The organism is Shinella sedimenti (genome assembly GCF_022601905.1).
GTDB classification, from domain to species: Bacteria; Pseudomonadota; Alphaproteobacteria; order Rhizobiales; family Rhizobiaceae; genus Shinella; species Shinella sedimenti.
In genome coordinates this window covers 1-57671 of sequence record NZ_JAKVIN010000012.1, presented here as the reverse complement: position 1 = coordinate 57671, position 57671 = coordinate 1, and the positions used below count along the sequence as shown (strand labels likewise).

At 59.9% G+C, this 57671-nt stretch carries 49 protein-coding genes and 1 tRNA gene (1 of these 50 running past the window's edge); 31 read left to right on the top strand and 19 right to left on the bottom strand.

What is annotated here, in order from left to right:
* A protein-coding gene (locus MKI86_RS22445) for a PAS domain-containing hybrid sensor histidine kinase/response regulator (protein WP_241605523.1) crosses the window boundary here: on the bottom strand, positions 1-2625 show its 5' portion. The gene continues 1008 nt to the left of window position 1, outside the view; the window shows 2625 of its 3633 coding nt (coding positions 1-2625); the start codon lies at positions 2623-2625; the stop codon falls past the left edge of the window.
* Between the two features lie 208 nt (positions 2626-2833).
* On the opposite strand from MKI86_RS22445, the gene MKI86_RS22440 reads away from it, so the two are divergent.
* Positions 2834-4426: a trimethylamine methyltransferase family protein gene (locus MKI86_RS22440; protein WP_241605521.1), complete on the top strand. Its 1593-nt coding sequence runs from the start codon at positions 2834-2836 to the stop codon at positions 4424-4426.
* Positions 4427-4432: 6 nt separating this feature from the next.
* Here the strand turns inward: MKI86_RS22440 and MKI86_RS22435 are convergent, their stop codons facing one another.
* Positions 4433-4885 (bottom strand): host attachment protein, encoded by a 453-nt coding sequence (locus tag MKI86_RS22435; protein ID WP_241605519.1) that lies wholly within the window; start codon positions 4883-4885, stop codon positions 4433-4435.
* A gap of 207 nt (positions 4886-5092) precedes the next feature.
* On the opposite strand from MKI86_RS22435, the gene MKI86_RS22430 reads away from it, so the two are divergent.
* From MKI86_RS22430 to MKI86_RS22420, 3 genes are all read left to right on the top strand, one after another.
* A complete protein-coding gene (locus MKI86_RS22430; RefSeq protein ID WP_241605517.1) occupies positions 5093-6193 on the top strand; it encodes a DNA alkylation repair protein in 1101 nt (366 codons plus the stop codon).
* 299 nt (positions 6194-6492) lie between these two features.
* The gene (locus tag MKI86_RS22425) at positions 6493-7914 is read left to right on the top strand and encodes a DEAD/DEAH box helicase (protein ID WP_241605515.1); all 1422 of its coding nucleotides are present in this window, start codon (positions 6493-6495) and stop codon (positions 7912-7914) included.
* Between the two features lie 221 nt (positions 7915-8135).
* Positions 8136-9875, top strand: coding sequence for a peptidoglycan D,D-transpeptidase FtsI family protein (locus MKI86_RS22420; RefSeq protein ID WP_241605513.1), 1740 nt, complete (start codon positions 8136-8138; stop codon positions 9873-9875).
* 24 nt (positions 9876-9899) lie between these two features.
* On the opposite strand, the gene MKI86_RS22415 is transcribed toward MKI86_RS22420, so the two are convergent.
* Positions 9900-10784, bottom strand: a complete 885-nt coding sequence (locus MKI86_RS22415) for a DMT family transporter (RefSeq protein WP_241605511.1) — start codon at positions 10782-10784, stop codon at positions 9900-9902.
* 333 nt (positions 10785-11117) lie between these two features.
* Between MKI86_RS22415 and MKI86_RS22410 the strand changes: the two genes are divergently transcribed.
* Genes MKI86_RS22410 through MKI86_RS22400 form a run of 3 tightly spaced genes read left to right on the top strand, consistent with a single transcriptional unit; the run spans position 11118 to position 14299 of the window.
* Positions 11118-12512: a circularly permuted type 2 ATP-grasp protein gene (locus MKI86_RS22410; protein WP_241605545.1), complete on the top strand. Its 1395-nt coding sequence runs from the start codon at positions 11118-11120 to the stop codon at positions 12510-12512.
* Between the two features lie 4 nt (positions 12513-12516).
* On the top strand, positions 12517-13458 hold the full coding sequence (locus MKI86_RS22405) for an alpha-E domain-containing protein (protein ID WP_241605509.1): 942 nt from the start codon (positions 12517-12519) through the stop codon (positions 13456-13458).
* Positions 13459-13477: 19 nt separating this feature from the next.
* Positions 13478-14299, top strand: coding sequence for a transglutaminase family protein (locus MKI86_RS22400; RefSeq protein ID WP_241605507.1), 822 nt, complete (start codon positions 13478-13480; stop codon positions 14297-14299).
* 36 nt (positions 14300-14335) lie between these two features.
* On the opposite strand, the gene MKI86_RS22395 is transcribed toward MKI86_RS22400, so the two are convergent.
* From MKI86_RS22395 to chvE, 7 genes are all read right to left on the bottom strand, one after another.
* Positions 14336-15022, bottom strand: a complete 687-nt coding sequence (locus MKI86_RS22395) for a hypothetical protein (protein ID WP_241605505.1) — start codon at positions 15020-15022, stop codon at positions 14336-14338.
* A gap of 199 nt (positions 15023-15221) precedes the next feature.
* Complete coding sequence (gene araD / locus MKI86_RS22390) at positions 15222-16961, bottom strand: L-arabinonate dehydratase (protein ID WP_241605503.1); 1740 nt, start codon at positions 16959-16961, stop codon at positions 15222-15224.
* 48 nt (positions 16962-17009) lie between these two features.
* The gene (locus MKI86_RS22385; RefSeq protein WP_241605501.1) at positions 17010-18443 is read right to left on the bottom strand and encodes an aldehyde dehydrogenase family protein; all 1434 of its coding nucleotides are present in this window, start codon (positions 18441-18443) and stop codon (positions 17010-17012) included.
* 24 nt (positions 18444-18467) lie between these two features.
* On the bottom strand, positions 18468-19463 hold the full coding sequence (gene araD1 / locus MKI86_RS22380) for an AraD1 family protein (protein ID WP_241605499.1): 996 nt from the start codon (positions 19461-19463) through the stop codon (positions 18468-18470).
* A gap of 129 nt (positions 19464-19592) precedes the next feature.
* Positions 19593-20801 (bottom strand): multiple monosaccharide ABC transporter permease, encoded by a 1209-nt coding sequence (gene mmsB / locus MKI86_RS22375; protein ID WP_241605498.1) that lies wholly within the window; start codon positions 20799-20801, stop codon positions 19593-19595.
* The gene (mmsA, locus tag MKI86_RS22370; protein ID WP_241605496.1) at positions 20801-22336 is read right to left on the bottom strand and encodes a multiple monosaccharide ABC transporter ATP-binding protein; all 1536 of its coding nucleotides are present in this window, start codon (positions 22334-22336) and stop codon (positions 20801-20803) included. The genes mmsB and mmsA overlap by 1 nt, the downstream gene beginning before the upstream one ends.
* 118 nt (positions 22337-22454) lie before the next feature.
* Positions 22455-23528, bottom strand: a complete 1074-nt coding sequence (gene chvE, locus MKI86_RS22365; protein ID WP_241605493.1) for a multiple monosaccharide ABC transporter substrate-binding protein — start codon at positions 23526-23528, stop codon at positions 22455-22457.
* A 252-nt stretch (positions 23529-23780) separates the two neighbouring features.
* Between chvE and MKI86_RS22360 the strand changes: the two genes are divergently transcribed.
* Complete coding sequence (locus MKI86_RS22360) at positions 23781-24788, top strand: LysR family transcriptional regulator (RefSeq protein WP_241605491.1); 1008 nt, start codon at positions 23781-23783, stop codon at positions 24786-24788.
* A 22-nt stretch (positions 24789-24810) separates the two neighbouring features.
* Entirely contained in the window at positions 24811-25299 is a 489-nt protein-coding gene (locus MKI86_RS22355; protein WP_241605489.1) for a hypothetical protein, read from the top strand.
* Here the strand turns inward: MKI86_RS22355 and MKI86_RS22350 are convergent.
* Positions 25296-25526 carry a hypothetical protein gene (locus tag MKI86_RS22350; protein ID WP_241605487.1) on the bottom strand — a complete coding sequence of 77 codons (231 nt, stop codon included), beginning with the start codon at positions 25524-25526 and terminating at the stop codon, positions 25296-25298. The genes MKI86_RS22355 and MKI86_RS22350 overlap by 4 nt on opposite strands.
* Positions 25527-25717: 191 nt before the next feature.
* Between MKI86_RS22350 and MKI86_RS22345 the strand changes: the two genes are divergently transcribed.
* The 5 genes from MKI86_RS22345 to iolG all read left to right on the top strand — a co-directional run bounded on the left by MKI86_RS22345 (position 25718) and on the right by iolG (position 31489).
* Complete coding sequence (locus tag MKI86_RS22345; RefSeq protein WP_241605485.1) at positions 25718-26530, top strand: TIM barrel protein; 813 nt, start codon at positions 25718-25720, stop codon at positions 26528-26530.
* Positions 26531-26779: 249 nt separating this feature from the next.
* On the top strand, positions 26780-27709 hold the full coding sequence (locus MKI86_RS22340) for a sugar ABC transporter substrate-binding protein (RefSeq protein WP_241605483.1): 930 nt from the start codon (positions 26780-26782) through the stop codon (positions 27707-27709).
* A gap of 90 nt (positions 27710-27799) precedes the next feature.
* Positions 27800-29338 carry a sugar ABC transporter ATP-binding protein gene (locus MKI86_RS22335; protein ID WP_241605481.1) on the top strand — a complete coding sequence of 513 codons (1539 nt, stop codon included), beginning with the start codon at positions 27800-27802 and terminating at the stop codon, positions 29336-29338.
* A 32-nt stretch (positions 29339-29370) separates the two neighbouring features.
* Positions 29371-30390: an ABC transporter permease gene (locus MKI86_RS22330; protein WP_241605479.1), complete on the top strand. Its 1020-nt coding sequence runs from the start codon at positions 29371-29373 to the stop codon at positions 30388-30390.
* A 106-nt stretch (positions 30391-30496) separates the two neighbouring features.
* Entirely contained in the window at positions 30497-31489 is a 993-nt protein-coding gene (iolG, locus tag MKI86_RS22325) for an inositol 2-dehydrogenase (RefSeq protein WP_241605477.1), read from the top strand.
* Positions 31490-31550: 61 nt separating this feature from the next.
* Here iolG and MKI86_RS22320 read toward each other — a convergent pair whose 3' ends face one another.
* Positions 31551-32768, bottom strand: coding sequence for an ROK family transcriptional regulator (locus MKI86_RS22320; RefSeq protein ID WP_241605475.1), 1218 nt, complete (start codon positions 32766-32768; stop codon positions 31551-31553).
* A gap of 242 nt (positions 32769-33010) precedes the next feature.
* On the opposite strand from MKI86_RS22320, the gene xylF reads away from it, so the two are divergent.
* From xylF to MKI86_RS22295, 5 genes are all read left to right on the top strand, one after another.
* Complete coding sequence (gene xylF, locus MKI86_RS22315; RefSeq protein WP_241605473.1) at positions 33011-34051, top strand: D-xylose ABC transporter substrate-binding protein; 1041 nt, start codon at positions 33011-33013, stop codon at positions 34049-34051.
* Positions 34052-34213: 162 nt separating this feature from the next.
* Positions 34214-35524 carry a sugar ABC transporter permease gene (locus MKI86_RS22310; protein ID WP_241605471.1) on the top strand — a complete coding sequence of 437 codons (1311 nt, stop codon included), beginning with the start codon at positions 34214-34216 and terminating at the stop codon, positions 35522-35524.
* Between the two features lie 12 nt (positions 35525-35536).
* Entirely contained in the window at positions 35537-36322 is a 786-nt protein-coding gene (locus MKI86_RS22305; protein WP_241605469.1) for an ATP-binding cassette domain-containing protein, read from the top strand.
* A gap of 157 nt (positions 36323-36479) precedes the next feature.
* Positions 36480-36556 (top strand) — tRNA-Arg (locus MKI86_RS22300).
* Positions 36557-36760: 204 nt separating this feature from the next.
* Complete coding sequence (locus MKI86_RS22295; protein ID WP_241605467.1) at positions 36761-38221, top strand: tyrosine-type recombinase/integrase; 1461 nt, start codon at positions 36761-36763, stop codon at positions 38219-38221.
* Between the two features lie 11 nt (positions 38222-38232).
* On the opposite strand, the gene MKI86_RS22290 is transcribed toward MKI86_RS22295, so the two are convergent.
* On the bottom strand, positions 38233-39885 hold the full coding sequence (locus MKI86_RS22290) for a recombinase family protein (protein WP_241605465.1): 1653 nt from the start codon (positions 39883-39885) through the stop codon (positions 38233-38235).
* A gap of 262 nt (positions 39886-40147) precedes the next feature.
* Between MKI86_RS22290 and MKI86_RS22285 the strand changes: the two genes are divergently transcribed.
* Complete coding sequence (locus MKI86_RS22285) at positions 40148-41707, top strand: flagellar hook protein FlgE (protein ID WP_241605463.1); 1560 nt, start codon at positions 40148-40150, stop codon at positions 41705-41707.
* Positions 41708-41716: 9 nt separating this feature from the next.
* Here MKI86_RS22285 and MKI86_RS23980 read toward each other — a convergent pair whose 3' ends face one another.
* Both MKI86_RS23980 and MKI86_RS22275 read right to left on the bottom strand, forming a co-directional pair.
* On the bottom strand, positions 41717-41944 hold the full coding sequence (locus MKI86_RS23980; protein ID WP_241605461.1) for a sunset domain-containing protein: 228 nt from the start codon (positions 41942-41944) through the stop codon (positions 41717-41719).
* Positions 41945-42071: 127 nt separating this feature from the next.
* Positions 42072-42776, bottom strand: a complete 705-nt coding sequence (locus MKI86_RS22275) for an endonuclease NucS domain-containing protein (RefSeq protein ID WP_241605459.1) — start codon at positions 42774-42776, stop codon at positions 42072-42074.
* Positions 42777-42931: 155 nt separating this feature from the next.
* Between MKI86_RS22275 and MKI86_RS22270 the strand changes: the two genes are divergently transcribed.
* From MKI86_RS22270 to MKI86_RS22255, 4 genes are all read left to right on the top strand, one after another.
* Positions 42932-43378: a hypothetical protein gene (locus MKI86_RS22270; protein ID WP_241605457.1), complete on the top strand. Its 447-nt coding sequence runs from the start codon at positions 42932-42934 to the stop codon at positions 43376-43378.
* Between the two features lie 313 nt (positions 43379-43691).
* On the top strand, positions 43692-44468 hold the full coding sequence (locus MKI86_RS22265) for a DUF2958 domain-containing protein (RefSeq protein ID WP_241605455.1): 777 nt from the start codon (positions 43692-43694) through the stop codon (positions 44466-44468).
* 325 nt (positions 44469-44793) lie between these two features.
* Positions 44794-45639: a hypothetical protein gene (locus MKI86_RS22260; protein ID WP_241605453.1), complete on the top strand. Its 846-nt coding sequence runs from the start codon at positions 44794-44796 to the stop codon at positions 45637-45639.
* Positions 45640-45691: 52 nt separating this feature from the next.
* Entirely contained in the window at positions 45692-46297 is a 606-nt protein-coding gene (locus tag MKI86_RS22255; protein WP_241605451.1) for a hypothetical protein, read from the top strand.
* 34 nt (positions 46298-46331) lie between these two features.
* Here MKI86_RS22255 and MKI86_RS22250 read toward each other — a convergent pair whose 3' ends face one another.
* Both MKI86_RS22250 and MKI86_RS22245 read right to left on the bottom strand, forming a co-directional pair.
* On the bottom strand, positions 46332-47000 hold the full coding sequence (locus MKI86_RS22250; protein WP_241605448.1) for an HNH endonuclease: 669 nt from the start codon (positions 46998-47000) through the stop codon (positions 46332-46334).
* 326 nt (positions 47001-47326) lie between these two features.
* A complete protein-coding gene (locus MKI86_RS22245) occupies positions 47327-47884 on the bottom strand; it encodes a hypothetical protein (protein WP_241605446.1) in 558 nt (185 codons plus the stop codon).
* Between the two features lie 120 nt (positions 47885-48004).
* Between MKI86_RS22245 and MKI86_RS22240 the strand changes: the two genes are divergently transcribed.
* Complete coding sequence (locus tag MKI86_RS22240) at positions 48005-48445, top strand: DUF6626 family protein (RefSeq protein ID WP_241605445.1); 441 nt, start codon at positions 48005-48007, stop codon at positions 48443-48445.
* Here MKI86_RS22240 and MKI86_RS22235 read toward each other — a convergent pair.
* Both MKI86_RS22235 and MKI86_RS22230 read right to left on the bottom strand, forming a co-directional pair.
* Positions 48440-49009, bottom strand: coding sequence for a tyrosine-type recombinase/integrase (locus MKI86_RS22235; protein WP_241605442.1), 570 nt, complete (start codon positions 49007-49009; stop codon positions 48440-48442). The two genes, MKI86_RS22240 and MKI86_RS22235, sit on opposite strands and share 6 nt — an antisense overlap.
* A 374-nt stretch (positions 49010-49383) precedes the next feature.
* Entirely contained in the window at positions 49384-50412 is a 1029-nt protein-coding gene (locus MKI86_RS22230) for a hypothetical protein (protein ID WP_241605441.1), read from the bottom strand.
* 571 nt (positions 50413-50983) lie between these two features.
* Between MKI86_RS22230 and MKI86_RS22225 the strand changes: the two genes are divergently transcribed.
* The 6 genes from MKI86_RS22225 to MKI86_RS22200 all read left to right on the top strand — a co-directional run bounded on the left by MKI86_RS22225 (position 50984) and on the right by MKI86_RS22200 (position 57289).
* A complete protein-coding gene (locus MKI86_RS22225; RefSeq protein WP_241605440.1) occupies positions 50984-52159 on the top strand; it encodes a hypothetical protein in 1176 nt (391 codons plus the stop codon).
* A gap of 509 nt (positions 52160-52668) precedes the next feature.
* Entirely contained in the window at positions 52669-53736 is a 1068-nt protein-coding gene (locus MKI86_RS22220) for an HNH endonuclease (RefSeq protein ID WP_241605437.1), read from the top strand.
* Positions 53737-53812: 76 nt separating this feature from the next.
* Positions 53813-54715 (top strand): hypothetical protein, encoded by a 903-nt coding sequence (locus MKI86_RS22215; RefSeq protein ID WP_241605435.1) that lies wholly within the window; start codon positions 53813-53815, stop codon positions 54713-54715.
* A gap of 1 nt (position 54716) precedes the next feature.
* Complete coding sequence (locus MKI86_RS22210; RefSeq protein WP_256465756.1) at positions 54717-55163, top strand: very short patch repair endonuclease; 447 nt, start codon at positions 54717-54719, stop codon at positions 55161-55163.
* 4 nt (positions 55164-55167) lie between these two features.
* Entirely contained in the window at positions 55168-56505 is a 1338-nt protein-coding gene (locus MKI86_RS22205; protein WP_241605433.1) for a DNA cytosine methyltransferase, read from the top strand.
* 67 nt (positions 56506-56572) lie between these two features.
* Positions 56573-57289 carry an endonuclease gene (locus MKI86_RS22200; RefSeq protein ID WP_241605431.1) on the top strand — a complete coding sequence of 239 codons (717 nt, stop codon included), beginning with the start codon at positions 56573-56575 and terminating at the stop codon, positions 57287-57289.
* Positions 57290-57671: the final 382 nt, after the last annotated feature.

The window sequence follows — 57671 nt, the reverse complement described above, 5'->3', positions numbered from 1 at the left end:
AAGGCGTGTCAGCCCGTCCGTGATGGCAAGGCCGAGGCCCGTTCCCTCATGACGGCGGGTCGACGAACTGTCGACCTGCGAGAACTTCTCGAAGATCGATTCCATCTTCTCGGTGGGAATGCCGGCGCCGGTATCCTCGACGCGTATGACGATCTCCACGCCGGCTTCGGTCTGATGGGAGGCCAGATCGATGAGGACATGGCCCCGGTCGGTGAACTTTACCGCATTGCCGACCAGGTTCGTGATGATCTGACGAAAGCGCCCGGCGTCGCCGCTGACGACCGCCGGCATGTTGGCCGCGCCACGCACGACGAGTTCGATGTCCTTTTCAGCCGCCCGCGCCGACAGCAGCGTCGCGACATCCTCAACGGCCTCGACCGGGTTGAACACCACGTCGCGCAGCGTCATCTGCCCCGCATCGATCTTCGAAAAATCGAGGATGTCATTGATGATCGTCAGCAGCGCATTGCCCGACTTCACCATGATGTCGATGAAGGTCTTCTGGCGCGTGTCGAGCTGCGACTTGGCGAGAAGTTCGGCCATGCCGAGCACGCCATTCATGGGCGTGCGGATTTCATGGCTCATATTGGCCAGAAATTCCGACTTCGCCCGGTCTGCCATCTCGGCGTGGGTGACGAGCCGGCGCAACTCGTCCTCGCGGCTCTTGATATCCGTGATGTCGGAGAAAACGACAACCGAACGGCCGCGTCCCGTCGGCGTGACATCGAGGCGCAACCAGCGTTGATAGCCGCTGAAAACGGTGAGCGTCGCCGGCTTTCCGGTGAAGAGTATGCGGCCAAAATCGCGCGTTTCGACCCGCTCGTCTCCCACGAACCCGGCGATTTCGCGGTCGGCGCAGCTTTGCACCAGGTCCGCAAGCCGCGCGCCGGGCTGCAGCAGATGCGCCGGCATCGCGATCATCGACGCCAGCGCCTCGTTGGACAGGACGACGGTTCCATCCTCGACGATGAGCAGGCCCTGGCTCATCGAGGAAACCGCATCCTTCATGAGGCTGCCCACGTCTTCCAGAGCGCTGCGGGTTTCCAGAACCTCGCGCTCGCGTTCACGCCTGTCCGTAATGTCGATGAAGGTAAGAAGGCAGCGGTCGCCCGAAATCGTGCAGCCGGCCTCGATCAGCGTGCGGCCGTTCGCATAGGCGACCTCACGCGCCGATCGTGTACCGGAACGTATGGAACACAGCGCCTGCTCGTGACTTTCGAGGCTCGACCCGCAGCCGCCCTCGCTTTCCCCACCCTGGTCGCGCAGGAACCGCATCAACTCGCCGAGCGGGCGCCCCCTCATGGGCGGCAGCACCCCATCCCACAGGGACTGAAAGGCGCCATTGACAAGCTCGATGACACCGATCCCGTCCACGACCACGATGCCGACAGGCAGCGATTCCACGACGCTTTCGAGATCCGAGCGGGCGGCTTCGGCCTGTCGCTGCGCCTCGATCAGCTGCGCCTCGCGCTTCATCAGCACGGTCGTGTCGGTGATCGAGCCGATCAGGTAGCGCTTGTCATCCAGCGTCGTGACGCGGTAGAGCCGCGAAATCGTCGGAAGGGCAGAGCCATCGGCGCGCACATACTCGACCTCGCTCTCGACAAGTTCGCCTGTGTCGAGCACGAACTGGTTCTGCTCGTGGAACGCCTCGCCCTGCTCGGGATACATTTCCCGCGTGGTCAGCCCAAGCAGTTCCTCCGGCTGTCGGCCGATCAACTCGACGAAGGCGCGGTTCGCAAAGATCATCCGCTGCGCTTCGTCGCGCATGAAGCTGGCGACGGGAAGCTCGTCGAGCAATGCGCGGTAAAGGCCGATTTCCTGCAATTGCTGGGTCAGGCGATGTTCGCTGTCGCGTACGGCGGTCGCGTCGATCCGTAGAATCACAAGCGCGCCATCCGGCCGGCGCTGCGTGACGATGCGCATCCACCCCTCGCCGACCCGAACGATGGTCTCGAAGAGCGGCAGGTCATAGCTTGCCAGGCGCGCTGCGATCCAGGCTGCACGCTCGGCCTGTGGCTGGTCCCCGACCTCAAGATCGTGCAGGGCGGCGGCAAGAGCGGCAAGAGCGACGGGACCATCCGCCGCATCGCCGAGAAGCCCTTTGTAGAATTCCCGCATCACGCCGTTTGCATAAGCCAGACGATTATCCGCCCCGAAAACGGCGACGCCGGCGCCCAGCGTCTCGAGTGCCTCAACAATGCCGTCGCGGCTGTTCGGGCTTGCGGGCGGCGTACCGTTGGCGTTGGCCGCAGCTGGTGCGGCGGTCGCTGCCAACGGCGTGAACAGGCCGACGAGGATGGAGAGCGCAGGCGACAACCGCTCACGCCTGAGCGCGATGTCGAAACTGCCACTGCCGAAGGGATGGATGAAACGGGCCTGTTCGGGATTGCCGAAAACCAGACAGCGGCGCTCCGGGTCGCCCCGGTCGCCGAGCGCGGCGGACTCGCCAATCTCGTCGCTGCGCTGGCCGATCATCGCCGCAGCATTCAGGCCGAAGAGACCCGCATAGGCCTCGTTTACCGCGAGATAGCGCAGCTCGCTGCTCTTGACGTAGGCCGGATAAGGATGGGCGCGGACCCGCGCACAGGCCGCTTCCAGCAATTCGTCTTGAGTTTCGGCCATGCCAGTACTCCCCGAAGCGGCACGGAAGGAAGGTTTCACACAGCTCGGGGAGTATCACCAATCCTTGAACGGATGGTTAACACTTCGTTGCCACGACTTGAGTGGCCTGCTTATCCATCACGGCATTTGCCTGTCGCAAATGGCTGGGCATTTTGCCGGCCAATATGCGACAAGGGCGCAATGGCAGAACAGACCGGGGTCGCGCCGCATGGGTGACGTCATCAAGCTCGAAAACCATCTCGAAAATCCGGCGTCCGACGCCCCGCTGGAGCGCCGTCGTCGCACCGGCGGACGCAGCGCTGAACGGGTCCGCCGACCGCCGGCCACCGCGAAATATCTCAACCTCATCAACACGAAGGCCCCGTCGGCCGTGCTTTCGGCGGACGCGCTCGAAGCGGTGCATCAGGCCTCGCTCACTATTCTTGAAGACATCGGCATGGATATCATCCTGCCGGAAGCGCGCGAGCGTATGAAGGCGGCCGGCGCCGATGTCACGCCCGGCACCGACCGCGTGCGCTTCGACCGCGGGCTCATCATGGACATGATGGCCTCCGTTCCGTCAGGCTTCACGATGCATGCGCGCAATCCCGTGCGCAATGTCGAGATCGGCGGGGACAATCTCGTCTTCGCGCAGGTCGCATCCGCACCCTTCGTGGCGGATCGCGAGGGCGGCCGCCGCGCCGGTAACCAGGACGACTTCCGCAAGCTGGTGAAGCTCGCCCAGTCCTACGACATCATCCACACGACGGGCGGCTATCCCGTCGAGCCGGTGGACATCCACGCGTCGGTGCGCCACCTCGATTGCCTGTCCGATCTGGTGAAGCTCACCGACAAGGTGTTCCACGTCTATTCCCTCGGCAGGCAGCGCAATCTCGACGGCATCGAGATCGCCCGCATCGGCCGAGGTATTTCGATGGAGCAGATGGAACGCGAGCCTTCGCTGTTCACCATCATCAACACCTCCTCGCCGCTACGCCTCGACGGGCCGATGCTGCAGGGCATCATCGAGATGTCGTCGCGCAATCAGGTCGTGGTGGTCACGCCCTTCACCCTTGCGGGCGCCATGGCGCCGGTCACGGTTGCGGGTGCGGTGGTGCAGCAGAATGCCGAAGCGCTCGCCGGCATCGCCTTCACGCAGATGGTGCGGCGCGGCGCGCCGGTCATATATGGCGGCTTCACCTCGAATGTCGACATGAAGACCGGCGCACCGGCCTTCGGCACGCCGGAATATATGAAGGCGGTCATTGCCGGCGGCCAGCTTGCCCGCAAATACAACATTCCCTATCGCACCTCCAACACAAACGCCTCCAACACGCTGGATGCGCAGTCGGCTTATGAATCGGCCTTCTCGCTGTGGGCGCTGACCCAAGGCGGCGGCAACTTCATCATGCATGCGGCCGGCTGGACAGAGGGTGGCCTGACGGCGTCCTTCGAGAAGTTCATCCTCGACGTGGACATGCTGCAGATGGTGGCGGAATACCTGACGCCGCTCGATGTGAGCGCGGATGCGCTGGGCGTGGACGCCGTGCGCGATGTCGGCCCGGGCGGCCATTTCTTCGGCACGCCGCATACGCTGGCGCGCTACGAAAACGCCTTCTACTCGCCGATCCTGTCGGACTGGCGTAATTTCGAGACCTGGACGGAAGCCGGCCGGCCGACCACCTACGATCATGCCAACCGGGTCTTCAAGGAAAAGCTCAACAGCTATGAGCGGCCGCCCATCGACCCCGCGATCGAGGACGAGCTGGATGCGTTCGTCGCCAGGCGTAAGGAAGAGGGCGGCGTTCCCACGGATTTCTAAACGAGATCAGGCGTCAAACATGATCGAGCGGACGGATGAAATGAGCTTTTCCGTCGGCAGGTTCGAAAAGTTTTTGTCGATCTCGGCCATGGTCAGCGTGCGGGATTTGTCGGAGAGCTTATTGCGCAGATCGCCGAGCGTCTGCGGAGCGGCGCAGACGACAAGCCGGTCGAAGGCGCCTTCGGCAGCGTAATCATCAATCCGCCCGGCAACTTCAGCGGTGAACTTCTGCTGTTCATCGCGCACCGGATCGCTGGAATACTCCATGGCGGAGCGGCCGGGGCCGACCGAGGAATGGCTGCGGCCAGGCTTGTCGGCCATGATGTCCTGCACTCGCTTCGGTTCCCAGCGGAAGACCTCCTGCTCAGGGCTCTGCGATTCGTCCTTCAGCAGGTTCACGCCTTTCAGAAGGCGGGCCTGATTGCCGTCGGCGGCGAGAATCCAAGTCGTAGCGGTCATATTTCACTCCCGTAGCAAGGTTCATCGGTGCAGATCATCTGCGTCGAGAAGCATCCCACATGATTGTGGCCGGATGCGTATCATCCAACGCAAGGCGCCCTTTCAGGTTCCGGGTGGCCGCACTCACGAAGCTGTTGGAAAGCCGTGAGGGGGCCTATCACCATGGCTGAGACGCCCGGTAAAGTCGCCACCGACAGGAGAAGACCGATGGCCGAACCGCTGAAAAATCTGCTGCATCCCGGGCTCGTGAAGGAGATGGCCGCGCATATCTCCCGCGCAGCACCCGATTTCGACGGCAGCCGGTTCAACGATCTGGCGACGGCGGGCATGGATGCGCTCGAGCTGATGCAGCGGGCCGATCAGATCAAGCACGCGTTGGCGCAGACCCTTCCCGCCGATTATCCCGCTGCCGCCGCCATCCTACGCCGCGCCCTGCCAGCGGAGGATAAGCCCGGCCTCTCCGGATGGGCACTGCTGCCGGTCAACCAGTTCGTTTCCGAATACGGCCTCGGGCATTTCGATCTGTCGCTTGCGCTTTTGAAAGCGCTGACGCCGCATTTCACCGCCGAGTTCGGCATTCGCCGGTTCATCCATGCCGATCAGGATCGGGCGCTTGCCGAAATCTCCGGCTGGGTGAGCGATGACAATCACCATGTTCGCCGGCTCGCCAGCGAGGGCACCCGTCCCCGCCTGCCCTGGGCCATGCGCCTGCCCGGCCTCGTCAGGAACCCCGATCCGATCCTGCCGATCCTGATTGCCCTTCTCGACGACCCCGAGGACTATGTGCGCCGCTCGGTCGCCAACAGCCTGAACGACATCGCCAAGGACCACCCTGCCCTCGCCGCCGACTTCGTGGAGCGCCATATCCAGGGCGCCTCCCCGCAGCGCCGGCAATTGCTGCGTCACGCCTCGCGCACCCTGCTCAAGAAGGGACATGAAAAGGCGCTCGCCAATTTCGGCTTCGCGGCCGCCAAGGGCGTCACGGCAGCGCTGACGGTCGCCACGCCCGTCGTCGTCTTCGGCGACAAGCTGGGCTTCTCGATCGATGTCACGAATGGCGACAAGGCCCCGCAACGGCTGATGGTCGACTACGCCATCCATCATGTGAAGGCGAACGGCACGCTTTCGCCGAAGGTCTTCAAATGGAAGCAACTCGACCTGCCCGCCGGTGCGCGCCAGACCATCACCAAGGACCACGCCATCCGCGCGATCACGACCAGGGTTTATTACCCCGGAACGCACCGCATCGAGGTGCTGATCAACGGCGCGATATCGGCTGCGGCCGACTTCGATCTGCGCATGGAGTGACGGTTGCGCTTTCGCAGCTGCGAAAACAGGACTTGACTTTTTGCCGTAAAACAACGACATGAGCCCCAGCGTCGCCCTTCGGCCGCCGCGTGAGCGAGCCTGCGATTTCCCACTTTCGGGATGCTAAGAAGGACAAGCGCAAGAGAACGATCCGTCTCCCATTTTTCGGATGCCTGCGCAGACGACTGCCAACCAACCCACAAGTTCCCAATTCACGCGGGGTTCTTGACGCCGAACGAAACCGGAAACGCATGGTGCGTTCCGGCGATTTGCGTTTGGCGCCCCGAAAGGTATTTGACTTGACCACTTTTCACGACCTCGGCCTCTCGAAGACCATCGTCGATACCCTTACCGCCCTCGGTTTCGAAAAAGCCACGCCGATCCAGGCGAAGGCCATTCCGCTCGTCCTCGAAGGCTCCGACCTGATCGGTCTCGCCCAGACCGGCACCGGCAAGACGGCCGCTTTCGGCCTGCCGATGATCGAGAAGCTGCTGGCCGACGCCCGCCGTCCCGACCCGCGCAACATCCGCGCCCTCATTCTCGCCCCGACCCGCGAACTGGTGAACCAGATCGCTGAAAACCTGCGCGACTTCGTGAAGAAGACCCCGCTGCGTGTCGTCACCGTCGTGGGCGGTGCCTCCATCAACAAGCAGTCGGAAATGCTTTCCCGCGGCACCGACATCCTCGTTGCCACGCCCGGCCGTCTGCTCGACCTCGTCGCCCGCAAATCGGTGACGCTGACGCAGGCCCGCTACCTCGTGCTCGACGAGGCCGACCAGATGCTGGACCTCGGCTTCATCCACGACCTGCGCAAGATTTCCAAGATGGTGCCGAAGAACCGCCAGACGCTGCTGTTCTCGGCCACCATGCCGAAGCTGATTGGCGAACTGGCCGGCGAATATCTCGTCAACCCGAAGAAGGTCGAAGTGACCCCCCCGGGCAAGGCGGCCGACAAGGTGGAACAGTATGTCCACCACGTTCCGGGAAAGGACCAGAAGGCGCAGATCCTGCGCAAGACGCTCACCGACAATCCGGATGGCCTGTCGCTCGTCTTCTCGCGCACCAAGCATGGCGCCGAGAAGCTGATGAAGCATCTCGACCATATCGGCTTCAAGGCCGCCTCCATCCACGGCAACAAGAGCCAGGGCCAGCGCGAGCGCGCCCTCAAGGCCTTCCGTGACGGCGAAATCCGCGTTCTCGTGGCAACCGACGTTGCTGCCCGCGGCATCGACATTCCCGGCGTCACGCATGTCTACAACTACGACCTGCCGGAAGTGCCGGACGCCTATGTCCACCGCATCGGCCGCACGGCCCGCAACGGCCGCGACGGCATCGCGATCGCCTTCTGCACACCCGACGAAGCGCACCTGCTGCGCGACATCGAAAAGCTGATGGGCATCCAGATCGCCGTTGCCAGCGGCGAAGCCCCGGCTGTCATCACCGCCGGTCCCGGCGGCAAGTCGCGCAAGGGTCGCGGCAACGGCGGCGGCGGTCAGCGCTCCGGCAGCGGCCGCGCCGGCCAGCGCCCGGCCCGCAAGCCCTTCAGCGACGGTGCACAGGCAACGGAAGGTGCGGCCCCTTCGGGCGCCAAGCGCCCGCAGCACGGCCGCCCGGCCCAGAAGCAGGGCGAACGCCAGAATCGCAACCATGGCGGCGGCAATGGCCGCCCGCAGCAGGGCAAGCCCCGCCGGTCCGAAGGCCAGCGCCGCGAACAGGCCTGAGCCCACGACAGAGATGAACACGAACGGCGGGCTTTGGCCCGCCGTTTTCGTATGTGGAACACGCGCTTCATCGCTACGAAAGCGTTAAGCCGTCTTTGCCAATTTTAAATGTATATTAATGCAGTTTTAACTGCATCCGGCCATTTGCCGGGCCTTCCGTTGGCTTTCGGGCCGCCAGCATGCAGGCTTACGCTTCGTTTCCATGCGTGAGTTTTGCCCGAATGATATCCTTCATCGTCAGGCTGAGGAGCCGCGCCCATTTCACCATACGGGCCAAGGCGAACCGCGGCGTGCTGCTTTCACGGCCTGATCCGCGCCGACGCATCGCCTTGCTCATTGTCGGCTTCATCTTGCTCTATACCGGCGTCGGCGCGCGCCTCGTACAATACGGTCTCACCGATACGCTGACGGCGGGTGCCATCAACTTCAACCAGCACACCGTCGCCTCGCGCCCCGATATCCTCGACCGTCACGGGCAGCTTCTGGCGACGGATATCAACACCGTCTCGCTCTATGCCGAGCCGCGCAGGGTAATCGATGCCGACGAGGTTATAGAGAAGCTCGCCACCGTCATTCCCGACCTCGACTGGAGCGAGACGCATCGCAGGCTCAAATCGAAGTCGGCCTTTCAATGGCTGCGCCGCCAGCTTACGCCGCGCCAGCAGGCCGACATTCTCGCGCTTGGTATCCCCGGTATCGGCTTTCGCCCGGAAAAGCGGCGCTTCTATCCCGGCGGCTCGACCGCGGCCCACGTCGTAGGACACGTGAACATCGACAATCTCGGCCTCGCCGGCATGGAACGCTATATCGACCAGCAGGGTTATGCCGATCTCAGGGCGGCGGGGCTGACGAACGACACGCGCATGGAACCCGTTCGCCTGTCGATCGACCTGCGCGTCCAGCACATCGTACGCGATGTCGTCCAGAGTGCGATGACGAAATACGAGGCGGAAGCGGCCGGTGCGGTCATCGTTGATGCCGAGACCGGCGAGGTGCTCGCCATGGCCTCCGTGCCGGATTACGATCCCAACCAGCCCTCGCGCACGCTGGCCGACGGCAGCATCGATCGGGAGTATGAAAAGGGCTGGTTCAACCGGGTGAGCAACGCCACCTTCGAAATGGGCTCGACGTTCAAGGGCTTCACGCTCGCCATGGGGCTCGATACGGGACATATCACGCTGTCTTCGGTGGTCGATGCATCTCGTCCCATCCGCATGGGCGGCTTCACCATCCGCGATTTCAGGGGCAAGAACCGGCCTCTCACCATCCCCGAAGTGTTCCAGTATTCCTCCAACATCGGCACGGCCGCCGTTGCCGACCGGGTCGGCATGGACGGGCATCGTGAATTCCTGACCCGGCTCGGCCTGTTGTCGAAGATGGAAACCGAGATGCCGGGCGTTGCGACCCCCACCCAGCCGCGGATATGGAAGAAGATCAACTCCGTCACCATCTCCTTCGGCCACGGCGTCGCCACCACGCCGCTTCAGACGGCGGTTGCAGCGGCGGCGCTCATCAACGGCGGAAACCTCATCAATCCGACCTTCCTTCCCCGCTCGAAAGACGCCGCAGACGAGATCGCCCGCGCGGTGGTGAAGAACAAGACCAGCGACGACATGCGCTTCCTCTATCGCTGGAACGGCATGAACGGCTCCGGCCGCTCCGCGCAGGTCGAGGGCTTCGACGTCGGCGGCAAGACCGGCACGGCCGACAAGGTGATCAACGGGCGATACGCCAAGGACATCAACTTCAATGCCTTTATCGCCGGCTTTCCGATGGCGAAGCCACGCTATGTCGTGCTGACATTCGTCGACGCGCCGAAGACCGGCGAGAACGGCGGACGCACCGCGGCCTCGACCGCCGCACCCATAACCAAGGAGATCATTTCACGCTCGGCCGCCCTTCTCGGCGTGCAACCCACGTTCGGAACGACGGACAATCCACTGGAGCTTGTGGACTACTAGCAAGCTGTGCAGAACGGTGTTCGGTCACGCCGCAGCGGCGATGTCCTTGCGGTTGGTGAGATAGACACCGGCGACCACGATGGCGGTGCCGAGGATCATCGGGACGGTCAGTTCTTCTCCAAAAACCGCTGCGGCCTGAAGGGCTGCGAGCGGCGGCACGAGATAGATCAGCGAGGCCGCGCGCGAGACCTGGCCGCGGCGCAGAAGATAGAGCAGCAGCAGGATCGCTCCCATCGAAATGCCCAGCACGGACCAGGCGAGCAGCGCGACGAAGGGAAAGCCGAAATCGACATGCTGGGTCTCCAGCGCCAGCGCGAAGGGCACGGTGACGATCACCGCGCCGATATATTGCAGCGTGGCGATCGCCCTGATGTCGCCCGTGCGCAGATATTGCTTCTGGTAGATCGTGCCATAGGTGACGGCGACCATGCCGAGCATGTTGATGATGATGGCAAAGGCTGGAATTTCCGACGCGCCGTGGCCGAAGAACTTCGGCACGACGGCAAGCAGCACGCCGGAAAAGCCGAGGCCAAGGCCCGCCTTCTGTGTTGTGCTCAATCGCTCGCCGATGAAGAACGGGGCGACGAGCGCCGTCATCAGCGGCTGTAGCGCGGCGATGATGGAGGAGAGCGCCGCCGGCACCCCCTGCCCGATCGCCCACCACAGCGCGCCGAGGTACAAGCCGTGCAGGAAGGCGCCGGAAATGACGGCGTGGGCGACGGTGCGCCCATCACGCGGCCAGGACACGCCCGACGCCAGACACAGGCCGGCAAACAACACCGCGGCGACGAGATAGCGGATGCTGAGGAAGGTCAGCGGCTCGGAAACGATGGTCGCATATTTCGCGACGACCCAGCCGGTCGACCAGAGCAGAACGAAGATGGCGGGCGCCAGGCGGTCAAGCGACATGGGATTACCGGCAGGAGGACATTCGTACGCGAGCGATAGGGCCAGACCCGACACCGGTCAAAGGAATTTCCCTGAAGCTTAGGTTCAGCAAAAAGTGTAGCCGACCAGCCTTTCGGCATCTGCCGTTTTTTTCGGCAAACAATTTTTTAGTCGGTGCCGCCAGCTGCCCGGCGTGGCCTCGCAGGCGACGGCGAAGGGCCGAGTCATCGGGCGGAGCGAGCAATCCAACCCCGAGGCGAATTCTTCATAGCTAATTGAGCATGGTTCTTGCATTGCCCCTTGTGTTGTACTCAAATGGGAAAAAAGGGGAACACGCCTTTGGCATTTGACGAAATGATGAATGCGGTTTCAAATCCGCGCCAGCCTTACGAAAACTATCATGAATGGTACGAGGGGCAGGATCGGGCCCGCCTGATTGCCAAATCGAAGGAAGCCGAAAACCTCTTTCGAAAGACCGGCATCACCTTCGCGGTCTACGGTCACGAAGACAGCTCCGAAAAGCTCATCCCCTTCGACATCATCCCCCGCATCATTTCCGGTCGCGAATGGCGCAAGCTCGCCCAGGGCATCGAACAGCGGGTCATCGCCCTCAACGCCTTTCTCGACGACATTTACCACAAGCAGGAAATCATCAAGGCCGGCCGCATTCCCCGCGAGCTGATCGAGCGCAACGAGGCCTTCCTGCCGCAGATGATCGGCTTCAAGCCGCCGGGCGGCGTCTACACCCATATCGTCGGCACCGACATCGTGCGCACGGGCGAAGACCAGTTCTACGTGCTGGAAGACAATGCCCGCACCCCTTCCGGCGTCAGCTACATGCTGGAAAACCGGGAAACCATGATGCAGATGTTCCCGGAGCTGTTCCACATCAACAAGGTGCGGCCTGTCGAGGACTATCCGAAGCTTCTGCGCCAGAGCCTAGCCTCGCTCGCCCCTCCCGGCTGTTCGGGCAAGCCGCGCGTGGCGGTGCTGACGCCCGGCATCTTCAACTCCGCCTATTACGAACACGCCTTCCTGGCCGACATGATGGGCGTGGAACTGGTGGAAGGCTCGGACCTGCGCGTCGTCGACGGCAAGGTGAAGATGCGCACGACGCGCGGCTACGAGGCCATCGATGTGCTCTACCGCCGCGTCGACGATGATTTCCTCGATCCGCTGACCTTCCGGCCGGATTCCGCACTCGGCATCCCCGGCATCATGGACGTCTACCGCGCCGGCAACATCACCATCGCCAATGCGCCCGGCACCGGCATTTCGGACGACAAGGCGATCTATTCCTACATGCCGGAGATCGTCGAGTTCTATACCGGCCGCAAGGCCATGCTGGAGAACGTGCCGACCTGGCGCTGCTCGGAAGAGGACAGCCTGAAATACGTGCTGGAACACCTAAGCGAACTCGTCGTGAAGGAAGTGCACGGCTCCGGCGGCTACGGCATGCTGGTGGGCCCCACCGCCTCGAAGAAGGAATGCGCGGCCTTCGCCGAAAAGCTGAAGGCCCGGCCCTCCAACTATATCGCGCAGCCGACGCTGTCGCTTTCCACCGTTCCCATCATGGTCAACAAGGGCATCGCGCCGCGGCACGTCGACCTTCGACCCTATGTGCTCGTGTCCGACAAGGTGCAGATCATTCCCGGCGGGCTGACCCGCGTGGCGCTGAAAGAAGGCTCGCTGGTGGTCAACTCCAGCCAGGGCGGCGGCACGAAGGACACCTGGGTACTGGAGGACTGAGCCGATGCTGGGACGCACTGCAAACGGCCTATACTGGATGTTCCGCTATATCGAGCGGGCTGAAAACATTGCCCGCCTGATCGACGCGGGCCTGCGCATGGCGCTCACGCGCTCCGGCTCGTCGGACGAGGACTGGGACGGCGTGCTGCAAAGCGCAGGCGTGAGAGAGGATTTCGACGCCGTGCACGCCACGCTGACAAGCGCGGATGCGATCGACTTTCTGCTGCGCGACCGCGCAAACCCCTCGAGCGTGATGTCGTGCATCGATTCGGCGCGCAACAACGCCCGCATGGTGCGCACCGCGCTGACCCGGGAGACCTGGGAAGCGACCAACGAGTGCTGGATCGAGCTGAAACAGCTCCTGTCCAGACGCGCCAAGCCAGCCGACATGCCCGAGATCATCGATGTCATCAAGCGCCGGACCGGCCTTATCCGCGGCGCGTTCCACGGCACCATGCTGCGCGATGACATCTATAACTTCTCGCGCATCGGCACCTTCATCGAGCGGGCGGACAACACCGCGCGCATCCTCGACGTCAAGTACTACGTGTTGCTGCCGGCCATCGCCAAGGTCGGATCCTCGCTCGACAACAAGCAGTGGGAGTCCATCCTGCGCTCCGTCTCGGCGCACCGCTCGTACAGCTGGGTCTATGACGGCGACTATTCGCCCGCCAACATCGCGGATTTCCTGATCCTCAATGACCGGATGCCGCGCTCGCTGGCCTATAGCTACGACAAGATCGTGACCAATCTCGGCTATCTCGCCAGGCTCTACGGCGAGAGCCATGCCGCCCATGACACGGCGTCCTCGACCATGCTGCTGCTGCGCAGCCGCGCCATGGAAGACATCATGGAACAGGGCCTGCACGAATTCATCGAGGAATTCATCGTCTATAACAACCGCCTCGGGGAAGAGATCTCCGAAGGCTACCGTTTCTATCGCTAGCGGCTGACGAGGGCAGAGGATGCGACTGAAGATCAGCCACACGACGGAATATCATTATGCCGACCCCGTGCAGTACTCGCTGCAACGGCTGCGCCTGACGCCCAGGAACTATCCGGGCCAGACAGTGCGGGACTGGAAGACCACCGTGCATGGCGCCAATCTCGAGGCAGGTTATACCGACCATTTCGGCAACCACGTCGATCTCGTCAGCACGGACGCCGAGCAGGTGACGATCCGCATTGTCGCTGAAGGCGAGGTGGAGACGGAAGACCGGGCCGGCGTGTTCGGACCGCACCAGGGTTTCGTGCCGCTGTGGCTCTATCTGCGTGAGACGCCGCTCACCAAACCCGGCAAGCTTGTCCGCGAACTGGCCAAGTCTTCTGCCGGCGAAAGCGAGCTTTCGCGCATGCATGATCTGATGGCGAAGCTGCACGAGGCTGTCGCCTATCGGCAGGGCGAGACCGCAGCGGACACCACGGCCGAACAGGCTCTGGAGAAAAAGCAGGGCGTCTGCCAGGACCATGCCCATGTCCTCATTTCCGCCGCGCGCCATCTCGGCCTGCCGGCCCGCTATGTCTCGGGCTACCTGCTCATGGACGAGCCGGCGCAGACAGCGAGCCACGCCTGGGCGGAGGTTCATCTGCAGGGCCTCGGCTGGGTCGGGTTCGATGCGGCCAACAAGATCTGCCCCGACGAGCGCTATGTGCGGCTGTCGACCGGCCTCGACTACAGGGACGCGGCCCCCGTGTCCGGCATGGTAGTGGGACTTGCAGCGGAGACGATGAATGTCGCGATCCGCGTGGAAGAGACTGGTCAGAGCCAGTCGCAAAGCCAGAGTTGAGACGCGGCGGCAGAAAAGGCCGCCACGTCTGTGTCACTAGCGGGATGCCGTTTCCAGCAGACGGCAGAGCGACACGAGACTCGCGTCGTAACCGCCGCTATTCACGCTGCGGCAACGCTTGATGAGCTGCATGCGCTCGCTGCGCGACATCTGCGAGAATTGCCGCAGGACATCGCGATCACGGCCCCTTGGGCCCGTCGACGTGCCACCGCCCGGATTGCTCGGCGTGACGCCCGTGCCTCCACCGATGCCGACATCAACATTCGCATCAAGCAGGCCGCGTCCGCCGACATTCGCACCGACATTGGCACGCAGCCCGTTGGCACCGCCGACACGGGCATTCACGCCGGCATCAACCAGTCCGCGGGAGCCGCCGACATTCGCATTCACCCCGGCATTCACACCGTTGCGGCCGCCGACGGAGGCGGTCGTGCGGGAATCCGCCAGTCCGCGCGAGCCGCCGACCGTTGTGTTCGAGCGTGCGTTGATACCGTTGGAACCGCCGACGCTGGCACCGACGCCAACGCTTGCAAGGCCCTTGCTACCCCCGACATTGGCACCGACACCGGCTTTCACACCGCCGACGCTGACGCCAACGCCGACTCCAAGTCCGCCACGGCTTTTCTGCTGAGCAAGCGCGTGCACGGGCACGGCAAGAACCACCGCAGCCAGCAACGCACCCGTAATTCTGGGGATCGAAACGCCTTGTGATCTTTCAAACATGGGAACCTCCCTTTCAGCGAACGGGCCGGGATTGGACCGTATCGTAAGTTGAAAGGGCGCGATGGCTCGCCGGTTCCGTGCGGGAACGAAAATGACCGGTAAAGGGGAAAAAAATCGTTGCCAGCGGAGTGAGACATCAACCGGCTGTCTCGAAACGATACAAATCGGGCGCGGCTCCTGGAACCGCGCCCGCGAAAGCTCAGTGACTGTCTTTGCCGACCGCGCTGCCACGGCAGCCCTTGAGGAAGTCGAGGTCCGCGCCGGTATCGGCACCCTGCACGTGCTGCTGGTGCAGCCAGGCGTAGCCCGAGGCGGGCTGCTCGTGGTTCGGCTGCCATTCGGCGAGGCGACGCGCCAGCTCCTCGTCCGAGATGTCGAGATGCAGGCGACGGTTCGGCACATCAAGCTCGATCATGTCGCCATTCTTCACGACCGCCAGCGGGCCGCCGACGGCGGCTTCCGGCGAGGTGTGCAGGACGACGGTGCCATAGGCCGTGCCGGACATGCGGGCATCGGAGATGCGTACCATGTCGGTGATGCCCTTTTTCAGCACCTTGGGCGGAAGGCCCATATTGCCGACCTCGGCCATGCCGGGATACCCCCTCGGACCGCAGTTCTTCATGACCATGACGCAGGTCTCGTCGATGTCGAGATTGTCGTCGTTGATCTTGGCCTTGTAGTCGTCGATATCCTCGAAGACGACGGCGCGGCCGCGATGCGTCAGAAGATGCGGCGAGGCTGCCGACGGCTTCAGCACCGCGCCCTTCGGCGCGAGATTGCCGCGCACGACGACGATGCCGCCCGACTGCGTGAGCGCCTTCTCGGCCGGCAGGATGACGTCCTCGTTCCAGTTGACGACATCCTTGACCTCGTCCCAGACGGTCTCGCCCGAAACGGTGATGGCATCCTTGTGCAGGAGGCCCGCTTCGCCGAGGCGCTTCAGTACGACCGGAAGACCGCCGGCATAGAAGAACTCTTCCATCAGGTACTTGCCCGACGGCATGAGGTTGACGATGGTGGGCACGTCGCGGCCGCAACGGTCCCAGTCGTCCAGCGTCAGGTCGATGCCGACGCGGCCGGCCATGGCGAGCAGGTGGATGACCGCATTGGTCGAGCCGCCGATGGCCGCATTGGTGCGGATGGCGTTCTCGAAGGCCTGCTTCGTCATGATATCAGAGGGCTTCAGGTCGTCCTTGACCATCTGGACGATGCGACGACCGGTAAGCTGCGCCATGACCTTGCGGCGGCTGTCGACGCCCGGAATGGCCGCATTGCCTGACAGCGCCATGCCCAGCGCCTCGGCCATGGAAGCCATGGTGGAGGCCGTACCCATCGTGTTGCAGGTGCCCGACGAACGGCTCATCGAGGCCTCGGCCTCGAGGAATTCGGCCTGCGTCATCTCGCCGGCCTTCACCATCTCGGAGAACTTCCACAGATGCGTGCCGGAACCGACACGCTCGCCGCGGAAATAACCGTTCAGCATCGGCCCGCCGGTGACGACGATCGAAGGCAGATCGACGGAGGCGGCGGCCATCAAAAGCGACGGCGTGGTCTTGTCACAGCCGACCATGAGCACGCAGCCATCCATGGGCTGGCCGCGGATTGTCTCCTCGATGGCGAGAGCCGCGAGGTTGCGATACATCATCGCCGTAGGGCGGAACGTGTTCTCCGACGCCGAGAAGACCGGTACTTCCATCGGGAAACCGCCAGCCTCCCAGATGCCCGCCTTCACCTTCTCTGCAAGCTCGCGCAGGTGGCCGTTGCAGGGCGTCATGTCCGACCAGGTGTTGAGGATGCCGATCACCGGCCGGCCGTCGAACAGGTCATGCGGATAACCCTGGTTCTTCATCCAGCCGCGATGGTAGATCACGTCACGGCTGGTGCCGCCGTACCATTCCTGCGACCGCAGCCTGCGCGGCCATTCCGCTTTCTTCGTCATCTTTCCAGTCCTTGAAGGGACCGCCCGGAAGCCCGAACGGCCTTTGTCTCACGCCAGGGTGTAGGCGGTCTTGACGGTTGTGTAGAATTCGTTGGCGTACTTGCCCTGCTCGCGCGAGCCGAAGGACGATCCCTTGCGCCCACCGAACGGCACATGGAAATCGACACCCGCCGTCGGCAGGTTGACCATCACCATGCCGGCCTCGGCATTGCGCTTGAAATGGGTGGCGTGCTTGAGGCTGGTCGTCGCAATGCCCGAGGACAGGCCGAACGGCGTGTCGTTGGCAATCGCCAGCGCTTCCTCGTAATCCTTGACGCGGATAACGGCGGCGACGGGGCCGAAGATCTCCTCGCGCGAGATGCGCATGTCGTTTGTCGCCTCGGTAAAGAGCGCCGGCGCCAGATAGAAGCCGGGCGTGTCGCGCTTCAGAAGATCGCCACCGAAGGCGAGCTTTGCGCCTTCCTTTTGGCCGATCTCGATATAGTCGGTGTCCTGCTTGAGCTGCGTTTCGTCCACGACCGGGCCGATATGCGTGCCGGCCTTGAGCGCATCGTCCACGACGACGCTCTTCAGCCGCTCGCCCACCGCGCCGACGAACCGGTCATGAATGCCTTCCGTCACGATGACGCGCGAGGACGCCGTGCAGCGCTGGCCGGTCGAGAAGAAGGCCGAGTTGACGGCGGCTTCGACGGCGACGTCGAGGTCCGCATCGTCAAGCACAACGAAGGGGTTCTTGCCGCCCATTTCGAGCTGGTACTTGCGATTATGCTCGACGGAGGCGACGGCGACGCGCTTGCCCGTACCGGTGGAGCCGGTGAACGTGATGGCGTTGACATCAGGGCTGTCCAGCATGGTCTGGCCGACGACCGAGCCCTTGCCCATGACAAGGTTCAGGACGCCCTTCGGCAGGCCGGCCCGCACGAGGATATCGACGATGGCCCAGGAGCAGCCCGGCACCAGTTCGGCCGGCTTGAAGACGACCGTGTTGCCATAGCAGAGCGCGGGCGCGATCTTCCAGGCGGGAATGGCGATGGGGAAGTTCCAGGGCGTGATAATGCCGACGACGCCGACCGGCTCGCGGGTGATCTCAACGCCGATATTCGGCCGCACCGACGGCAGCACCTCACCGGCAAGCCGCAGACATTCACCGGCGAAGAAATCGAAGATCTGGCCGGCGCGCACCGTTTCGCCGATACCTTCCGCCAGCGTCTTGCCCTCTTCGCGCGACAGGAGGCGACCAAGCTCGTCCTTGCGGGCGAGGATCTCATCGGCAGCCTTGCGCAGGATGGCGTGGCGCTCGAGAATGCCCGAGCGCGACCAGGCAGGAAACGCTGCCTTTGCCGCAGCGATGGCCGCCTTGGTGTCTTCGACGGAGGCGCGGGCATAGGTTCCGACGACGTCGCCGGTATTCGACGGGTTGATATTCTCGACGCCGTCTGCACCGACCCATTCGCCGGCAATCAGGTTCTGATGGATCGTCATGGTATCAGCCTCCAGTCCGCAGCCTCAGAGCTGGCGGATTTCGATCTCTTCTTCCTTGGCGATGGCAAGCGGATTGCGCAGCGGTAGGCCGAACCCGTCAGCGCCGATCTCGAACACGTCACCTTCCTGCGTGCGGATGCCGTCGCCGAAGGACAGCGTCGCCGTGCCGAACATATGGACGTGGATATCGCCCGGCACGCGGAACAGGCCGTACTTGAAGTGGTGATATTCGAGATTGGCGAAGGTGTGGGACATGTTCGCCTCGCCGGAGACGAACGGCTTTTCCCACAGAACCTTGCCGTCGCGGACGATGCGCGAGAAACCTCTGATGTCATCGGGCGCGGCGCCGACGCGGATTTCCGGGCCGAAGCTCGCCTGACGCAGCTTCGAGTGCGCAAGGTAGAGATAGTTGATGCGCTCCGTCACATGATCGGAGAATTCGTTCGACACGGCAAAGCCGATGCGGAAGGGCGAGCCGTCAGCGGCGATAACGTAAATGCCGGCCATTTCCGGCTCTTCACCGCCGTCGAGCGCGAAGGACGGCGAGGTGAGCGCGGCACCCGGCGCGACGGACTGCGTGCCGTTGCCCTTGTAGAACCATTCCGGCTGGACGCCCTTCTCGCCGGGTTTCGGCTTGCCGTTATCAAGCCCCATGCGGAACATCTTCATGGAGTCCGTCAGCGTCTCCTCGGCGGCTTCCGACGTCTTCTTGTGCATGGAATCGCGCGTGGCGGCCGAACCGAGATGGGTGAGGCCCGTGCCCGTGAGATGCAGATGCGCAGCGTCCGGATGGGTGATGGGCGGCAGAAGGCGACCGGCGGCATAGGCAGCCTCGAGATCGATCTCGTCACCAAAGCCCTTGCCCTCGATGACGGCCTTCAGCGACGTACCGGCATTGGCGGCTTCCATGGCCAGCGCGTAGACGCTCTCCGCACCCTTGACCACGCGGCCCTTGCCGCCTTCTTCGCGTGCCACGACCGTGATCGAACCGTCAGCGTTGGATACCTGCGAAATCAGCATTTCCGTTTCCTTCCTCAACCCGGCATCAGCCAAGGCTTCGCACCTGCGGCGGACACACGCCGCCGCACTGGCCGCTGGCGCGGCCGGTCAAACATGCTTGCAACCTGTTTGGCCTGACCGGTTACCCGGTCAGCCCTTGTTCTTGTTGTAGACGTCGAAGAACACGGCAGCGAGCAGCACCAGGCCCTTGATGAGCTGCTGGTAGTCGATGCCGATGCCCATGATCGACATGCCGTTGTTCATGACGCCCATGATGAACGCGCCGATGACCGCGCCCGTGATCTTGCCCACGCCGCCCGAAGCCGACGCACCGCCGATGAAGCAGGCCGCGATCACGTCGAGCTCGAAGCCGACGCCAGCTTTCGGCGTCGCCGAATTCAGGCGGGCCGCGATGATCATGCCGGCAAGTGCGGCAAGCGCGCCCATGTTGACGAAGGTGTAGAACGTCAGCCGCTCGGTGTTGATACCGGAAAGCTTCGCTGCCTTCTCGTTGCCGCCCATCGCATAGACGCGACGGCCGATCGTCGTGCGCGTCGTAACGAAGGTATAGAAGGCGATCAGCACGCCCATGACGACGAGAACGTTCGGCAGGCCGCGATAGGTCGCAAGCTGGAAGCCGAGGAAGATCGCCACGGCGCCGATGATCAGCATCTGCACGGCGAAGAAAGCGAAGGGCTCGTTCTCGGTTTCATGCAGCGCGTTGAGACGACGCTCGCGCAGGCCGGCATAGATGGCGTAGGCCACGAGCAGCACGATCATGACCAGCGCGAAATAGTTCTTGATGAGGCTCGTCGAAGGATCGGTGAAGGACAGGAAGTCCGGCACGAAACCCGTCGAGAGGATCTGGAAGTCCTTCGGGAACGGTCCGACGGGGCGGCCGCCGAGCACGACATAGGTCATGCCGCGGAAAACCAGCATACCCGCAAGCGTCACGATGAAGGACGGGATCTTCTGGTAGGCCACCCAGTAGCCCTGCGCCGCGCCCATGACCGCACCGACCAGGATGCACGCCGGCACAACGACAATGGCCGGCAGGCCCCATTTCACCAGCATGATCGCCGATATGGCGCCGATGAAGGCGACGATGGAGCCGACGGACAGGTCGATATGCCCCGCCACGATGATCAGCAGCATGCCCAGCGCCATGATGACGATGAACGAGTTCTGCAGGACGAGGTTGGTGATGTTGACCGGGCGGAAGAGGACGCCGTTGGTGATGACCTGGAAGAAGATCATGATCACGACGAGCGCGACCAGCAGGCCATACTCGCGGATGTTCTTCTTGAGATAATCCCCCACCGAAGGCTGGGTCGTCTTTGTCGCTGTATCGGTGGCCATTAGTGTTTCTCCCCGGAGCGCATGATGGCGCGCATGATGGATTCCTGGCTTGCTTCCGCCTTGGAGAGCTCGGCCACGATGCGTCCTTCGTTCATGACATAGATGCGATCGCAGGTCCCGAGCAGTTCCGGCATCTCAGACGAGATCATCAGGATGCCCTTGCCCTCGGCGGCAAGCTGGTTGATGATGGTATAGATTTCGAACTTGGCGCCGACATCGATGCCGCGCGTGGGTTCATCGAGGATCAGTACCTCGGGATTGGTGAACAGCCATTTCGACAGAACCACCTTTTGCTGGTTGCCGCCCGAAAGATTGACCGCTTCCTGATAGATCGAATGCGAGCGGATGCGCAGCTTCTGGCGATAGCCGGAGGCGACCTTCGCTTCCTCATGGTTGTCGATGACCGTCGCCTTCGAGACGCCGCCGAGATTGGCGAGCGTCGTGTTGTGCATGATGTTGTCGATCAGCACGAGGCCGAGATGCTTGCGGTCCTCCGTCACATAGGCAAGGCCGGCGTCGATCGCCTTGGGGATGGTACTGACGTCGACCGGCTTGCCGCGCATGCTGACTTCACCGGTGATCTTGTGACCCCAGCTGCGGCCGAACAGGCTCATCGCCGTTTCCGTCCGCCCTGCCCCCATGAGGCCGGCAATGCCGACGACTTCGCCGGCGCGCACGGTAAAATTAACATCGTGCAGGAACTGCCGGTCGCGGTGGTGCTGGTGGAAGACGTTCCAGTTCTTCACCTCCAGCAGCGTCTCGCCGACCTTCGGCTCACGCGGCGGATAGCGATCTTCCATCTCGCGGCCGACCATGCCCTTGATGATGCGGTCCTCGGAGATATCCTCGTTATGACAGTCGAGGGTCTCGACCGTGCCGCCATCGCGCAGGATGGTGATCTGGTCGGCGACCTTCTTGATCTCGTTCAGCTTGTGCGAAATGATGATCGAGGTCATGCCCTGGGCGCGGAACTCCACGAGCAGCTTCAGGAGCGCATCGGAGTCCTTCTCGTTGAGCGAGGCCGTCGGCTCATCGAGAATGAGCAGGCGCACCTTCTTGGAGAGCGCCTTGGCGATCTCGACGAGCTGCTGCTTGCCCACGCCGATATCGGTGATCAGCGTGCCGGGCGATTCCTTGAGGCCGACCTTGTCCAGCAGTTCCTGGGTACGGCGGAACGCCTTCTTCCAGTCGATGATACCGTTCGTCGCGACCTCGTTGCCGAGGAAGATGTTTTCGGCAATCGAGAGCAGCGGCACGAGCGCCAGCTCCTGGTGAATGATGATAATGCCCAGATGCTCACTGTCGGAGATCGTGGAGAAACGACGGACTTCGCCGTCGAAATGGATTTCACCCTCGTAGGAGCCGGCCGGATAGACGCCGCTCAACACTTTCATCAGGGTGGATTTGCCGGCGCCGTTTTCGCCGACAAGGGCGTGAATCTCGCCTTCGCGGACCTTCAGATTGACGTTGTCGAGCGCTTTTACGCCCGGGAACGTCTTCGTGATGCCACGCATTTCGAGAAGGGTCTTGCTCATATACAGTTTCCAGCGGTCATCCCCACCGGGCGGCGGGGGAACCGAGCCTATTCGCTCTGCGATCCGGAGAAAAGAGGGTCCGCACGCGAAGCGCGAACCCCCGGGAACAAAAGAACGATCAGTTCTTGATCTGGTCTTCCGTGTAGTAGGCCGAGTCCGTGACGAGGATCTTCTCGGCATTGGACTTGTCCACGGCAACCGGCTTCAGCAGGTAGGACGGAACGACCTTGACGCCGTTGTCGTAGGTCTTGGTATCGTTCACTTCCGGCTCCTTGCCTTCCATGATCGCGTTGACCATGCCGACCGTGACCTTGGCGAGTTCGCGCGTGTCCTTGAAGACCGTCGAATACTGTTCGTCAGCGAGGATCGACTTGACGGACGGCAGTTCTGCGTCCTGGCCGGTGACGATGGCCATCGGCTGGTCGCCCGAGCCGTAGCCGACGCCCTTCAGGGCCGAGATGATGCCGATCGAAAGGCCGTCATAGGGCGAAAGAACGCCATCGACGCGGCCATCGGTGTAGGTCGAGGACAGCAGGTTTTCCATGCGGGCCTGAGCCACGGCACCGTCCCAACGCAGCGTGCCGACGGTTTCCATGCCGGTCTGGCCGGACTTGATGACGATGTCACCCTTGTCGATCAGCGGCTGGAGAACCGACATCGCGCCGTCATAGAAGAAGAAGGCGTTGTTGTCGTCCGGCGAACCGCCGAAGAGCTCGACGTTCCACGGCTTGGTGTCCGGGAACTTCGCCTTCAGGCCATCGACGAGGCTGGTGGCCTGGAGAACACCGACCTGGAAGTTGTCGAAGGTGGCGTAGTAGCTGACATTGCCCGAATCGCGGATGAGGCGGTCGTAAGCGATGACCTTGACGCCGGCATCGGCAGCCTTCTGGAGAATGTCGGACAGCGTCGTGCCGTCGATGGCGCCGATGACCAGAACCTTGGCACCCTTGGTGACCATGTTCTCGATCTGGGCCAGCTGGTTCGGGATGTCGTCGTCAGCAAACTGCAGGTCCGGGGTGTAGCCGGCTTCCTTGAACAGCTTTTCCATCGTCTCGCCGTCGGAAATCCAGCGGGTGGACGTCTTGGTGGGCATGGAGATGCCGACCATGCCCTTATCCTGGGCAAAGGACGGCGCCACGAACGACGCGACGCTCATGGCAGCGGCGGCGAGCAGCGAAGTGATCATTTTCATTGAAAGGTCTCTCCCTTTTGCGCACTGGCCCGAACTTCCAGCCAGGCATTGTTCTGTGCGTGATGAGCCGCATTCAGACGGCGGTCCAGGCTGGCAGATACTTCGTCCAGCCGTTCCCCTCCCCAGAGCCCAGCGCACATTCAGCAAGAAATCCACGGAATTGCCATAACTGTCAAATGCAATAAGCTTCTAAAGGGATATCAAAACTGATATATAAAAGCCGATATATATTATTTTTGAGAAAGCGGCCGCATGCGCCAGGATGATATCAAAGACGACCCGCGCTTTATCGAGGGCGGAGGCGATGCCCTTCAGACGGTCGGCCTGCTGCGCAGCGGCCTCAAGCTCAACCACCTGCGCATGATCCTCGCCATCGAGGAACACAAGCAGGTCAGCGCCGCCGCCGATGTTCTCAACATATCGCAGCCGGCCGCGTCGCGCATGCTGACGGACATGGAGACAATTCTCAAGGCGCAGCTTTGCGAACGCGCGGCGCGTGGCGTCACGCTCACCGCCGCCGGCCGCGCGCTGGCCCGTCGGGCCCGCGCCATCCTGCTCGAACTGCGCGAGGTCGATCGCGAGCTTTCGGCGCTGAAATCCGGCACCGGCGGATCGGTCTTTCTGGGATCGGTGACGGCCCCCGCCATCAGCCTCGCGGTGCCTGCCATCAAACAGGTCAGCGCCGCCTATCCCGGGATCGAGGTGAATGTGCGCGTCGAAACGAGCAACGTCCTCGCCCGCGAACTGCTTGATGCCAAACAGGATTTCATCATTGCCCGCGTGCCCGACGACCTCAATCCGCGCCTGTTCGACGTGACCGAGATCGGCATCGAGAAGGCCTGCCTCATCGTGCGCAAGGGGCATCCCCTGACGGAGAAGCCGGTCGTCCAGCTGACCGACCTGCCGCATTACGACTGGGTCTTCCAGTCCGCCGGCACACTTTTGCGACGGCGCATCGAGGAACTGTTCATCGCCGCCGGCGTGCCGCTGCCGTCCACCGTCGTCAACACCTCATCGATCCTGCTGACGACCGCCATCGTGCACGGTTCGAACGCGATTGCCCCCGTCGCGCGCGATATGGCGACCTTCATCGCCGATGTCGGCGCGCAGGCCGGCGAGATCCGCATTCTCGACACGGATTTCGAGATTGACATCAAACCCTACAGCCTTATCTCGGTCAAAGGGCGGGCGCTGCCACCCAGCGCCAAACTGCTCTACGATCTGATCTGGCAGCGCAGCCAGACGCTTTCGCCGGATTGAGCAAGGACACAAGATGCTCGGCATGACGGTTTTCGAATCCGTACTGGAAAGGCTGAAGGCCGAAGCGCTTCAGGCCGAGCCGGAAGAGGACACCGCGCCGATCGCGCCCGCACCGACGATACGCGGCCTGACCAGCGGCTTTACCGGTCCCGGCGGCAGCGATGCCTTCGTTTCAGGCTCGCAGGCGGCGGCCGCCTATCTCGATCTCTATGAGGAGACGACGCCGCCGGAACCCGCCAAACCCGATCCGTCACCACCACCGCCGGCACCACCGCCGCATCTGCTGCGCACCGCCCCCGAGGAAGTGGCCGACGATCTGGCACTCGATGGGACGGAAAGTGTTGATGATCTCGTCGGACTGCGCCGGCGTTTCGCGCGCGACAACCATCCCGATCAGGCGCCGCCGGAGATGCGCGCCAACGCCACCCTGCGCATGAAGATCGCCAATATGCTGATCGACGAGACGATCCGGCGGATCAACGTCGAAAAGAGCCTCGGGATCTCGCGCTAGCTCTTTGTTTCGCCAGTCTCTTCCACCGATTTTTTGGCGGCGGCGGACGGCTTGAAGAAGAGGATCAGGTTGGCGAAGACATAGGCGGTCACGACGAGGAAGATCGTGCCCCAGGTCTGCTCGTTGTTGTAGAATTCCACGGCCGTCCATGCCGCACAGACTGCGACCAGCAGCAGCCGCCGCCACAGCGGACGGTAGAACGGGTGGTCGGTGTCGATGATCTTCATGAACGTCTCCTCGGGCCTCTGCGCGCTTACATAGGCGGTTTTCCGGCATTAGGAAACCGGCTTTGCTTTCGGCCATCGCGCAACGGCATCATCGCAACAATCCGCTTTGACGCGCCTGACTGACGTGGCGATCATCGTGCGCGCATGCGAGGCCGCCGATCCGCGGCCGCAAAGACCGGAGGAAACCATTCATGCCGCAGCTGACCTTTGCCCTCAACCATATGACCGCTCCATCCCTGCCGCTCGACGCCTTCTTCGCGCTGGCTGCCGATCTCGGGATAAAGGCGGTCGAGATCCGCAACGATCTGCCCGGCAACGCCATTCTCGACGGTACCACGCCCGCCGATGTGAAGGCGGCCGCGCAGCGTCACGGCCTCACCATCATCTCGATCAACGCCCTGCAACGCTTCAACGCGTGGTCGGCCGAACGCGAGGCCAAAGCGCGCGCACTCATCGACTACGCCGAAGCCTGCGCCGCCCGGGCGCTGGTGCTCGTGCCGAAAAACGATGGCACCGGACGAGCCGACGGCGAACGGCAGACCAATCTGATGGCGGCCCTGACAGCCCTGAAGCCGCTACTGGATAAGGCCGGCATCATCGGGCTCGTCGAACCGCTCGGTTTCGAAATCTGCTCGCTTCGCTCCAAGCGGGAAGCGGCAGAGGCGATCCGATCCGTCGGCGGCGAAGGCACCTTCCGCCTCGTGCACGACACGTTCCATCACCACCTTGCCGGTGAGCCCGAGCTTTTTGCCGACCTGACGGGGCTTATCCACATCTCGGGCGTCGAGGACAGCGGTATTGCCATCGGCGATCTGCGCGACAGTCACAGGGTGTTGGTCGGCCCCGGCGACACTCTGGGCAATGTCGAGCAGATCAAAGCGCTGATTGCCGCCGGGTATGCCGGGCCGCTGTCGTTCGAACCCTTCGCATCCGTCGTACACGATCTGCCCGACCCGAAGACCGCGATAGCCGGGAGCATTGCTTTCCTTCGCGAAACCGTCTGACCGGACAAGGCGGGCCGTAAGACACGGCGCTGCTTTTCACCACCCCTCATGCCGATCCCGGGACTGCGATGGAACAGACTTGACGCCACGCCCACAAAATGGAATAAACATTCCGAAGTTTGAAATTCGCGGTTTGTTTATTCTGTTTTGATCCTTGCGTCCCGGGAGGAGCAAAGGTCATAGGCCTGCAAGGCCGACCATCCGGATATGTCTGTGGTGCACCGGACACCACCTTGAGGAGGATACGACATGAAAAAATTCATCCTTGGCTCGGCACTCGCCGTCATGATGTCCACCGCCGCCCATGCCGAAACGATCGGCGTGACGATGGCGCAGTTCGACGACAACTTCCTGACTGTTCTGCGCAACGGTATGTCCGACTACGCCAAGACGATGGACGGCGTCCAGCTGCAGATCGAGGACGCGCAGAACGACGTCGCCAAGCAGCAGAGCCAGATCCAGAACTTCATCGCGTCCGGCGTGGATGCCATCATCGTGACCGCGGTCGACACCGATGCGACCGCTGCCATGTCGAAGGCCGCTGCCGATGCGGGTATTCCGCTCGTCTACGTCAACCGCGAGCCGGTCAATGTCGATCAGCTTCCCGAAAAGCAGGCCTTCGTGGCCTCCGAGGAAACCGTAGCCGGCACGCTGGAGACACAGGAAGTCTGCCGCCTGCTCAACGGCAAGGGCAAGGCCGTCGTCATGATGGGTGAACTTTCCAACCAGGGCGCACGCATGCGCACCAAGGCCGTCCATGACGTTCTCGCCACCGACGAATGCAAGGGCATCGAGATTGTCGAGGAGCAGACCGCCAACTGGCAGCGCACGCAGGGCCAGGATCTCGTGACCAACTGGCTGGCTGCCGGCGTCGAGTTCGACGCCGTGATCGCCAACAACGACGAGATGGCCATCGGCGCGGCGCAGGCACTCAAGGCCGCCGGCCGTTCGATGGACAGCGTCGTGATCGCAGGCGTCGATGCCACCCAGGACGCGCTTGCCGCCATGGCGGCCGGCGATCTTGACGTCACCGTCTTCCAGGACGCGGCCGGCCAGGGCAAGGGTGCACTCGACGCGGCAATCAAGCTTGCCAAGGGCGAGAAGGTCGAGGCGAAGGTCTACATTCCCTTCCAGCTCGTGAACCCGGCCAACATCGCCGACTACCAGCAGAAGAACTGATCGAGCAGGGCATCGAAAGCCTATGACAGGGAGGGCCGCGCCTTCGCGCGCGGTTCTCCGGTTTCAGGTCGATCCGGGAGGGAGAGGACGATGGTCAGTCCGACCACCATGGCCGCGGTTCGTGCAAGCGGCGCCATTCCGAATGCTGAATACCTGCTCTCCGCAGAGGGCATCCGCAAGGAATTTCCGGGTGTCGTCGCGCTCGACGACGTCCAGTTCAAGCTCAAGCGTGGCTCGGTGCATGCGCTGATGGGCGAAAACGGCGCAGGCAAGTCCACGCTGATGAAGATCCTCGCCGGCATCTACACGCCCGACCAGGGCGAGGTGCTGCTCAAGGGCCAGAAGATCCGACTGCAATCGCCGCTCGACGCGTTGGAGAACGGCATCGCCATGATCCATCAGGAACTCAACCTGATGCCCTTCATGACGGTGGCTGAAAACATCTGGATCCGCCGCGAGCCGAAGAACCGCTTCGGCTTCGTCAATCACGGTGAGATGAACCGCAAGACGGCCGCGCTCTTCAACCGCCTCAACATTACCATGGACCCGCAAACGCAGGTTCGCGACCTCTCGGTCGCCAATCGCCAGATGGTGGAGATCGCCAAGGCCGTTTCCTACGAAAGCGATGTCCTCATCATGGACGAGCCGACTTCCGCGCTGACCGAGCGCGAGGTGGCCCACCTCTTCACGATCATCCGCGACCTGCGCGCACAGGGCATCGGCATCGTCTACATCACGCACAAGATGAACGAGCTGTTCGAGATCGCCGACGAGTTCTCGGTATTTCGCGACGGCAAGTACATCGGCACGCATGCCTCCAGCGACGTGACGCGCGACGACATCATCCGCATGATGGTGGGCCGCGAGATCACGCAGATGTTCCCCAAGGAAGAGGTGCCGATCGGCGACGTCGTCCTGTCAGTGAAGGAGTTGAGCCTCAAGGGCGTCTTCCACGACGTGTCCTTCGATGTGCGCGCCGGCGAGATCCTCGGCATTGCCGGGCTCGTGGGCTCCGGCCGCTCGAATGTGGCCGAGGCGATCTTCGGCGTCACGCCGGCAACGTCGGGCACGATTTCGATCAATGGCAAAGAAGTCGATATCGACAGCGCGAACACGGCGATCAGGCACCGCATGGCGTTTCTGACGGAAGACCGCAAGGACACGGGCTGCCTTCTGATCCTCGATATCCTCGAGAACATGCAGATCGCCGTTCTCCAGGACCGGTTCGTCAAGGGCGGGTTCGTTTCCGAACGCGCGCTGACGAAGGTCTGCGAGGAGATGAGCAGCAAGCTGCGGGTCAAGACGCCGAACCTTTCGGAGCGCATCGAGAACCTGTCGGGCGGCAACCAGCAGAAGGTGCTGATCGGCCGCTGGCTCCTCACCAATCCGCGCATCCTCATTCTCGATGAGCCGACACGCGGCATCGATGTCGGCGCCAAGGCGGAAATCCACCGCTTCGTGACCGAACTCGCGCGCGATGGCGTCGCCGTCATCATGATCTCGTCGGAAATGCCGGAGGTCCTCGGCATGAGTGACCGCATCATGGTCATGCACGAGGGGCGCGTCACGGGCTTCCTCGATCGCGCGGAGGCGACGCAGGTCAAGGTCATGGAACTGGCAGCCCAGTAAATTCAGGCCCAACGGCCACCAGGGAGGTAATCATGAGCACGAATTCCGCAGCGCAGGCGCAGGCCGCAGCGCAGAAATCTGCCCGCCGGCTCCCGCCGGAACTCAACATCTTTCTCGTCCTCATCGGCATCGCGCTGGTCTATGAAGTCCTCGGCTGGATCTTCGTCGGCCAGAGCTTCCTGATGAACACGCAGCGCCTGACGATCATCATCCTTCAGGTCGCCGTCATCGGCATCATCGCCGTCGGCGTGACGCAGGTCATCATCACCGGCGGCATCGACCTGTCCTCGGGCTCGGTGGTCGGCATGACGGCAATGTTCAGCGCCTCCCTCGCCCAGGCCTCGACGTGGCCGCGCGCCCTCTATCCCTCGCTGACCGACCTGCCGGTCATCGTGCCGCTCGCGGTCGGCATCGGCGTCGGCCTGCTGGCCGGCTTCATCAACGGCCAGCTGATCGCCAAGACCAAGATCCCGCCCTTCATCGCGACCCTCGGCATGATGGTGTCGGCGCGCGGCATTTCGAAGTGGTACACCAAGGGGCAGCCGGTCTCGGGCCTCACCGAACAGTTCAGCTTCATCGGCACCGGCATCTGGCCCGTCGTCATCTTCCTCGTCGTCGCGGTGATCTTCCACATCGCGCTGCGCTATACGCGCTACGGCAAGTTCACCTATGCCATCGGCGCCAATGTGCAGGCCGCGCGCGTCTCCGGCATCAATGTCGAATCGCATCTCGTGAAGGTCTATGCCATCGCCGGCGCGCTGGCCGGCCTTGCCGGCGTCGTCACCGCGGCCCGTGCCCAGACGGCTCAGGCCGGCATGGGCGTGATGTACGAACTCGATGCCATCGCGGCCGCCGTCATCGGCGGCACCTCGCTTGCCGGCGGCGTCGGACGCATCACCGGCACGGTCATCGGCACCGTCATCCTCGGCGTCATGACCTCGGGCTTTACCTTCCTGCGCGTCGACGCCTACTATCAGGAAATCGTCAAAGGGGTGATCATCGTCGCCGCCGTCGTCGTCGACGTCTACAGACAGAAGAAGCGCAAGACGTAATTTTAGGCAGTAAGCAGCAGGCGATGGAAATGCCTCTCGACCAGCAACCCGCTATTCCCTACCGCCTTAACTCCTACCGCCTATCTCCAAAATCAAAGAGGACAACATGACTGTAAGATTTGGTCTCCTCGGCGCCGGCCGCATCGGCAAGGTCCATGCCAAGGCCGTGACCGGCAACCCGGACGCCAGGCTGGTCGCGGTCGCCGATGCCTTTCCGGCGGCAGCCGAGGCGATCGCCCAGCAATACGGCTGTGACGTGCGCACGATCGAGGCCATCGAGGCGGCGAGCGACATCGATGCGGTGGTGATCTGCACCCCGACCGATACCCATGCGGACCTTATCGAGCGCTTCTCGCGCGCCGGCAAGGCGATCTTCTGCGAAAAGCCGATCGATCTCTCGGTGGAGCGCGTCAGGGACTGCATGAAAGTGGTCGAGGAGACCAAGGGCAAGCTCATGGTCGGCTTCAACCGCCGCTTCGACCCGCATTTCATGGCGGTGCGCAAGGCCATCGACGACGGCCGCATCGGCGATGTGGAGATGGTGACGATAACCTCGCGCGACCCCGGCGCCCCGCCGGTGGATTATATCAAGCGTTCGGGCGGTATCTTCCGCGACATGACGATCCACGATTTCGACATGGCGCGCTTCCTGCTGGGCGAAGAAGTGGCAACGGTTTCGGCAACCGCCGCCGTGCTGGTCGATCCTGAAATCGGTAAGGCCGGCGATTATGACAGCGTCTCCGTAATCCTCCAGACGAAGTCCGGCAGGCAGGCCATCATCTCCAATTCTCGCCGCGCCACCTACGGCTACGACCAGCGCATCGAGGTGCACGGCTCCAAGGGCGTCGTCTCGGCGGAAAACCAGCGCCCGGTCTCCATCGAGATCGCCAATGGCGAAGGGTATACCCGCCCGCCGCTGCACGACTTCTTCATGACCCGCTACACGGAAGCCTATGCCAACGAGATCGCGAGCTTCATTGCCGCAATCGAGAAGGGTGCCACCATCACGCCTTCCGGCGCCGATGGTCTTGCGGCCCTGCTGCTCGCCGATGCCGCCGTGAAATCCGTGGAAGAGAAACGGCAGATCGCCGTCGCCTGACGGCCATCTCCTCCCAAGCAACTGGCCGGGCGCTTCGTCGTCCGGCCTTTTTTGTTCGGCGTCATTGCGCAGCCTTCGCCGCGATGATGTCGTGATCCATCTCCGCCAGCGCGCGGGCGAGATGTCCTTCCAGCACCAGCGTCGCCTCCTCCGGCACAACGGAAATCGGCGGCGCGCCGAAAAGGCGGACCTGCTGCGATTGCAAAAGGCCCTCCTCCATGCCGCGCTGCATGAGATCGAAATAGCGCGTGCCCGGTCCGGTGATAGCGATCGGCATGGTCTCATACAGGCTCACCATGCGCGACAGCCCCTGCCCCAGCGCAAGACCCGCCTGGCGGAAGGCGTATTCCGACATGCGATGGCCCTGGCGCGCCCTGAGCGCGATCTTGTCCATTTCCGCAAGCGGCACGAATTTGGCAGGTATGGTATCCGGCGGCACTTCGAACGCGGTGCGCAGGATGCCGTAAAAACCCGCCGAGGCCTCGATGCAGCCCTGCGCGCCGCACCGGCAGAGCTTGCCGTCCGCCGAGTTGAGCATATGGCCGAAATTCGGCGCCGTGACGGTCAGTTCGCCCATACGATCGAAACGCGCGATGCCAAGTCCGATGCTGTGCCCGAGAGACAAAGCGGCCACTGCATGCAGATCGTTCATGCGCGCCTTTTCCATGCGCGAGGCCATGGCATGGGCCACCAGCAGCGTTTCGTTGCTGAGCAGGATCTTGGCCCGCCAGGCCGGCTGAAGCAAGCCTGCAAAATCGACCTGCTCCGCCCCGAAGACCGGCGACCAGACGAGCCGCGCCGATGCAGAATCGACCAGCCCCTTGCTGCTGATGGAAACGACCAGCACATCGTCGTGCCGGATTTGCGACCGTTCCACCAGCCTTTCAAGCGCAGCAACAAAGGCGGCCGCGAACGGCTCGGTCGAAACATCCGCATGGTTGCGCGGCTCCTCGAAACGGTCGAGCAATGTGCCGCCGTAATCGGCCAGCGAATATTGCACCATGTCGGAAGAGATGCGCACAGCAATGAGGTAGCCCGCCTCGCGCCGCTGCCCGAAGATGACGCGGGGACGTCCGCGCGTTGCCGCAGCCTGCTGCTCGCGGCGTTCCAGAACGTCCGCCTTCTCCAATTCCGCAGTGATGGCGGAGACGGTGGCGGATGCCAGGCCGGTATGCTGGGAAATGTCGGTATGGGCGAGCGGGCCATGCCGGCGAAGCGATGCCAGAACGAGCGCGCTGTTTTGCTGACGCACAAGCTCCGTGCTCGATTTTGTCAGCATCTTCCGATTCCATTCGCTCTTTCAGGCGGCAACACATGCTCCTCCCAAAGCATCTGTCACGCTGTCATTCAAGGCTTCACGCCCTGGTTGACAGCCTGGAAAACTTCTGACATTTATTTTCTCGACTGTCGAGAAAAAAGTCCCGGCATGATCGGGAGGGGCATCGAGGCAGTATTATCGTGACCGGTTGTTGATGGGGCGGGAGGTTCGCCCGGCGACCGGCGTTCACTTGGGAGGATATTATGAAGTCCGTTTTGAAGCTGATGGCAGGGGCTGCCATCATCGTTTCCATGCATTCCGCTGTTCACGCCAAGGACCTCGTGGTCGGCGTTTCCTGGTCCAACTTCCAGGAAGAGCGCTGGAAAACCGACGAAGCCGCCATCAAGGCCGCTCTCGAAGCAACCGGCGACAAATACATTTCCGCTGACGCCCAGTCGTCGGCAGCCAAGCAGCTGACCGACGTCGAGTCGCTGATCGCCCAGGGCGCCAACGCCATCATCGTGCTCGCCCAGGACAGCGACGCCATCGGCCCGGCCATCGAGAAGGCCGCGGCGGAAGGCATCCCGGTCGTCGGTTACGACCGCCTGATCGAGAACCCCTCGGCCTTCTACATCACCTTCGACAACAAGGAAGTTGGCCGCATGCAGGCCCGCGAAGTGTTCAAGGTGAAGCCGGAAGGCAACTACGTCTTCATCAAGGGCAACTCGGCCGACCCGAATGCCGACTTCCTCTTCGCCGGTCAGCAGGAAGTGCTGAAGGAAGCGATGGATGCCGGCAAGATCAAGAATGTCGGTGAAGCCTACACCGATGGCTGGAAGCCGGAAAATGCCCAGAAGAACATGGAGCAGTTCCTGACGGCGAACGACAACAAGGTCGACGCGGTCGTCGCCTCGAACGACGGCACGGCCGGTGGTGCGATTGCCGCACTCGCAGCTCAGGGCCTCGCCGGTTCCGTTCCGGTCTCCGGCCAGGATGCCGACCACGCAGCGCTCAACCGCGTTGCGCTCGGTACGCAGACGGTCTCCGTCTGGAAGGACTCGCGTGAACTCGGCAAGCGCGCTGCGGAAATCGCAGCCCAGCTCGCCGGCGGCAAGACCATGGACGAAATCGAGGGCGTCACGACCTTCAACGGCGGCCCGAAGGGCGTCGAGATGAAGTCTGTCTTCCTTGCACCGCTGCCCATCACCAAGGACAACCTGAACGTCGTCATCGACGCGGGCTGGATCTCCAAGGAAGCAGCCTGCCAGGGCGTTGCCGCCGGCTCCGTCGCGGCCTGCAACTGACCGCCCGCATCCGGGCAATACGCTGACCATCGACCAGGCGCCGCGACACCACGTTGCGGCGCCTGTTCAAAATGGGCAGCAGGCGCGGGACGACACGGCAATCGATCCTTGAAAAACCGCCCGGACGGATACGTTCAACAGACATGAGGGAACGGCAAAGCCATGGCCGACATCACCAATACCGCAGCCAATCGCGCGCGATCGGCAAGCGAGAACCCGGTGAAGCGCTTTTTTCGCGCCACCGAAATCGACACGCGCCTGCTTGGCATGGTCGGTGCCCTGCTGATCATCTGGATCGGCTTCAACATTCTGTCGGGCGGCCTGTTCCTGACACCGCGCAACCTGTGGAACCTCTCCGTTCAGACCGCGTCCGTCGCCGTCATGGCGACAGGCATGGTGCTGGTCATCGTCACCCGCAATATCGACCTGTCAGTCGGCTCCATCCTCGGTTTCGTCGGCATGATCATGGGTGTGTTGCAGGCTGAAATCCTGCCGCAGATCCTGGGCTTCAACCACCCTGTCACCTGGATCCTCGCGCTGCTCGCAGGCCTCCTGCTGGGCGCCGCCATCGGCGCGCTGCACGGCGCGATCATCGCCTTCCTCAACGTTCCCTCCTTCATCGTCACGCTCGGTGGCCTTCTCGTCTGGCGCGGCGCCACCTGGTTCGTCACCAGCGGCCGCACGGTCGCGCCCATGGACGCGACCTTCCGCCTGATGGGCGGCGGCACCGAAGGTTCGATCGGCGCGACGGCGAGCTGGATCGTCGGCGCCCTCGCCTGCATCGCAATCATTGCCACCATCGTCAATTCGCGCAAGCAGCGCCAGCGCTTCGGCTTCCCGCAGCGGCCGATGTGGGCGGAGTATTTCCTCACCGCCGTCGGTTGCGCGCTCGTGCTCGGCGCCATCGGCGTGGTCAACAGCTACCCCTGGCCGGTCGCCATCGCCCGCAAATATGCCGACGCCAACGGCATCGCCTGGCCGGACGGCGGCCTGTTCATTCCGCACGGCATCGCCATTCCCGTGCTGATCGCCATCGTCGTCGGCATCGTCATGACCTTCATCGCCACGCGCTTGCGCTTCGGTCGCTATGTCTTCGCACTCGGCGGCAACCCCGAGGCCGCCGAGCTCGCCGGCATCAAGACCCGCTGGGTAACGGTCAAGATCTTCGCGCTGATGGGTATGCTCTGCGCCATCGCCGCCGCCATCTCCACCGCCCGCCTCAATGCCGCCACCAACGCACAGGGCGAGCTCGACGAGCTCTACACGATCGCGGCTGCCGTGATCGGCGGCACGTCGCTTGCCGGCGGCATGGGCACAATCGCCGGCGCCATGCTCGGCGCCCTCGTCATGCAATCGCTGCAATCGGGCATGGTGCTGGTCGGCATCGACACCCCGTTCCAGCGCATCGTGGTCGGTATGGTCCTCGTCGTCGCCGTCTGGCTCGACACGGTCTACCGCGCCCGCGCCAAGTAAGGAGCCGCACCAATGACGGACACTCGTACGCCCCTCGTGGAGATGAAGAACATCTCCATTTCCTTCGGCGGCATCCACGCCGTCGACAATGCCTCCATCGACCTCTATCCCGGCGAGGTCGTGGCGCTGCTCGGTCACAACGGCGCCGGCAAGTCGACGCTCATCAAGATTCTCTCCGGCGCCTACAAGCGCGACAGCGGCGAGATCCTGATCAACGGCGAGCCGGCCGATATCAACAACCCGCGTGACGCCAAGAAATACGGCATCGAGACGATCTACCAGACGCTCGCCGTCGCCGACAATGTCGATGCGGCCGCCAACCTCTATCTCGGCCGCGAGCTGCGCACCCCCTGGGGCACGCTGGACGACGTGGCAATGGAGGCCAAGACGCGCGAGGTGATGGGCCGGCTGAACCCGAACTTCCAGCGCTTCAAGGAGCCGGTGAAGGCGCTGTCCGGCGGCCAGCGCCAGTCGGTGGCGATTGCGCGCGCAATCCTTTTCAATGCCCGCATTCTCATCATGGATGAGCCGACGGCCGCACTTGGCCCCCAGGAGACGGCGCAGGTGGGCGAGCTGATCAAGCAGCTGAAAAAGGAGGGAATCGGCATCTTCTTGATCAGCCACGACATCCACGACGTCTTCGACCTCGCCGACCGCGTCTCGGTGATGAAGAACGGTCAGGTCGTCGGCCACGCGCGCACAGAGGATGTCACCAAGGACGAGGTGCTCGGCATGATCATCCTCGGCAAGGTGCCGGAAAAGGCCATCCCCGGCCCCGGCGCCATGCAGACCACCTGATCCTTACGCCAAAAACGGAAGCCGCCATCCCCGGCGGCTTCCCCCCGGCCAGCACAGTCCGCCCATCAGATCGCCTTTTCTCCAATTTCCCGATTGAAGCCCGCCCCCACCTGAGCTAAGAACCCTTCATCGGACAGGCGATTCATCGCCGTGGGATGCACCCGTAGCTCAGCTGGATAGAGTGTTGGATTCCGATTCCAAAGGTCACAGGTTCGAATCCTGTCGGGTGCGCCACCGAACTTCTTGAAATCATTGATTTATCAGTTTTGTCTTGTCCTCGTACGGGCTGGAAATAAGCTAGCTCAGTCCTAGCCCAGTAGCGCATGCGCTTGGGAATTCTTCAATGATTTCAAGGTAGCCTTCCGGAGCTTGGACACGTCGCTAGCGCAGTTTCAGCGCAGCGCACCGACCATAGCAACTCGAAAGGTGCCCCACGTTATGCTGCAAAGCCCGGCCTCAACGAAGAAGACCCCATTCGCGCTTTTCCAACGGGAAGGCACGCAGAATTGGTCGATGCGATATTCGCTTGGCGGCAAGCAATACAAAAAGACGCTCGGAACCGCTAACGAGGAAGAGGCGATACAACGCGCCTACGAAATCTGGCACGAGCAGAGCTTTCGCAACAAGCAAGGCCTTTCGCTGGATAGCCGCTCCTTTGTCGAGGTGGCGGAAGAGTTCATCGAAAAGGTCGTGGCAGAGGCTGAGCGCGATGAACGCAGCAAATATCACCCGATTTATTGGCCACCGATCATTCGCCGTTTCCCTGTCGGTTACTTCGGAGACCGCGCCATCGAGACGATCACCACCGCCGACATCGAACGATATCTGGAATGGCGGAAGACCTATTGGACGGCCGGCCCCGGCATTCACATTCAGAAAATCCGATGCGAACGCGAAGATGGCAGGGTCTTCATTCGCCCTGCACCGCGGAAGGTCGCAGCCTTGAGCACGGTCAAGGGCGAGATGGTCATCATCCGTGAGCTATTCGAGCAAGCGGCTAAGTGGGGCTATTGCAAGCCGATCATCATCCCGGCCGTCAGAGCAAAGAAGAAACCCGACACACGCCGTCCCGGGTTCGCACCGGAGGAATATGAACGTCTACTCGGCAAGAGCTTGGAGCGGATCAGTGAGCCTCAGCAATCGGTGAGGCTCATCAAGGCGAAAGACGGGCGGGTCTGGACGCAAAGCACGCTCACCAGCCGCGTGCGCTCAGATCGCGTTCGTCTGCACGCCTATATAGAGTTCATGGCTAGTTCGGGTCTGCGCCCCACTGAGGCGAAAAACCTCAAATGGAGCAACATCCTCCGCTACCGCGATACGAAAGACCTTCCCCTCTTCCAACAGGATGCCCGGCTACAGGTCCACGGAAAAAGCAAGCATGGCGATGCCGTGCCACTGCATGGTGCGATCCAGGCGCTTCATATGTTGTGGAACGTCTTCGTTAGCGAGGTCGGCCGCGAGCCCGCAGATGACGATCCTGTCTTCGCGGATGCAAGCGGCAAGCCCATCCTGTCGTTCCAGCGCGGCTTGAACGCGTTGCTCAAGGCGGCAGACTTGGAATACGACAACCGAGGCGTCAAACGAACTGCCTATTCATTCCGGCATTTCTACATCTCGCAGATGCTTGCGAACAATGTCTCGATCCACCACGTCGCCCGCAACACCCGCACCTCGATTTCGATGATCGACAAGCACTATGCCCAGGTCAACACCGAGCAGATCAAAGACTTCCTTCGCCCCGGCGAGGAGGGCTTGATGAAGGAACCGAAGCTGCTTGATGACGAGACCTACGACGAAATCGCTTTGTTGGAAAAACGCTTAGCCGAGTTGAAAGCCGGGGCGACCACCGAGCGCACCGCTGACAAACTATCGCAAAGATACAGCGGGCGGCGCGCATAGTACCAACCGCATCAAGCGGCTCTCGTTATCGTGACTGGCATCGCGCACCACTTTTGATGTCGATGGGAGGCTCGACAATCGGTAAATTGATGTACGACGATGCCGTTTTCCACGATCAGCGTCGTTGAGCAATCGCCGCTGTCAAAGCTGATTTCGGTGATGATCTCCCTTATCGCGGCATGTGCCTCCGAGCGAAGATCATAACGGGCAGCGTCGTCGGCTTGCTCCCACGCGTTTCGCAACCTGCCGATCCGGTCGCATGTTTCCATGGCGCTATCGTGCCGAATTGACCGGCGCTGGCGTTCTGCCTGCTGGTGCCGTAGCTCGGCTTCGACGGCCTTCCGTTCGCTTTGCCGGGCCTTCAGCAAATCGACCACGGCATCTGGCGGTGCGGTATCATCCTCGACTATCTGCGCTAGCCGTTGCTCCTTCCGTCGAAGCTCCTCCAGTTGCAGCGACAGACCGGCGATGGTCTCATCAAGCTCCCGCACGGTGTCATCGAAGCGTGCCGTTTGCAGCGTCTCCGCGAGATTGATTTCCGTGACGTGATCAAGGATAGCCGCCTCCAGCGGCTCATATCGGAAGTGCCGGTTGCCATCGACACAGCGATGGCCACGCACATAGTTCGCGCAGACGAGATAGCGGCCGTTTTCGTTGCCTTTGACCCGGCTTATCTTCATCGTCATCGGCCCGCCGCAATGGGCGCAATGGCAAAGCCCGGTGAAGAGATTGGCGAATGTACTGCCCTTGCGTCCGGGTTTGCCCGGATTGCTTCGCATCGCCTGCACGCGAAGGAACAAATCCTTGTCGATGGCGGCGGGGAAATAGTCGGTGATGGGATCGCCATCCGGCACACGCTTGCCTTCAACGATCCTATGCGGCTGGAATGTGCCGATGACATCTTGCCGGGCGAGCAGCGCCTTGATGACGCTCTGATACCATCCGTCCTTGCTCTTGAAGGCTGGAACGCCATCCGCGTTGAGCTTTCGTGCTATCACCGTCGCACCGAGCCCTCGCGTTGCCATCTCGTAGATCGTCTTCACCGTCTCCGCATGATGGTTCAACGTGAACTCATAACGGCTCGCATCGATCCGCTTCGCGTCGATCCAGCCGGGCGTGATGCTGGTGATATGCCCCTTGCCTTCGCGGGCCAGTTCCCGTTTCCGTTTTGCGACCGCGCTGATGCGCTCGCTTTTCGTCTGGCTCTCTTCGTGGCCGCGCGACATAACCGCAAGCCCGATGATGAGCTTGGTCCAGTCACCGTTGAGCCGGTCGCGGCTGTAAATCTGCCGATCCTCACCCAGCGTCACGATGACGATGCCGGCATTGATGATCGCCATGAACAGCGTCAACGCATCCGGCACGGCTTCCCTTGACAACCGGTCGAGGCTTTCGATCAGCAGATAACTGCCCCTGGGAATTTGTCCGCTCTCGACCATCGCCAAGAACCGGCCGAGCGCGCCGGTCTTGAAGTTTCTTCCCTTCCATGCGCTGACGCCCAGATCCTGCAAGCTGTCGTCCAGAAGCAGAGAGTGTTCGTCCGCAAACGCCTTCGACCGCTCAAGCTGCCGGCGCAGGCTGTCACCGCGAAGCTGCTTGCGGGTGCTCATACGGACGTAGGAATACGCCCGGATCGGAAATGCATTGCTGTCTTCGGTGTCCATGCCGGCCTCCTCACGTTGCGATCCGCTAACATGAGGTCTTCGGACGGGCGAGCGTGAGGGGTTGGGTGCAAATGTCTGTGCCGGCGTGCGGGTGCGGCTTGCACGGTAAAACGGCGCAAATCGCCATCGATTCGAGTACATGGTAGCTCAACCTGAGCGATTAAAGAACCGTTAATTCGCAGGGGTGCAATGGCCGTTACGCACACACAAATGCGGCTTGCGGACTGCTGAAGCGAGAACAGCAAGACGTTGAGGGGCATCCATGAGCTTATACGGAACCATGCGTACGGGCGTTTCCGGTATGAACGCCCAAGCGAACCGTCTGAGCACCGTTGCCGACAACATCGCCAACGCAAACACGACAGGCTACAAGAAGGCCTCTACCCAGTTTTCCTCGCTGATCCTGCCGACGACCGGCGGCGCCTACAATTCCGGCGGCGTCACCACGGACGTGCGCTATTCGATATCGGCGCAAGGCACCTTCACCTACACGACCTCGGCAACGGATCTCGCCATCAACGGCAAGGGCTTCTTCATCGTCAACGGATCGGATGGTATCGAATATCTGACGCGCGCCGGTGCCTTCACCGTGATGGACGACGGCACGTTGCGGAACTCCGCCGGCTTCACACTGATGGGCTACGAATATTCCTCCACCGAGGATCCGACCATCGTCATCAACGGCTTTGCCGGTCTATCGGAGATCAACCTTGCGCAACAGGCGTTGAGCGCGACGGGCTCCACAAGCGGCATCTTGGATGCGAACCTGCCGTCTAATGCCGATGCCGGCTATGAAAAAGCTACCTCGCTCGTTGCCTATGACAGCCAGGGCAACGCGCGAATGATCGAATTCCAGTACACAAAGACCGTTGACAATCGTTGGAGCCTACAGGTTAGCGAAGGTTCATCTGGTTTAACTAGCTTCACAACAACGAGCGATGCGGTGGTGTATGGGTCGCTTGACGCGGCGCCAAGCCCGTTGGCGTACCCTGACTGGGCAGTCGATGAGCAGGGCAATAGCAGGCAGGTCAACTACACATACACAATGATTTCACCGACGAGCTGGGCTTTGGATGTCATCGACACCTCGACATCGGGCGTTATCGCCAGTCGGGTTCTGGATTTCGATGGTGCGGGCAACTTGACTACCGATCCCATTCTGCAAACGACAGCCTCGACCTTCGCGGGTGCAACGCTTCCTCCTATTCGCATCGATCTATCGCAGATCAAAAATTCCCCGGGGCCACACATTCCCGTCACGTCGTCCAACGGAAACGAAACAGGAAGCCCGATCAATATTCTCTTCGACAACAATGGCCGACTGATTGGCCCGGTCACTGTGCAAACAGTCGCCAACCTTTCCGGTGGCGCAATCCTTAACGGGCTCACGATCGATATTTCAGGATCAACCCAACTGGCTTCAGACTTCGACATCTCGAACGGCAAAGTCGATGGCAACTCGGCCTCCAAGATCACCGGCTACGAGATCAGCGACGACGGCGTCCTCTCGCTGAAATACGACAATGGCGAATTAACCCCGAAATACCGTATCGCCATGGCATCGGTTCAAAGCCCCGACAACCTGAAGCCGCTGCCGGGCAACGTTTATTCGCAGAGCACCGATTCGGGCGTCGTTGTCATGGGCTATGCCGACAACGGCGGTTTCGGCACGATCCTTTCCGGCGCGCTGGAAGATTCGAACGTTGACATTGCCGAGGAACTGACGAGCATGATCGAAGCGCAGCGCAACTATACGGCAAATTCCAAAGTGTTTCAGACGGGTTCAGAGCTTATGGAAGTGCTGGTAAACCTGAAACGCTGATGGCTTGGCCTATCGACCCGCCCTACGCCACCCCGCATCGCGGGCCTCGTCCTCGGTGCAGAACCAGCGTTCCCCGTATTCTCGTCGGATGACGGTCGAACTGTAATCTTCCTGCCCCCGGACGTGGTAGATGCGTTCGCCCGAGTTTATGGAGATATTGCCTTTGATATCGCAGGCCGGATCATATAGGGATCGCGGCACGAAGGCATAGCCGCCGGCTCCGAGAAACACGGCCATCCAAGTGCCAGCGACGATCAGCGGAAACTTACTCATAGGGCGAGAGTAAGGTGCACGTTTTTACGTCGCGTTGAAAAACACGTTAAAATTGTTAAGATGCTAGGCTGATGTCCCGTGTAGCGCGCGGCTATGCCGGGTCGATATCGTGAGCCGGGGTTACGCTGAAACTGACTGCGTATTCGAACAGGTAGACATTCGGCACGACGGTTCGCCCGTATTTCAGGTTGCGGCTGACGGACTTCGACACGATGATACCCGATACATCCTTGTCGCGGCCGATGGTCTGCTTCACCCACCCCATGTACCGAGCAATCTGGCCCAAAGCGCGGTCGGCGCTCTGTGCTCGTTTCAGCTCGAAGACGAAAAACGCGCCGGTCTCATCGACGGCCAGAATATCGATTGGCCCGACCGCCGTTGGATATTCGACACCATCCCGACCAGCCGGATCGACATAGATACTCAGCTTACGCCCGCCGAAATCAATGGACGACAGGTTTGAGGCAAGGAAATCCCGCAGCTGATATTCCAGCGAAAAGTAGGGAATACCTTCATCGCCATCGTCGCGGACAGGTTCATCGGCTCCACCCAACACCTCATCGACCATATCGACGCGGGCCGAGTGACCGGGGAAGATCATGCGGATTTCATCTGGCGTTTCCTGCATTGTCCACCCGGCTTGCCGAAGTGCCGCGCGCAATTGATGCGACGTATTGCGGGTGCCATCCATACCCGCAGGCAAATGGTCCGGGTTCTGCCGAAGCCATTGTTTCAGCGGATAGACTTCAAGCCCGCCGTCGTCCTTCGCGATCACCACGCTGTGCCGTTGAATCATGAATGCCCCCTACATCGTTCTGTGCAACTTAGAGGGATAGCCGCAACGGATTAGCTCTTGGTTACAGGTGGCGTCGAAAGACACTCTTTGCTCGCCCTTTTGGCAGACGGCTGTATCCGGGAAACACGTTCAACGGTTTCGGAAAGGATTACAGCATGTCCCACCTCAAGGCTCTCACGCTCACCTCCGCAGTCCCGGTTCGCGCTGCCGTCGATCCGGTGCAGCGTTCGCGGGAAAAGATGATCGCGGCGCTGGCCGAACAGAAGCAGATGGCCGAGGCGAAGATCGCCGGTCAGGCGTTCACGCCGACGCATATCGTGCGCAAGAAGAATGCCGAGGGCGTCCGCGTCGAGGTCGAAGCCCCCAAGCGCGTGCGTCAGGGCTGGTTCACCGACGGCAACGGCAAGGTGTTCTTTGCGATCCGCTATGCGGGCAAACCCATCGAATTCGCCAAGGACAAGAACGCCATCGAGGCTGGCGAGCTTTCGGTGCTGCCGAAGGTCATCGACACGCTGGTTGAAGCTGTCCGGGCCGGCGAACTCGACGCGCAACTGACCGCTGCCGCCGCCGAGCGCGGCCAGATGCTGCGCAAGCCGAAGTAAACTGCGTACTTTTTGCGGAGCAGGCATCCGAAGGCCATAGGATCATTCATGATCCTGGCCTTCGTGCGTTCCGGCCGGGCCGGAACGCTGTCAAAGAGCATCACGGACGCGCGGTCAGGTCGGTACGCTATGCGGTAATGTTTTCGGGCCTGACCGTATTCCTTGATGCTTCTGTGCTTCTGCCTGATGCGCGTTGCCCGCAAAACTTGCCCCCCGGAGCCCGCGCGCTGTCACTGTTCCTCCGGGCTGCACTTTGAACTCGCCCTTTGCGCCATCTGGAATTTTGTTTCCGCCGAAATCGAGCGGAGACCAGATGCAGCCCTCTTCAAACGACCATCACGACGACAAGCCCACGCAGGTACAAATCGACCTTGCCATGCTCTTTATGACCGATCTGCATGTAGGGTCTGAACGCCTTTACAAAATCAAGCGAAAGGGTACTTCCCTGAACCTGAGCTACGAGATCGACGGCGAATTGCACCACCGTAGCTATCTTTCGGCACTTTCATGGCGCGCAATCCTGCTGTTTGCGCTGAGCGATGGCAAAGCCGTCACCGTCCACGAGATGGATCATCCCGGTCGATATCGACGGTTATTACCGAACACCCTGCTTCGTCGTCTGCATTGGCATGCGCGACCGAATGCAAATTTCCCGCCGGTCACTCGGCTCTATGATCCCAACGGCAAAGCCGTCATGTTGCTGACCCGCAGCCGATTATGCGGTCATGCGGTCGATGCCCTGCATAATCTCACCGATGCTGGCCCGGTGTTTCAGTCGTTGTGGATTTCCGACATCATGGCGTTGCGCCCGATGCTCGGCATCGAATTCGTTCGCGACGAAATATTCTCGGCTTTCATGCCAATCAGCGCGTATCTGGAAGCTGCCGCGATGACCGGCGGGATTGTCGAAGAGCCGGAACTTGCCGAACTGCCACTGACCGGCAATGTGTCCCGGCTGGCTGCCCCGCCGTCAGCAAAAGCGGTTGCCAGCGTTTTCGACCAAGCGCGCAGGGAACATCCGGCGCTAGCGGGATTGCGCTCACGTACGATCTACGATGACTATCTGCTCTATCGCAGCAATGTGAAATGAGTTATGTCGAGAAAGTCAGCAGAGCGTCAGAAATATTCTTCATATATATGAAGAAGTTTATACTTATAATTTTAATAAAATCTCATTTCCAATATTAATCCATCATTATCCATTAATATACTTCCGGCTTTACAATAGTGATCCCTGTGATATTCCTTCGCCCGTAGGAAGGCACTGCTTTCCGACAGCCCTCCGGCTGTGTTCTTTGCAAATTGAATTGTTTTCACGGCGCTGTGCGCCGGGTTGCTTTGCGGGCTTCGATCATCCGATCGGGGCGTCACATCCAACTGGATGGCTTCGGCCACCGAGAACAAGGACGTTGCAAATGAGCGAACTTTTGAAAACCGCATTGATCACCAAGCCTACCGATACCGTAGCAGCACGCATCAAGGTGCTTGCCGCTACCGCCGTAGGCCTGGTTGACAGACAAACCAAACTCGACCTCGACAGTGCCGGTCTGTTTGCACAGACCGCGTTGTTCGTCCGCGAGACGCTGGGCGACATCGCGAAGGTCAAGGAATTCATCAATCTGATGAAGGCCCTTGACGTCAAGATGCCACCGGATCTTAAGAAGATCGCTGGCATGGACCTGACCGATAAGGAGAAATCCAAACTCGGCCAGAGTAACATGCTTCTGCCGATCATGCGGACGATCTTTCACGACAAGGGCGGTAAGCTTCGTTCCTTCGAGAACTACGCTTATCCGATGACCCAGTTGCTGAAAGACGAAACCCTGGTCTCCCTCGATCAAATCACGGACGCGATCAACAATGCCGTCCATGTCGATACGAACGGGAAGAAGACCACCGGGATCGAGGCGCTACGCAAGCTCGAACGCGCAAGCCGGGAAGCTGGCGGCGCGCGTGGCGGCAACAAGCCGAGTGAAATCCCCGTGAAGGTCAACTTCATGAAGGGTCGCACGACGCTCTCCAAGGAAATCGTCTCCGACGTTGCCTTCGATAGCAACGGCCTCGGCCTGATGGTCGTCAGGAAGGCAAGTGACGGCGGCGGCGATATTCTCTTCGGAGCCACCGATGTAGCCGGCCTCGTGGAAATCGTTGCCAAGGCATGGGAGAAAGTCAAGGATGCCTTTGAACTTGATCCTCGCTTCAAGACAGCAGATTTGCCGGAAGGCTTCCTTGCTGCATTGAACCTGAAGGCAGCGGCTTGAACATGAAATCGGGGGCGAAAGCCCCCTTTTTCTGTTTGGCCCGGAGGGACAAATGATTGATTTTAATCAATATGTAGCCAAACGCTTGCTCGCCGGCTGTACCAGCATCGCCCTAGACGAACTTGCTGGCGGTCAGACTGTTCATTCTACGGACATGAAACGCCTGCTCGGCAGCAGCTATGCCGCCTACGACGAGGAGGCCAAGACCGATCTTTCCATTTCGGCTTCCAAGGCTGCTATAGAATGGAATGACAAGCGTGATGACCTCATGCGCAGGATAGGCTTTGCGATCAATCGCAAGCAACTGTCTGCGGAAACCCGTCGGCAGTTCGTCAACGAGGCCGAACGGCTCGTGGAAAGCTACCGCGAGCGTATAGAGGGAACCCCTGATGAAGCGGCCTTCATAGTTTATGAGGCCGATATCCACGCCCCTGCCAACGAAGCTTATCAGGCGGCGCGGGAGGTCATCGAGGAGTTTCCGCTACCGCGCCTGAAAAAGACGGGTGAGTTCGGAGAAGATAGCTATCGCCGGGAAATCCAGCGGCGATATCTGCAAGACCTGTTCGGTGAACTTGAAGGACCTCCGGAAGAAGAGCCGAAAGGCGAAACCCGGTCATTCCTTTTGGACAGGCTGAAGCGTCAGGACGATATATGGTAAGAATAGCGGCAGGGCTTCGGTCCTGCCGCTATTTTCATTTTACGACCGCGCTTGCGAACACCGCCCTCAACGCGGCTTCATGCGCGGGATTTTCCAGCATCATCTGAGCGCCGGGGATTACCCGGTGCCGCGCGAATATCTCGCCCGGTCGTGCAAAGTCGTCCTCGCCCATGAACGCCGGATAGATCAGCGATATGCTATCGGCGGTCTGGTATCGGTTGCCGGCCGTTGAAAAGTCGCCCAGCTTCATTGCTGCGACTTCGACCTCCCAGCGCGGTTTCTCCACGAAGAAGTTGTAATGCCATTTGAAGCGGTATTGCTGTGTCAGACCGGGTATCTCGTAAAGGGCAGGATCAAAGCCTTTGTCCTGGCTTGCGTCCTCGAATTGGTTAGCTGCCGCGCGATCAACCTGCCAATCGGCAGAAGCCGCGCCGTTGCGCGCACTGTTGCAGTCGAGGCAGGCAGCAACGATGTTGGAGCTGTCGTCGGTGCCGCCGTCGGCTAGGCGCACGACATGCTCGGCAGTGCATTCGAAGCTTTGCAGATTGGAAACGGGATCGGTTTTGTGACTGCGTAGGGCTGTGATGCGTTTAAGCGCGTGATCTTCTGGCTCGAAAGCACGCTCCCACATCGGCCACTGGCAGTAATAGCAGCGGCCATTCTGTTCATTATAGGCGCGCACGCGCTTCGTTCGGAGGCTCATGCGCCCGTTGCTCCGTTGGCATCGGGTAGCAACCTTGCATGCCGGAGGCTAATGGGGAGTTAGAACGTTTCGTTTAGTTCGGGGGAAATTCGATCCGGACGGATCATTCGGTGGGATTTTTGATTGTCTTGAGATTTGAGTGTCTGCCGTCTTCGACCGTATGAGGGTCTGTGCAGTCGTTCCGAAGGCGTTCTTGGTTATCTTGAACCTTATCAGTTAGTCATGGTTTTCAACTGCCGCTCTGGGAGAGCAGCAATCGTTATGCCAATCCGTGCGCACGAGGGACCACCGGCGAGGCCAGGGTGGTGTCATTGCGAACGTATGTATCAGGCAGCCATGAACTGCCGGGTGAGGACGACCTGATCAGAGCTGAATTGCACGTTAGCCATCTCTTTCATGCAGTACTCGGCCACGCGATCCACATCGCAGATCGATTGAAAATTCGTGTCCCCGGATTGCGTCAGCCGGTTCCACTTCATCAGCGTCAGGACTTCGAGATCGCGGGTCTTCGCGGCCGGAAAGCGTAGAAGCCCATGGGCGTGGATATTCGTTTTGGTATGCTCGATGATGAAAAGACCATCCGTGCGCTGATCAGGTGAAACTTGGCTCCAATTCCGGCCGAGCAGTGCCCTGTCCATCATGGCGAGGTATTCACCGATCAAACGCGTCATATCCAGCGTCTTTGATATCTCCGACACCTTCGGTTCGCCCTGATGTCTCCACGTCAGCGCCTTGGGTGGTCCCTGATCCTTCTTCTTGCGAGCATCGGTCTTGACCGTGTCATTCGTCGTCAGAGTGACAAAGGCAGTCGGCTGCATTTGCAGTCCAAGCTTCATATAGGCGTCCCGCAGACGCTGACGTTGTTCCTTGTTGTTATGCTCCATGCCGTCCTCCTGCTGCTCCTTCAGCAGCATCGTTCCGATAAATATCTCAGCTATTTAGCGGTCAGCAGCGGAAGTCTGCGTCAAACAGGTCAGAACCGCAGGCTTTTGAAGGAGGAACCCATGGTCAGCGATATCGAATTTCTGGAAAACGTCTGCGAGCGTATGCAGCAGGTGGGTCTCGTGCAGAGCAAGGCCGAATTTTCAGCGCGGATGCTCGGCAAGGGGCCAAGCTATCTCACGTCAATGAGCGCCCGAGACAGAAAGGTGCCGGATGAGGTCATGACGTTTCTCGCCGGGCAACTGCACAACGATATTTTCGATGATGACGTGGAGATTTTACGGCTCAACGCCGAAGCCGAACGCCGCGAACGTTGCCGCACGCACCGCACCGACATGCTGGATTGGCTAAAACGGCACCAGACTACTGAGCAGAAACCGCAAGAACACCTGCCGACTTTTGCCAACTCCGCACCGTTCAGGCAACGGCTTGTCGGTTGGTTGCTGCGTGGACGTGTTGTAACGCATGACCTTTGTCGTGTTTCACGACAACTGCGGCTATAACAGATCGACCGCCGCCTTCATCATGTCGTCGCGCACATCTATGTATCGCTGCGTCGTTGTCAGGTTGCGGTGGCCCGCGAGTGTCATGATGACCTTCGGACTGACACCCGAATGTGCAAGCCGGGTGATGAACCAGCGCCGACCACTATGCGAGGTCGCCCCGTCGAGACCGGCACTCCGGTAAAGCTGTCCCAACAGCTGGCAGAGCGTGTTGGCGGAAAACGCCGTGCGCTTCTGCGTCAGCAGCAGCGGCATGTCGGCTGCGCGGTCTTCGGACCATTCGCCTCGGTGTTTTTCGATCTCCCGGCGCAGCTTGTCGTTCAGGAACACGACGCGCGCATGTCCGCCCTTGGTGACTTCCGCACTCAAGCGTAGCTGCTCGCGTGCCTTGCCATCGCCATCGATTACGTCGCGCACGGTCAGCGCAGCGATTTCGCCGACGCGCAATCCGGCGAAGTGCGACAACATGAGCGCCAGCCGGTTACGTCCCGCATGTTTCATCTGCGCGACCACCGCCAGCAGCCGCTTGAATTCCGCATCCGTTAAAACCCGAGCTTGTTTCATCAAAACCTCACGAAAGGCAGCGTTTCCATGCCGTTCGTTATGTTGCCGATGAGCAGCAAGGGCGAGACCCTGACGCCAACTGAAAATTACTCTACGAGATCAAGGCTTTCCTACTGTCTCACTTCCGAACATCAGGATTTGCAAATTTTATTAGGTTCGGGCCTCGGCAGGCCTGGAAAGTGACAGTTATGCGCCCGAAAGGAGATATTGTCGCTCCTTATCAGCATGTCGGCTTACCACCCCATTGCTGCCGTTTGGGGAGCTTTCGTCGTCCCCCGAAACCCACTGTTCGTCTGAGGCTGACGGACGGCAGAGCTGAGGCCGGTAGCAGACTGTTGGCTTTCGGTTTCTAAGATGGCGACATGGGCTGGGTCTTATTTCAAGCGCCCGTACGCTTTTAGGATGTGGGCAGTCTCCGAGCCGTCAATAATGCAATATTGGCGCGGTTGCCTAGGATCGTAAGCCAAAGCCTCTGCAATACGGACGACCGAATTCGCGATCTTATTCCAGTGTTGCACGACAACAAGGTTCACCGGTTCATCGAAAACTCTCACTAATTGATCACCGCGTTTACCCATATTTGCCGGATGCATTTCGCCCCGCACGGACGGACCTTTGAATATAAAGGCAGTCGGATGTGTTTTACCGTCCAATGTTATCTTGGTGGTCGTCAGGTCCGATTTCTCGCCGCCCCAGTCTTTGGGCACGTAGGGTTCGCCAATGATGTCAGCGAAGGCCTGCTTCACGTCGTCCTCAGGCATAGTTTCCAGAAGCCGTAGCTCTTCTTTGCTCGGTAGAGGAATTTCTCTGATTTTCGCAAATTGATCAATCATATTAGGGAAGACGCGGATACTTGATGAGAGGGACGTTGCAAAATATCGGTCTTCTACAAGCTCACCCATGACATAAGGTGAGACAATTACACTGTCTTCATCACTAAAATCGAAATGGCCAAGAATGAGCATCCTTCTTTTCTTGGTCAACACGGATATGGAGCTGTCAGAATAGTAATGCTCGTTGTGCATCTGCCCTGATATTTTGTATTCGCGGTCGCCCAGAGGAATGGTACCGGAGAAGCTGCCGTTGACTATTGGCTTACCTTTGAGTTCCAAGTCCAGGGCCTTAGATGCTCCGCGAAACGTGAAAACGCCCCAGACAAAACTAAGCACGCGTTCGTTGGCGATCTCTCGACGAGAGATCAAGCTTACCAAATTCGGAACCTTGCCTGAGTAAATTAGGCGTCTCGATGCCCTCAATGTGGCATCCATTGCGTCAACTCTGGTGCTGGAATTATTGTTCAACGATGTTTGGCTCGCCAACGGGAGCCTCTCTCCCGTGATGTCGGCAATACGTCGGCTATTCAAGTAATATGGAAAGAAACGGAATTCCTTGAGCGTATCCATAAATTTGGTCTCTGGTTGATTCCACACAGGAAAGCAGCAACTAGAGCGTTTGTCATCTGCAGTGCGTCAACTTTCGTTCCTTAGTGCACCGTCCGCCTTCGCTCAGATGAGATGCTTCAGAAATCGATTCGATTGGGCCGGAACGGCGAATATGGAGGCGCGTTGCAGCCGAAGCGCGGCGGCACACAAACGGCAGCTTCGCCATTTTGGTCGGCCGAAGCGGGCAGGGAGAAAGCCACCCCATCTCCGACATGTCCAAATCGCCTTGCAATGGCTGTTCAGGGCCAGAGCGGCTATTGCACTTCGAAACATCAGAAATTGCATATTTTGTGCGATTAGATTTTCCCTGCATTCCTGGGAAGGTGACAGTTATTCGCCAAAAGGAGACGTGGATCCCGGTGCTCTGCATGCATGGGCACTAAGGTCACGTTGACACATATCCACCTTCCAGCGGCCAAGCGAATGGTTTAAAGCACCACTTTTCGTGCATGAGATCAGAGTTGGTAAGATGATCGTTCGGTCCGCCTTCAAGTGTTCGACGTGTGATCAACCCCACACGATACGTATAGGCATGGGGCAGGAAAGTAGGCAGATTCATCGTTTTCCCTGCCGCCATTGCGGGGAGGACATAGTCGTCGCCTTGTGTATCGATTATGAAAAAATTACCCACTGGGTAGAACCTGTCGAAAATGCAGAATGGATTGACGAGGTGGGCGGCGCACCTATCGTCAACGTGGATGCGAATTTCATCGTGCCTATCCATCAGCGTGACAAGGATTTTGCATTCCCGCGCATGGACCAACTCCGAGAGCGGTTTGAGGTAGCAGAAAAAAACGGCTCCATCGTTACCGCTAGTCTTGAGGAGATAAATAGCAAAAAGTGGAAGGAGCGGCCGTTCCGCCGACCTGATTTCGAGGAAGAGTGGAAGCTTCTCAAAACCACATGGTCATTGCATCGTCGTGGCCGTGCGCATCTTATTGGCGATCGACTGAAGGCCGCATCCGAGATTTACTACGCGTCAGACCCGCTGAAATCTATCCAGGATTGGTTGTGGAGATTCATGCTATTCTTCAGCCAGCCAGCCTTCGAAGGTCCGTTCCGAGATGCCTTCGATCAGATTCGGCCATTGTTAGAGAGCAAAGAGTTTGAGCGGTTCCGTGAACACTATAACAAGATTTCTAATCAGCGTGGAGAGCGATATTTTGAATTGTTGAAGGCATACTTCGAAAGCTACGACCAGTTTGCCCAAGTTCACTTCGATGTAGTCCGTGGCCTGGAAATTCCAGATGGAAACATGGCCTCATCAGTTGATTTCGATTCGGTAAAGATGTTCTACGGCAATACCTTCGAAGCATTGTCGTCGAACATCGACATCATGGCGTACTTCGGTAACATAATCGCCGGAAGAGCGTTCGACCAGTTTCAAAGTCTAACGCTGAAAGAGTACCTTCGGCTAGACAAGCCAAGCAGGTTCGGACCCCTCGCCGCGATACCAGCGTTTGACGCCCTCTGTTTAGAACGTGACAACCAGCTCAGGAACGCATCACATCACGGCGGGACACGCCTAGATGCCGAAACCCAAATAATCACCTTCCAGTCAGGCAAAGGCGGACAGGGACAGACTCAAGAAATTGGCTTCGCGAAATACCTCGCAAGATGTGATCTCATATTCCTTCAGATGATCGTATTATTTCGACTCGAAATTATGATGTGCCAAGTTGCTACCGGCTTAACGTGGCCTATTTGATTGTCATTCCAGTGCCAGTCTCCAGCTACCGCGCGCTCGTCGGCGCAACCGAAGAAAATTGCTTTGCTCGACGCTGCTTTGGGCCGAAGGCGGCATAGGAATTTTCAGCGCTAGAAATTACACCTTAGCCTCCTCAAAAGTCGGCGAATTGCGGCTCAGAGATGGCCGCGGTAGATTGATAAGAAGAAAACTGGATCGCTCATGAGACCGTCAGTCGCACTCGGAAGGCACCGCGCCGATGTCGCTCCCCAGTCGGCCCTTTCGTGCGGCCACCCCACGGGTGCTCGGCTCTGTAGTCCGTGGTGATGTTGCAGATGGTCGCGATCTTGATATTCTTGTCGATGCCTACTGGGTGCAACGCTTTTGACTCTGGCGTCCTACAGGTTGAACTCCAAGATATGCTTGGTGTCCCAATCAATCTGCTCATACCGGGAGACTTGCCGGAAAAACCTGCGAGAAACTAGACAATCCCACAGTTGCTGAGCATGGTGGTTTAGATGAACTCCCCCATGATTCTTCTCACCGACGATGGCACTCCACTCAATGCGAAGCTTGAGCTCCATGAGCTTGGTATTACCTTTCAAAGCCGTAGCGGCACTGATCGAAACCGTGATTATCGGGTAGCTCTTGAGTTGCTATTGTCCCGTCTAGATACCGGAAAAATTGCTTACGAAATTTATCTTGATAGCCGGCCGGTACAAGGAGTTGAACTTGCGAAGCGCCGGCTTTCCTTTAATCGACAGGCGCCAATCTCGGTACGTTTCGATGAACTTGTGCGCGCTATGAATACAGGCAGTCACAGCCATGGTGCTTGGCGCAAGTTGCTGATTGCAACGCCTGGCACAAGTCCGGCGGCACTGCTGAGTGCCATTGGCGCAGCTAAAAGTATCCGCAAGTTTGTTCGATTACCTGCCAGAGAATTGCGGAAAGTTACAGAATTTCATATAGATAACGCTGTCCGGAGGCTCCTTGCAGGGGGCGAGGCTCCTAACTTCGCACCGTCCCGCGACTATGATGCCTTAACCGACGATGGAATTCCCCTTGCACCTAAAAAAATATTCGGTTTGGCTCTAGAGGAGGCGCTTGGGATAGAGGTCTATCCAGCTCACTTTAGCGCCGGTTGGGGGGAGATTTGTTTTGAGCTACTTGAGAACGCCGGCCTTTGGATCGTGCCCAAAAGTGGCGCTGCCGCTCGCCCTCGACCTCACCCCTCGCAGATTCAACAAGAGTTGAACGGCTTCACCCCAACCGACGAGGAACGAAGCTGGATTGAGGGAAATCCCAAAATTGTAACTCACTTAAAACGTGAGCGGCAGCCCGGCCTATCGAAACAGAAACTATCGGAGTTTATCGCAGAACACGGGCGAATTTTTTGCGAGGAATGCAGGCTCGATCCGGTTGAGCGTTATGGCGCTGAAGCCGGTGCGGCCTGTATCGAGGTTCATCACCACAGAACCCATATTGCGAAGATGCAACCTGGTCACAAGTCGAAAACGAGCGACTTGAAATGCCTCTGTGCCAATTGTCACCGCGTTCTGCATCGCAAGCTCGCGCTTGGATTATCGCCCTTCTTATGACCCGCCCCCTCCTGCTTGAAAATTCGCCTCTTTAGATAGAATCAGACTGCAGAACGAATCAATGAGGTGAATAATTATGGCCCGCGGAAGTGAAAAACCTGCCGTTTTCCGCGTTTTGTTTGATCGCCGATACAATTGGAAAACCGGATCTTTCACCGCTCATACAGTGACCAACGACGAAATTCAGGAGGTAATCCTGCAGCTTCGCGCGGATGAAGGGATTTCGCTGGCAGCAACCAATCCGGCAAACTTTCTGAAAGATTTCCTCAGGAGCAAAAATCGGAACGCTCATTGGCCGCAGGAAATCGCTGAGGTCGGTTACACAGCACGCCAGTCTTACAGTGAAGGGAGAGTGTTCGACTTTGTGCCGTTTTCTCCCGGCCAAACAATCCCATTTCCCGATGAGTTTGTTTTGCCGCCTGACGTTGTCGTACATCGGATTGAAACGATATCTCTCCCTTCCGCTGCACGAGCACTCGGCCGAGCGGACGAGCCATGGCTAACTCAAGTCTGCGTTCATCAGCGCGTTCTGGAAACTCACTTCGCCCTATTTTCTAATATAACGGTCGTGGATTTCCTTCATCTACAGAACAGCATCAAGGGCGTTCCTGAAATCGACGCGCTATTTCTGATGACATTCAAGACTGGGGCGACCCTACAAAAGGCGCTTGTAACATTCGAGGCAAATCGGGACGAGCCTATTCTGCCCGATCAGATCAAGTCACAAGTTGCGCTAATGTCTCATCGCACCAGCATAGAAGCTGGACTTAGCGATATCGATTTCATCGTTCCAGTTGCCGCCAAAACTGAGCGCATTGGGCCGCAAAGAGTGATAGCAGTTTTTGAGATGCAGGGCATACCAGTTGCCGATGGCGTTGCTGCCTACCAAGCGGAGGCGGCGCACGCCTTACCTTTGTCGATTACGCAAACTATAGCGTACCGACTGGAACCCGAACTCTACGGCATCTCCGGAGCGTGATTTGGTAGACACCAGAACACCCGCACAGCGCCGCCACATTATGCAATCTGTAGGTCAGAAAGACACTGGCCCGGAACTCGCGGTCCGACGTGCATTGCATCGGCTGGGATACAGGTTCCGACTACATGCAAAAAAACTTCCGGGTCGCCCTGATATAGTCTTCCCATCTCGCCATAAGGTTGTATTTATACACGGATGCTTTTGGCACGGGCATAACTGCTCAAAGGGAAAACTACCGAAATCTCGAAATGAGTATTGGATACCCAAGATCGAAGCCAACAAAGCTAGAGACGAACGAACCATAAACGCGCTAAGAGAAGCAGGATGGGAATCGCTTGTCGTCTGGCAATGTCAGGTTGCAGATCTTGATAGCGCGGTTGCAAGCATAAGGCACTTCTTGGGGCCGCCGGGAACTGCCCCCGAGGCCGCAGAAAAGTTTGCGGAGTAGGATTATGATCAGACCTATTGGCATCGACCTGTTTGCGGGTGCAGGCGGTCTAAGCCTCGGCTTCGAGCAAGCTGGTTTCGATATTGTAGCAGCGGTTGAGATCGACCCCGTCCATTGTGCCGTCCACAAGTTCAATTTTCCAAACTGCGCCGTGCTTCCTCGCAGCGTCACAGGCTTATCGGGGGAGGAAATCAGGGAAGCGGCCGGCTTAAGCGCTGATGCGACGGTAGATGTCGTCTTTGGTGGACCTCCATGCCAGGGCTTCTCCATGATCGGTCAGCGGTCTTTGGACGATCCACGAAACAGGTTGGTTTACGACTTCGTCCGGATTGTTACCGAGCTAGATGCCAACTACTTCGTGTTTGAGAATGTGAAGGGTTTGACAGTTGGCAGACAACGCAAATTTCTGGAGGAAGTCGTCGAGGCTTTTCAGAAGGCCGGCTACGATGTCCGTCTACCGTGGAAAGTTTTCAATGCATCGGAATACGGCGTTCCGCAGCAACGCGAGCGACTTATTTTGATCGGATGTAAACGTGGGCTGGCCCTGCCAGAGTTCCCACCGGCAATTACCCGCGCCGCGAACGGCACATCGGATCGCCTTCCAGCTGGGCCGAGCGTTGAGGATGCCATTGGGGATTTGCCGGACGCCGATCAGTTCGATGAGTTGGCTAACGGCGATAAAGCGAAGACAGTTAAATACGGAGAGCCTAGCCTGTATGCTGCTGAGCTCCGCTGCCTCACCAATTACGCGTGGCATTTCGGCTATCGAAGAAATTGGGATCCCGCGACTTTAACCTCTTCTTGGAGGACAGAGCATACGGAGATTTCTCGCCGCCGTTTCGCGGAAACTCCATCGGGAGAGAGCGAGCCTATAAGCCGATTTTTCAAGCTCGACGCGAACGGTGTATCGAATACACTTCGTGCGGGCACGGATGGAGCACGAGGTGCATTCACCAGCCCTAGACCGATCCACTACCGATATTCGCGCTGCATCACAGTACGGGAGATGGCTCGCCTTCACGGATTCCCAGACTGGTTCAGGTTGCATTCCACAAAATGGCACGGTGCGAGGCAGATAGGCAACTCAGTTCCTCCCCCGCTAGCTCGCGCTGTTGCAAGCAGCCTAATTGCTGCGATGGGCAAAGAAGCAACTCGGCCGGATGAAACCATCGAGTTGGGCGATGAAGCCTTGCTTTATGCAACGGTCAGCGAGGCCGCCGATCTTCTTGGGGTGGTGGCTCCGAAGACGAAGCGAGATCGGAATTCTAATATCCGGAAGAGGAAGCAGCATGAGACGGAAGCTGCGAGACTGGCAGCGCTAGAGGCACTTAGCGATGGCTAGGAGCCCTCGGGGGAACATATATCAAGAAATTATCGGCCGGATTTTCTCAGAGCGCTATAGCGATGGGGTGACTGAATTCGAGTTCGAGCGAGCAGATATTGAGCGTGCAGCAACGGACATGGAGGTGTCGCTCCCCAAAAACTTAGGGGATGTGATTTATGCCCTCCGCTATCGGAAAAGCTTTCCCGAAGCGATTGTTGCTACCCAACCGCCCGGAATGGAATGGATCATCGAAGGAGCTGGACGGGCGAGGTACAAGTTCGTCTTAGTTCCTTTAAACCGAATTCTACCGAGGGAGGAGCTTGTTACCATCGGGGTTCCGGATGGCACGCCTGAGATGATCAGAGCGTATGCTTTGGATGATGAGCAAGCTCTACTCGCGATTGTCCGCTACAATCGTCTTATCGATATTTTCCTAGGCCTTACCACCTATTCGCTGCAAAATCATTTGCGCACTACCGTGAGAGGCATAGGGCAGATTGAAATCGACGAGCTATATGTCGGCATAGACAAATACGGTTGTCACTACGCCATACCAGTCCAGGCAAAAGGCGGCACGGACCAAATTTCAGTCGTGCAGACAAAACAAGATCTCGCTTGGTGCGCACAGCAATATCCTGGCATGAGGGCTAGAGCTGTATCCGCACAATTTATCGGAACCGAGAAAATCGCACTATTCGAACTCACCGTGGAGGAGAACACGGTGAAGGTGGTCGAGGAACGACATTTCAAGCTTGTACCCGCGGCAGAGCTTGATCAAGCTGCCATTCGATCCTATCGATAGCAAAGCAAGAATCTAGCGCATTCATAGTGCAGCTGAATTGCAGAACACGAAAAAACAATAGCTTATAATCGTTGTCTTCCAATTCCGATGACGCGGATTTGCCGTGCTAAAATTTTCTGTACTGAGCTAATTTCCCCGCGACTGCCGAAGAGCGCAAGGTAGCGCAGTTCTAGTCCAGTTTCGAGCGCGTATCATATAAAACAATAGCTTAGAACCATGGATAACCAATTCCGATTCCAAAGGTCACAGGTTCGAATCCTGTCGGGTGCGCCATTTCAGAACAAATTGCAGCAGAAAACTCCTATGGTACGCCTCCGGCGTGGGCCGCCTTTTCAGTTTGATGTGAATGTGGCCGATTGTCCTTATGGACGTGAATAAGGAC

What these genes read in the sequence shown, in the direction of transcription:
- MKI86_RS22350 (WP_241605487.1), bottom strand. Translation starts at nt 25,526, where the DNA reads ATGAAGATCATCGACACCGACCACCCGTTCTACCGTCCGCTGTGGCGG.
- MKI86_RS22305 (WP_241605469.1), top strand. Translation starts at nt 35,537, where the DNA reads ATGACGGACACTCGTACGCCCCTCGTGGAGATGAAGAACATCTCCATT.
- iolG (WP_241605477.1), top strand. Translation starts at nt 30,497, where the DNA reads ATGACTGTAAGATTTGGTCTCCTCGGCGCCGGCCGCATCGGCAAGGTC.
- MKI86_RS22415 (WP_241605511.1), bottom strand. Translation starts at nt 10,784, where the DNA reads ATGTCGCTTGACCGCCTGGCGCCCGCCATCTTCGTTCTGCTCTGGTCG.
- MKI86_RS22385 (WP_241605501.1), bottom strand. Translation starts at nt 18,443, where the DNA reads ATGACGATCCATCAGAACCTGATTGCCGGCGAATGGGTCGGTGCAGAC.
- MKI86_RS22265 (WP_241605455.1), top strand. Translation starts at nt 43,692, where the DNA reads ATGCAGCCCTCTTCAAACGACCATCACGACGACAAGCCCACGCAGGTA.
- araD1 (WP_241605499.1), bottom strand. Translation starts at nt 19,463, where the DNA reads ATGCTGATTTCGCAGGTATCCAACGCTGACGGTTCGATCACGGTCGTG.
- MKI86_RS22410 (WP_241605545.1), top strand. Translation starts at nt 11,118, where the DNA reads ATGATGAATGCGGTTTCAAATCCGCGCCAGCCTTACGAAAACTATCAT.
- MKI86_RS22225 (WP_241605440.1), top strand. Translation starts at nt 50,984, where the DNA reads ATGGGGCAGGAAAGTAGGCAGATTCATCGTTTTCCCTGCCGCCATTGC.
- MKI86_RS22235 (WP_241605442.1), bottom strand. Translation starts at nt 49,009, where the DNA reads ATGAAACAAGCTCGGGTTTTAACGGATGCGGAATTCAAGCGGCTGCTG.
- MKI86_RS22320 (WP_241605475.1), bottom strand. Translation starts at nt 32,768, where the DNA reads ATGCTGACAAAATCGAGCACGGAGCTTGTGCGTCAGCAAAACAGCGCG.
- MKI86_RS22330 (WP_241605479.1), top strand. Translation starts at nt 29,371, where the DNA reads ATGAGCACGAATTCCGCAGCGCAGGCGCAGGCCGCAGCGCAGAAATCT.
- mmsB (WP_241605498.1), bottom strand. Translation starts at nt 20,801, where the DNA reads ATGGCCACCGATACAGCGACAAAGACGACCCAGCCTTCGGTGGGGGAT.
- MKI86_RS22310 (WP_241605471.1), top strand. Translation starts at nt 34,214, where the DNA reads ATGGCCGACATCACCAATACCGCAGCCAATCGCGCGCGATCGGCAAGC.
- MKI86_RS22240 (WP_241605445.1), top strand. Translation starts at nt 48,005, where the DNA reads ATGGTCAGCGATATCGAATTTCTGGAAAACGTCTGCGAGCGTATGCAG.
- MKI86_RS22420 (WP_241605513.1), top strand. Translation starts at nt 8,136, where the DNA reads ATGATATCCTTCATCGTCAGGCTGAGGAGCCGCGCCCATTTCACCATA.
- MKI86_RS22220 (WP_241605437.1), top strand. Translation starts at nt 52,669, where the DNA reads ATGATTCTTCTCACCGACGATGGCACTCCACTCAATGCGAAGCTTGAG.
- MKI86_RS22275 (WP_241605459.1), bottom strand. Translation starts at nt 42,776, where the DNA reads ATGATTCAACGGCACAGCGTGGTGATCGCGAAGGACGACGGCGGGCTT.
- MKI86_RS22250 (WP_241605448.1), bottom strand. Translation starts at nt 47,000, where the DNA reads ATGAGCCTCCGAACGAAGCGCGTGCGCGCCTATAATGAACAGAATGGC.
- MKI86_RS22440 (WP_241605521.1), top strand. Translation starts at nt 2,834, where the DNA reads ATGGGTGACGTCATCAAGCTCGAAAACCATCTCGAAAATCCGGCGTCC.
- MKI86_RS22260 (WP_241605453.1), top strand. Translation starts at nt 44,794, where the DNA reads ATGAGCGAACTTTTGAAAACCGCATTGATCACCAAGCCTACCGATACC.
- MKI86_RS22205 (WP_241605433.1), top strand. Translation starts at nt 55,168, where the DNA reads ATGATCAGACCTATTGGCATCGACCTGTTTGCGGGTGCAGGCGGTCTA.
- MKI86_RS22335 (WP_241605481.1), top strand. Translation starts at nt 27,800, where the DNA reads ATGGTCAGTCCGACCACCATGGCCGCGGTTCGTGCAAGCGGCGCCATT.
- MKI86_RS22255 (WP_241605451.1), top strand. Translation starts at nt 45,692, where the DNA reads ATGATTGATTTTAATCAATATGTAGCCAAACGCTTGCTCGCCGGCTGT.
- MKI86_RS22245 (WP_241605446.1), bottom strand. Translation starts at nt 47,884, where the DNA reads ATGGAGCATAACAACAAGGAACAACGTCAGCGTCTGCGGGACGCCTAT.
- xylF (WP_241605473.1), top strand. Translation starts at nt 33,011, where the DNA reads ATGAAGTCCGTTTTGAAGCTGATGGCAGGGGCTGCCATCATCGTTTCC.
- MKI86_RS22430 (WP_241605517.1), top strand. Translation starts at nt 5,093, where the DNA reads ATGGCCGAACCGCTGAAAAATCTGCTGCATCCCGGGCTCGTGAAGGAG.
- MKI86_RS22435 (WP_241605519.1), bottom strand. Translation starts at nt 4,885, where the DNA reads ATGACCGCTACGACTTGGATTCTCGCCGCCGACGGCAATCAGGCCCGC.
- MKI86_RS22285 (WP_241605463.1), top strand. Translation starts at nt 40,148, where the DNA reads ATGAGCTTATACGGAACCATGCGTACGGGCGTTTCCGGTATGAACGCC.
- MKI86_RS22355 (WP_241605489.1), top strand. Translation starts at nt 24,811, where the DNA reads ATGACGGTTTTCGAATCCGTACTGGAAAGGCTGAAGGCCGAAGCGCTT.
- MKI86_RS22345 (WP_241605485.1), top strand. Translation starts at nt 25,718, where the DNA reads ATGCCGCAGCTGACCTTTGCCCTCAACCATATGACCGCTCCATCCCTG.
- mmsA (WP_241605496.1), bottom strand. Translation starts at nt 22,336, where the DNA reads ATGAGCAAGACCCTTCTCGAAATGCGTGGCATCACGAAGACGTTCCCG.
- MKI86_RS22340 (WP_241605483.1), top strand. Translation starts at nt 26,780, where the DNA reads ATGAAAAAATTCATCCTTGGCTCGGCACTCGCCGTCATGATGTCCACC.
- MKI86_RS22295 (WP_241605467.1), top strand. Translation starts at nt 36,761, where the DNA reads ATGCTGCAAAGCCCGGCCTCAACGAAGAAGACCCCATTCGCGCTTTTC.
- MKI86_RS22215 (WP_241605435.1), top strand. Translation starts at nt 53,813, where the DNA reads ATGGCCCGCGGAAGTGAAAAACCTGCCGTTTTCCGCGTTTTGTTTGAT.
- MKI86_RS22400 (WP_241605507.1), top strand. Translation starts at nt 13,478, where the DNA reads ATGCGACTGAAGATCAGCCACACGACGGAATATCATTATGCCGACCCC.
- MKI86_RS22230 (WP_241605441.1), bottom strand. Translation starts at nt 50,412, where the DNA reads ATGGATACGCTCAAGGAATTCCGTTTCTTTCCATATTACTTGAATAGC.
- chvE (WP_241605493.1), bottom strand. Translation starts at nt 23,528, where the DNA reads ATGAAAATGATCACTTCGCTGCTCGCCGCCGCTGCCATGAGCGTCGCG.
- araD (WP_241605503.1), bottom strand. Translation starts at nt 16,961, where the DNA reads ATGACGAAGAAAGCGGAATGGCCGCGCAGGCTGCGGTCGCAGGAATGG.
- MKI86_RS23980 (WP_241605461.1), bottom strand. Translation starts at nt 41,944, where the DNA reads ATGGCCGTGTTTCTCGGAGCCGGCGGCTATGCCTTCGTGCCGCGATCC.
- MKI86_RS22290 (WP_241605465.1), bottom strand. Translation starts at nt 39,885, where the DNA reads ATGGACACCGAAGACAGCAATGCATTTCCGATCCGGGCGTATTCCTAC.
- MKI86_RS22270 (WP_241605457.1), top strand. Translation starts at nt 42,932, where the DNA reads ATGTCCCACCTCAAGGCTCTCACGCTCACCTCCGCAGTCCCGGTTCGC.
- MKI86_RS22360 (WP_241605491.1), top strand. Translation starts at nt 23,781, where the DNA reads ATGCGCCAGGATGATATCAAAGACGACCCGCGCTTTATCGAGGGCGGA.
- MKI86_RS22405 (WP_241605509.1), top strand. Translation starts at nt 12,517, where the DNA reads ATGCTGGGACGCACTGCAAACGGCCTATACTGGATGTTCCGCTATATC.
- MKI86_RS22395 (WP_241605505.1), bottom strand. Translation starts at nt 15,022, where the DNA reads ATGTTTGAAAGATCACAAGGCGTTTCGATCCCCAGAATTACGGGTGCG.